This is a genomic window from Mucilaginibacter sp. RCC_168 (assembly GCF_041355315.1).
In the GTDB taxonomy this organism is placed as follows: Bacteria; Bacteroidota; Bacteroidia; order Sphingobacteriales; family Sphingobacteriaceae; genus Mucilaginibacter.
This window is the reverse complement of the sequence record NZ_JBFUPN010000003.1, coordinates 230686-287835: the sequence shown is the minus strand read 5'-3', so window position 1 is coordinate 287835 and position 57150 is coordinate 230686. Positions and strand designations below refer to the sequence as shown.

The window sequence follows — 57150 nt, the reverse complement described above, 5'->3', positions numbered from 1 at the left end:
TGCGTAATTACTTGCAAGGCGGTCATGTCCGCTCTTACAGCCAGGGGGCGGGTTGGGTTTGACTGTCGGTTCATTATACCACCATATTCCGTTTTTTAAGCCTTACAGGGATTTTAAAACGCAAATGAAGGAAATGCGGCAATCTGTATAGCGTTTGTATTCTAAGCATCTTAAAAGCCGGTCAAGACCTACTGAACCTTATTTGAAGTTTCAAACCCAAATTGCTAAATTACAAAGCATATAATTTGATAAATATTGTATTAATTCGTATCTTTATGTAATAAGATTTGCAATTAATCTGTAGCAAAAAAGTGGTGCGTAATTCGGTGCGTAAGCCTTTATCCCACTTATAAGACATTGGTTATCAACCCCATTTAGAGGTATTACAAAACCCTAGCTCTCCGCCATAAGGCAAAACAATAGAAACTGCGTCATTCGTAGAGTAGTTTCGAAAAAATAGCCAAAAACAGCGTCAGTAAAGCGTAGAGCACATAGGTTCTGAACCCTAACTCTCCGCCAGAAGCATTTTAAAAGTGTAAGAAGCCCTTTAATTGTATGATTAAAGGGCTTTTTCTTTTCCATTACCTACCAAAACTCGCATACAATCGCAAAACTCAATTGCGTCATTCGTAGAGTCTTTTTAAAATCGACTAAAAAAACAAAAAGACTCTACGAATGGCTTGTAACAAACTGTATTACAGCATGTTTACGGCGTGGACATCTTGTGATGCAGCATGCATAAACGTAATTTTGTTTAACTTTTTATTAATGTGTCATGTTGGAAAAAAGCTTTGGATTGATGTTTTTCTTAAAACAACCTAAAAATCAAAATGAAACGCACAGATCTATTTATTTAAAAATCACAGTGGATGGGAAGGCCACTGAACTGTCTACGAAACGCAAATGTGAACTATCAAGGTGGAACACCGGTGCGGGGAGAGAAATTGGAAATAAGGAAGCCACAAAGGAATTAAATTACTATCTGGATACTTTGGAACAAATGGTGTATCAGGCTAAACGGTCCTTAAACGATTCCGACAAGCCTATTTCGGCGCAAGCTATTAAAGATGTCATGAATGGTGTAACTGAAAAGCCAAGGATGATCCTGGAGGTATTTAAACACCATAATGATCAAATGAAAGCTTTGGAAGGCATAGACTTCGCTCCCGGAACAATCGGCCGATATGAGATATCCAAGCAGCATACCAGGGATTTTATTAAATGGATGTATAAGGTGGACGATAAACCGATCAAAGAATTAGATCATGAATTTATATCACAGTACGCTTTCTGGTTAAAGACCGTCAGAAAATGTAATCACAACTCAACCATGAAATACTTGGCAAATTTCAAAAAGGTAGTGTTGATCTGTGTGAAAAACCGCTGGCTCCCCGGCGATCCATTCGCCAACTTCAAACTAACGAAGAAAACGGTAGAAAAAATCGCCTTAACGGAGTCAGAGTTAAAGAGGGTAATAGAAAAGCAGTTTGATGCCGAACGCCTTAGTTTGGTAAGGGATATTTTTGTTTTTAGCTGTTATACGGGACTCGCCTACGCGGATGTAAAGAATTTAAAAAGGTCGGACATTAAAGAGGGAGTAGACGGCAAAGAGTGGATCTTTATCAATCGTCAAAAAACAAATTCAGCATCTCACCTACCGTTATTAGGTCAGGCGAGAAAGATTTTGTCGCAATATCGGGAACACAGCAGGTGCGCTGATTCAGGCTATGCCTTGCCGGTTTTGACTAATCAAAAAATGAACGCCTATCTTAAAGAGATCGCTGACACCTGCAAAATAGATACGGAACTCACCTTCCACATTGCCAGGCATACTTTTGCCACAACGGTAACGCTTAACAATGGCGTATCAATGGAAACGGTATCAAAAATGCTTGGCCATTCGTCTATAAGGCAGACGCAGCATTACGCCAAGATGCAAAATTATAAAGTGAGCCAGGATATGCTTTTACTGGAGGATACATTAACGGGCAAAAATTATTAAATATTAATTTGAATTAGTAGGGTCAGCAAGATTTTGTTGATCCTACAATTTAATTTCAACTGAACTTCCTTGATAGGAATCGTATGTAGGTAAATACGATATATATCCCAGTTTACAAAGGTGTTCTATACACCTGTGATAGGTAGTAATGCTTTTGAAATGAGCTTTCGCCATCACTGTCTTCCGGGTAATCTTAAACTGCCTTTGGAAACCGGAAACTCTCCAAATATCCAGCAGCCCGATATAAAGGCTAATATGCCACACATTAACACGATTATCATCGGAGATCCTGGAATACAGTCTGAATACGTTTACGGCATCAGACATCCTTATTTGCCCTTTCCAAGTATCATGTTCTCTACATCACTCCTTCTATAGAGATGAATGCCCCCCACCTTGTTGGATTTTAGCTTACCACTGATACGCAGGTTTTGAATAGTTCCTGTAGAAACCTTCAATAATTTCCTCACATCTGCACATCTTAGCCATTCATCGTTATCTTTTTCTGAAGAACGTATCAGAATTTTGATATCCTCGATAAGTGCTCGCCTTAATTTTTCCAGATCGTCTTTAGTAATTACCTCTTGTGACATTTCAAACATGTTAATCTTATTTCCAATATCAATGGCCGCTATGAGCGCGATATTGGAAACGAAATTAATCTGATAAGAAAAGCAAAAACAGTGAAGGGGGGTGAAAATTTCTTTTCACCCCCCTTCACTTATAAGTCGAATTCATTTAAATATGTATTACAATTACTGATAAAACACGTCGGATGGCGAAGCAGAGTTCTCCAATTAGCAAGCTTTCTAATTGGTCGAACAAAGTCAACTGTGGGTACTATTTTTACTGATCAACTACGTTTAAATTTATCTTTCATTAAAACATCGGTAACAAGTTGCAACAAGTGATGATGTTCAGTTATCCTTTATTAATTGTAAAAACGCGCAAAGCCAGAATTAAAAATCTAGCCGGGTTAACCCGGCTGGCCTTTGTTTGTAATATTTTTTGATGTCTTGAAACGATCTGATCGCCGGCACAGTGGAACTTAAAGTGACAATATTTTCAAAGTAATCTTTTTTCAGCCAGGAAAAGAACGCAGAAGTTATCTGTTGCCAAAAGTTTAAATATTGTGTCTAAATTTACCATCAGATCTCACAGGTGATCTGATCTTATGGAACCTATCCTTTTGTCTATTGCCGGCTATGTTGCCGAAAAGTTTGCCGCACAATTTGTTAAAGACGAGCTATACACCCGCGTCAAGGAATTTTTCTTTCCTAAACCTAATTACCGGAATTTACTGGAGGAAGAAATTCTGGCAACCATTCAAAAATACAGGGTTATTCATCCGCCAAAAGATGAAAAGCTGCCATTTTTTCTGCACCGCGATATCTTTGAGCATCTTACCGGTTTTATCCTTTTTAAAAGTTCCTCAACCCAAATCATTGAAGACCTGTACCGGAAAAATCCCCAGATCGCATTACCCTCTGCTGCGGAATTGAATGACTTTTTTAACTTTTTTATAGCCCGCGTGAATGCGAACAAAAAGTTAAAGAAAATATTTGTAGAAGAAAACCATAAAAAAGAGATCTTCGATATCTCAGCAGCTTTAGACGGGATCACACGCAAACTGGACAAACTGATCGCAAGGCAGGATACCTCCTACAATTTAGTAATTGATTTTTATGTTCCACGCGCTGGCGAGGCAGAAATGAACGAACAGCTGGGTGACAACGGGGTCTTATTACTGACCGGGCAATCCTTTTGTGGGAAGTCGCAATTGGCTAAAATGATCTGCAGGCAGCACATTGAACAGGGCTATTTGTTTGTGACCGGAGATTCGGTAGAAGACTGTCGTCGTGAACTACAAAAAGCGCAGCAGCCAACCATATACCTTTTAGAAGATCCTTTCTCAGACACCTACGATAGCAACAGCCGTAGGGCTTGGCGGCAACTTTCAGAATTTCTGCCCATATTACCGACTCAACACAAGTTGATCGTAACATCGAGGGCTGAAGTCATACGGGAGATCAGGCAGGACGCGCAGTTGACCAATGGTGCTATGCATCAACACCACTGGAACGACCTGACCGTTACAGATAAAGATTTTATAGTGCGGTTCTGGTCGGAGCTCGCGCTCTATAAAAAAGTCGATGATCAACCCGCACAGCAGATCAGCCGGTATTTAGAAAATTCCTTTTCCTCTGATCATTTGCAACCGGGGCAGTTGTTCTACCTGGCAAGTAAACCCATCGATCAGTTAACGGGGCACACGGATGAACAACTTGGTTTGTTGGCTAAAGCAGATGCAAGGGAGATCGCCGTGGAGATCGTCCAAAAGGGTACAGTTTACCAAAGGCTGTACATGGCGCTCGGTTTCATGAGCGATACCATTAGGCCGGTCTCTTTCCAGGACCTTGGCTTCGTTCTGTCTGCATCGGAAGACCTTCCCGGTTTTCGGGAAGAAGGCATGCGGCTGCGCTCGATGTCGATCAGTGACGACCCGGAATTCCCCGAATATCCTAGTGCAGATGGCATGCAGGATTATCTGGAGGCACTAGGCGTGTTACAACTGAGAGGTTATATCAAGATCGTTCAAGAGCACATCATTTTCAATCATCCTACCTACCGGGATGTTGCACGGTATCTATTCCTGATAGACCGGGCAGATCTGAATGCCTTGCTGCTGGACCTGTTGCTAAAGGTGCTCGCGTGTTTGAGCATTGATAGTATTTTGGTGGCCGTTGGGCAGATCGCTTATTTGCTTCGAAGCCGCCCTGAGCTGAATGAACAATTAGAATTATTGATATTAAGGGCTGCGAAAGCAACCATTTTTCCGGCGGCGGAAAGCAAACTTGCCGAGTTTTTAGTGGAGAAGATCGATCGGTTTTCCGAGGAAATGCAGGAAGACGTCTTGTATTTAGCGCAGCATAAAAGCGATACCTCCAATATTTTTTGGCATGAAGGCATCCCGTTTTATAGTGAGGACGGTATCAATACGGCGGCCATTTTCGGCAGCGATGCGATGGATGATGAAGTTTACCAGGCCTGTTTCGACAAACTAAATAAAGAGGTCTATATATCTCCTGCCGAGCTTTGGCAATTCCTGGAGAATTATAGGATAAGGGTTAAGGTGCAGGCGCTTGATGAAAAAGGAAGTTTGCTGATCATGACCTATCCAGAAGCTTTTATCCGTTCTCATTTTGCCGCTTTGATCTTCGCTAATGCATGGCCATCTGCATCCCTCATACAAGCGATCATGGATGACCAGCACCCGGAAGTTGTCGTTGAAGCCATAAAAGGATGCTTTGCCGGTTATTTGAATTACAACGCGGAGGAAAAAGTTGCCGCTAAAGCATTGATCGCTCAGCTTTTAAAACATCCAGCGGTGGTCATCAGGTCCAGTAATTTTTTTTGTTCCCTCGGCCTCAGCCACGCGACGGAGAGCATCGAGTGGCATGACCTGACACAGGAAAACTCTGCCATACTTTGGCAGCTTTGGGGAGATCTGTTCCCGCTATTTTTTGAGCAGTTTCCCGATTACCTGGAGATATCCAATAGCGCGCGGTTCGCTAAGAATTTAGGGGATTGTTCTAAATTTATTACACCTGAACAAGGTATTCAAATCGGCAAACAGTTTTATCAATGGATCGACCACCGGTTGAGAAAAGGCAAGCAAATGGACACCCATGAATTGGGTTTAGTCGATTTTTTGTTTGAAACCAACCCCACTGGTAGGGAACAGCGTGCGGCATTATTTAATTTGGCAGTCAGCCACCCGCATACGGGTTTTGCTGTGGTATCCATCAGACAAGCAAGTTGGTACAGCGAACTTTTTTCTGCGCAGGAAATCGAGGGTTTGCTTGCTGCATTAGCTCAGGACCGGCCCGACAGGCGCTGGCTTCAGGCGGTTGCAGTTACCTGCACCAGGGTGCGGCCAGAAGTCCAAACAGCTGTATTTGGTCAGCCGGAGCTGCTGGAGAAAACGCCGGCAGCGATCATTGCCCAGGTTGATGAACAGCTGATTATCGATGCGATCCACGTTTACACCGGCCATCCGCAGCCGCTATGGTGGTATGCGGTACACCACGCGACGGATTCCGTCTGGCTCAAAGTAATCAAGCATGTCATCCTAACAGAATTTGAGCCTGTCTTTGAAATGTGTGTCCGTGAGTTACTAAGCAATGTGATCAATATGCCGGGCGATTCCTGGCAGGATGGCCAGGAAATCTGGAAGCAGCTGTGTGCCCAAACAACACAGGAGGTCAGACTGGCGGAGCTGCTGATTGCCCAAACTGCGGCTTCTAATTTTAATGAACATCATGCCAAAGCGCTATGGGAAACTTTATCAACTACTTTTGAAGATAAAGGAAAATTAGCTGAATTACTGACCATGACAGCAGCGAAGGCAGAGGCTTTACAGCAGTACGATGAACTGGATATTTACAAGATCTTAAAGCCGCATTTCAATGAATTTCTAGATCATTTACCAACTGATAAAAAGGTGTTGTTGTTGGACCAAAACCTGGAAAAAGATGATTTTGATCCGGCGCTGATCGACAAAGAAGTCAATAGCATATTGGCAGGTATAAGGAACCATCCCTTCCGGCTCAAGTTAAGCTTTAGCGCGATCGAGCACCTGACCGCAACAAAGCAGCAGCGATACGAAAGCTTAAAAAAGCTCGCAGCGATAAAGAACGGAATCGATGATAAAGGAGATGCTATGGAAAAGGAAATGGACGATCATTTCGAACTAGCCGGCTGGGTGCATCACCTTACGAACACGGATCAATGAAAAATATCATGGAAAAAGTCCTGAAGGACCTCCTGGCCTATTACCTTGGGTTGGACGATGATGCGTTAAAAACCCATTTAAAATTTGCGACTGCTGCCACCAAGGAGCGGATAAAAACAATTGACGACCTCCAGGTGATCATCTACTCCAATGATCATGATCCGCCCCACTTTCATGTGAAAACAAAAAACGGCAATATTGACGCGAAATTCAAGATCGAGGATTGCGAGCTGATCGGCGGCGAAATAAGCGCCAAAGATCTGAAAAAGATCCGGGCATTTTATTTGAGCCCTAAAGGCAAGATCGTTTTATCCACCATTTGGAACAAAAGAAACTAAAAAAGTTTTTTTCAGCCATGAAAACAACCATGGTTGTATTGATCACCGTTTTTTTGTTGAATATAATGATCTTCAAAACAATCAATGGCAAATCCACAGAAGACTAAAGCGCAGCATTTTGTGCCGCGATCTTATCTCAAACAATTTGTAAATGACAAGCACTTATATGTGCTCAACCTCGAAACATTACGTAAGGGTTGGAAGGAGTTTCCCCGAAAGCAAACACCAGCCGGAATTTGTTATGCGGAGGACTATTATACGATAAGGGAGGATCACCAGAATCATTATTTCGGACTGGGCGGTCGGGATAGCCACTTTGTGGAGGACCAGGTGCTGAAATCACTGGAGGACCATTATCCTGTCTTGCTGCAAAAGATCACTACCAAAATGCAAATCAATATGGCCGATGCGATTGCTATGAGCGATTTTATCACCACTGTCAACTTGCGTAACCCTTATTGGTTTGAGCATGTGGTGAAAAAGAATATTCGGGCTTGGGCCGAAAAGCTTTTACCGGAATTGGTGGAACAACGCAAGAAGCAAGATGAGCGCTTTGCGCGCTTGCCGGATGAGTTATATCAGTGGATGATCGATAGCCTTTTGCAAAGCCAGGATGAGGACCCTGACTATGCGCGGCAGTTCATGCTGTTCAGCCTGATCGCGCGTTACAGCGATGAAAACGACAGGAATAAACAGATGCGGGAAAAGGTGATCGATTGCTCTTGGCAGTTGTTTGAAGCGCCTGCTGAAGGCCCTTATTTTATCACCACCGATAATCCGGGTGCAGCGGTCGAATTGGCAAATAATCAAAAGCACAGCATCAAACTGGACGGCGGTTTCGCGCTGTTCTTCCCGCTTTCTCATCGATATGCGCTGGTTTTTACTGATCAGCTAAAGGATAATGCTTTCAGCAAGAAACATGAACACAAAGAAATTTACAGGGTAGCCGCCAATGCGGAAATGGTAATGTTCATCAATGACACGCTGATACAAGTCGCCAATAAGCTGCTTATCGCGGCAACCAGCGATTACCTTGGCGATATAGCCGATAAAAACAAACCACCAGAAAAGGGTTAACTGTATCCGGGCAATTTCCGCTTTTTCAATGACTTTTAAGGTACCTAGGATGATTGGCTGTTTATCATTCAGTGTATCGGTGCTGCCGATCTTCGCAGTCATTTTAGCTTTGAGAACGGCCAGTGCAGTATAAAATGCATCGTCACGGCTTTACGTTTTGCTATAAAAATCTAAAATATTGGAGAGGCCTTGTTTAGGCGGAGACAATTAATTCCAGTTTCCCGATTGGCTGGCTTCACAGCTTCAAGGCATCGTTAACCCTTGTCAATTACAGGAAAATGAAAGAATAGTATTTCCAGTTTTACCTCGTGGTTGGAGTCGTCTTTCTGCCTGAAAATAAAACGGAATTCAGAGTCATTTTTTTTGCTGACGAACTTCACAAAGTACGGATGTAACGTGGCTTCGTCCTCAATCTGGTTGAGTACATTGGAAAAGTCCTTATTATCCACAAAAAACAGCAGGGCGAGTTTGGTATCGCGCCAGGTTACATAATTATCGAACAGCTGACCGATGGTACCGTGGAAGATAACGGGCCCTTTCCACCATTTACATTCAGCAATAAAAAGGTTATTGCCCTGGTCATCCTTTAACAGGATATCTGTTTTACCATTTTTATTAAAAGTTTCGCCGGTAGCAGTAGTTCTTTCATAACGGCTGGCGAGCATGGTCAGGAAATGATCCCGCAGGCCCTCTTCATCCTGCCCTCTGTAAACCCTCGGTTTTGTTTCCAGATCTTTTCCGTAGGCGGCCAGCGTCGTCAGGACGTCCTGGTAAAGACCGTCGGCAAAGTCGGTGGTTGGCAGCGTTTTCTTGTTAATGACGGGCCGGATTTCGTCTTCCTTGAAATCATCATCGTAAATCCGGTCATAGCCTTTTTCGGTTAAACGAAGGCATTCCGGGCTGCTTTTTTCGTAGGTTAAATATCCTTTTTCGATCAGTTCGTTGACCGAATCGGAGAATATTTCCTGCTCCTTAGCGTTGAGTTTATCATAAATATTAAAATTGACAGTCCGCATCATCACGATATGCCCGGCTTTACTGTTTGAATGGCGAAATAGGTCAAGCACTAATTCCTGTATTTGCGATTTGCTTTTCATCAATAGTTTAGGTGTTGATTCGTTGTAAAGACTACTGTAGTATTCCTGTAAATCCTGGTAGATAAATTGACGCGCTTTTTTCAAGGCGCTCACTGTCTCCTGCAAGGCTGCCGCGTGCGCATGATGTTCGTACTTTAGGGCACGATCTGCCCACCCTCCCATAGCGTTAATGGCTCGTTGGCCAAACAGGTGTGCCACGGGCAGCAACTCCTGGATTAAAAGCTTGATCTCATCGGGCCGGAAAAGGTTATCGAGCAGGTAGGCGGTCACTTTCGCTGTAATTTGCCGGGAAAGGCTTACCGGCTCCAGGTTGTTCTGATAGCTGTCATACAGATAACGGAAAGAACTGCTTTGTTTATCTTCATTATAATGGGTTTCGAGGTAACGATCCGCATCGAGCATATTTCGCAGCACCTGGAATGGCTCGTAGTAACGTGACGAAAAGCCGATCAGAGATTTATGGCTGACCGGACCCGTTTTTTTAGTAGATAGCATTACCGGTGAGGCCGGGTTTACCTGTGGTGCCCTCCCAATCAAACGGAAAAGCCGGTCATAAGCTTTATACTCAGCTAAGTGCACCCCAATGCTACGAACAGGGACGCCTTTTTGTGCGCAATAAACTTCCAGCGCTGCGAAGCAGCTTTTCAACTGCCGGTTTGCTATCCAGATAGCTTTAACCGCTGTGGGTACATGGCCTGAAGATTTTTTGGCGACGTCGATGTCCTGCATTTCCGGGCGACGCTGGATCACTTGCAGGTAGTCGGCCACCTCCCTCCGCTTTTCCTCCCGGTATTCCGCCGGCCGCCGGTGTGCGGCAAGCGATACACTGTAATTTGTTGCCGCCAGGAATTGTTTCCGAAAACGGACGACAAGCGCATCGAAGCTGGCCTGCGTCATCGGCATTCGTTGGCCGGGCTCGGTCAAAACTTGGTAAGCGTCTAAATTAACAGCGGTCATATTTACAAAAATACGCATCTGAACGGTTTATTGTAGCAAGATTCAGACTGGCGGATGGCTAATAGAATCGGGCTACTTAAGCGTAGCGTAGGGGCCGATTCGGGCAGTGCGTGGGCATCCGCCGGGCGCGCGCTTACTGTGCGGCCTGCGGTTTGGTGCGCACCAACAAACCTGACCGGCAGGCTTGGCCGCATTAGCGATGGCAGCGGCATCCTTTCGGGAAAGAAAGATACAGCGTACAGCGCGGGCCGCAGGCAATGCCCTAAACATTTGCGAGTAACCAAAATTCCGCTCTCTTAATCGTGGGAATTCGATTTGAAATAATTGATCAGTTGATAGATGAATTTGCAGTAGGTGATAAACACCTGAAGATTGGCAAATAACATTTCCTTATAGACGGTATGATTGGTCGGATGGCCGGCGCTGTTCCGCTGATTTCTGAACATCTCAAAGACACCCAGAAAAATATTCTGGTAATTGTCTGTCAATTCAGGCGGCAAACCACCGGAGGTCCGGTTAAACTCTTTTTGAAATTCTTCAAACTGTCTTTTAATCATCCGATTATTTACCTTTTGGATAAGGCGGAGCTTATCCTTTTCGTCTTTAAAAGAATCAGCGTAGGCATCGATTAACAAGAGCAATGCCTTTTCGGACGCGCAGCCCAAGGTGATGGCAGCTGATAATAATTGGTTGATATTGTACGTGCTGATGCTTTCGGTGAGGTAGATCAAAATTACCGGGTCAATTTCAGGAATCTCTCTTAATACACGTTTGATGTATTCCGCCGGGTCGTGGGGAACTGGTTCGCTGGAGTTCAATACTTTCGCCCCGTATTGGGTGAGGCTGATATGCGGCCAGTTCGGCCCCTGGTAACTGCCTATTGTTAAAACCCGCTGGATGATCAGGTCCCAGATAATCTCCCGGACCCGGTTTTCATCTGCAGGCGCTAATTTTTTTTCATATTTGACATAATCTGACTTTTCAAAACCGGCACCGTCCTTATAAATTGTTTCACATAAATTATAGTTGAGGCTGGAAAACTGGAAAGAACTGCTCTGAAACCGTATAGCCTGAAGAACATATGATTTTAGTTCTTCATAGGGCAGATCCAGGGGTGGGAATTCGTTTTTAGTGGTGATTGGTTGCATTATTTGCAGCTGTTTTCTGTAGGTAATTATATTTTGTAATGTTTTAGTTTAAAGATAAGGTCTTTTCCATGGCAGTGCTTGTATTTATTGCCCGATGCGCAAAAACAAGGTGAATTGCGTGTTTGGTTATTGCACAACATTTCATCGATACGGATCATCAGCCCGTTAATGGCGTTCCAGTTCTGGGCCTCCGCCCCTGTGAATTTGATCTCCCCGGTTTGGCTTGCGCGCTCACCTTTATTCGCCAGGTTAAATGCGGCCTCCGCAAGGGCGATAAAATCGTCGGCCAGCAAATTTGTAGTTGTCCGGACCCGTTTATTATTGACTTGTTTCCCATCAGGCTGCTGGCGACGGTCCGGTACAAATAAGATCCGGTCAGTCTTTAATCCTTTAGGGGTAACATCCTGAAACTGGCCATCTGCGTCCTGCCACACCGCATGTAATTCTGCTTCGATCATATAGGGATGTTGCCATATTTGCCAGCCGATGATCCTTTCACCTCCTGCGGCTGCAACTTTTCGGTTTACGTTTTCAAAGCATTCATTCGTCAGGTCGTCAGGGCCGGAATTAACGTCGATCAAAAAAGGATCAGCTTCTAAAGCCAAACTGCTTAATAGTTCTTTAACAGCTTCTTCCTCAGGCTTGGGTACGGTGATCATCATTTTGCAATAGGTAGGAGGTTCGTTACTGCTTCATGGTTCTTGTCGCCGTCCTGGTCGTAACTTCGTTCAATTTTCTTTTCATAGACGAGTTCATACCTGGATTTTTTTAAAGCACTCATTCCGGCATCGGAGAGGCTAACCAGCCAGCCCTCCCCGGCATTCGCTTCACTTACCCTGGAAACCAGATGCATATTGCCGTTCTCCCAATAGACGGACTCTACCATGAGGTTACCGCAACTGTCTACCCAACTTAGGGGCACTGTCGCGTGGGGCAGCCATCCGAGGCGAAAGGCTAATTTAGCATTAAAGGCGATCCAGCTGCTCCGCAGGTCACGCGAAAAAAAGCGGTTCTCATTGATAACGATCACCTGGCGGGCATCGGGCCAGCCGTCCGGGTCGGGGAAATGGATCAACAAGCGTTGGAACAATGCCCCGAATAGGTACTCGCCTTCCTCGTCGCTTACCGCTTTTTTAAATTTCAACTGTGACTGATAGGTTTCTGTTGGGAAACCCCATTCCAGTTTTTTTAACTGGTAGTATTCCCCGATTATGGTCCAGCCGGGCCGGTTGGAAACTAAAGGTTCCTGAAGCCGGTAATGGTCGGGAAGCTTTGTGATCCATTCTTTGTTCATTTCATGTTTTACCTTTATCGCATGGATATGTACCGGCATTTTGTGTTTTGGGATGAGCAAGGTTTCCGGGTCTTTAAACTCCAGCATGGTCAAATGATCCGGGTCGAAGCCATAGCCGCCGTCATTTAATTCTTTCATGACGTGTAAAACGGCCCGCCGAACGATGTCTACCCGCGGCCGTGTGAACGAGGTTTTAATATCCAGGCTTTCCAATTGATCCCTGATCGCTTTCTCCCTTCCGGCAGACCATTCTTCGGGGTCAGCGATTTCTTTCATCACCGCGTAGATCCGGTGCTGAATATTAAGCTTTTCAAAAGGCGTATGATCAGTGAGGTAGTTGACCCAGAAACTCAGCGCCCGGGTAATTACCCGTACATCTTCCGTTTCCTCTACAAAATCCTCCGGTTTCAGCTGCCCCGGTTGGCGAATCGATGACATCTGTCCGAGGTGCATGTGATAAAGGGGGCTAAGCTCGGTTTGCGCATTCGGTCCAGGCTCGAAATCCTCGTCCAATCCCATGAGCAAGCTCAGGGCATAGCTCTCTACTGCAAAATTCTTTGAACGGCTTAAATGTAGAAGCTCTTCCCGAAAGTCAGCGATCAGTGTTTGATCGCTCCGGTTAAGCAGCAGTAGCTCGGCGAGCAGCTCCTGGTCTTTTTCCGCAGCGTATGCCAGGCGCTTTAAACCAGCCTGAGGAAAAAAGCCCAGATGTGTTGCCAGGTATTGCAAGGCAGACTTGCGGATCGGCGTCGCAGGGAAATGGCATAGGAAGACTAAAAAATCAACCATAGGCTCCCGGAACGACCGCGTATCGGGCAATAGTGACTCCAATGATAACGGGTCAGCGACCGCGTTACTCAGCATACCGGCCGCATGGGATGCCACTTCCGGGTATAGTGCTGTCGCGGAAGTTTGTTTGCTGATCACCGGGAGAATGTCACTCAAGCCTTCGGCATAGGTCGAAGTATAGTCGGTTGCCAGGATGTCGTTACAAAAGGTATCAAAGGCCAGTCCGTACCCTGTTTGCGGATCAGCGGCGGCTAAGGTCCTGAACCCGTTAAGCCGGGAACCTCCGTCATAATACTTGTCCCATCCGGAGGAGTTGGAACTCTCAATAGCCTTGTTGGCCAGCACGATGGCTAAGGCTTTATCTTGCAGCAACAGTGCGGCTTCGCTCAATTCGGCATAGAACCGGGATTCCTTGCGGTGCTTATCGACGATGACTGTCAACTGTCGGATATTTTCACCGGTCAAAACTGGTCCTAACTTTTCGAACACCAGATGCCAGTCAAAGCTGGAATTGATTTTGTCCTCCAACAGCAACAGTTTTTCAAAGCTTTCAAAGTCGGTTACTTTTTCCAGCACCTCCTTTTCCGACAATGTTTGATGATCTGCGGCAAGCGTCAAACGGTTAGAGCTGTGATCCGGTTCTGGGAGGTTAAGCGGATCAGGTAAGTCCAGCGTCCTGAAGTCGAATTCTTTTAAACTCGGAAAATTCACGATCACCGAATAATAGGCCGGGCGATAAACGTCAAATACACCAATTTGTATCGTCGCGCAGAGGCGGCGAAGACCTTCAGCGATCAGTTCGGGTATCCCTGTGGCAGCAAGCCGTTTCAGGATGTCTTCCAGCAAGGTGGTTCTTGATTCGTCGGCATTGCTCAGTAACAACTCATTATAAAGATCGACAACTGTTAACAATTCGTCGTTTCCCGCCTGGTTCAGGGTACCCCGGATAAATTCCTCCAAGCTGTCTTCAAAATGTACCAAGCCCTTTTGCACGAGGTATTGCTGTGCGTGTGTTCCTGCGCCATAGTTCCAGCTATACGTTACGCGCAGTATCTTTTGCGCTGCCCGCCAGAACGGCTGATGTTCCGTCACATCCTTAACGTAGGCCAGGCGGGACAGGTACAGATCGATACGTTCTCTTGCTAAACCCGGTTCTTTGGCATTCGCTTTTTCCAGCCAGTCCATCCAGGTATTGAGCTGGTAATCCTTACGGTAGCCAATGCTTAAGGCCTCCCGGATCGCCTGTTTCATCCAGCGTTCTCCCCGTGCGTGTTCCGCTAAGTCCAGCCAGCCTTTAGCCTGATCCTGGCATTGCTCGATCCTGCCCGCACTATCATGACCGGCTAAGACCTCCGTCTCACAGCCTTCGATGTTTGGTATTAATAGTTCTTTTTCTACACCAAAATGGATCAAACTAAACAGTACTTCGGATTTGCTGTCAGGCGGCCAATGGCTGGGCTGAGCCTCGAATTCTGCCAGGAAATAGTCTTTTGCCTGGTTCAACGCCAAAGTACCATGCGCAGCGATGGCATTGATTAAAAAATCAAAATACTCTTTGCGCAGCCGTTTGATGGTATACTTATACGAATCGGAAGATGCTAATCGCCGATAATAAAATCCGGTGATCGGTTTGATTCGCTGCAGTATGCGGGCATCCGTTTTATGCCGAATGCCATCTGCCAGCAACTCTGCAATCAGGCACAGCATCCGCTCAAACTCTACGAGCGTCTGATCCATGGAGCTTTGCGCAGCCGGTACGGCTGTGAAGATATCCTGGCCCAGCCCGGTCACTTGCAGCAATTTATTGAGCTTGATGCGGTATGCAAATGACTTTAAGGTATAGTTCTCGCTGAAGTCATTGTTGCGGATTTTAGGCTGGCTGACGCCATTGATCCAGACTTTTACTTGTTTCAGGTCACCGGACAATCGGAAAATCGCATCAGCAATCAGCACTTTGTTTTCATCAGCGGTAACCACAGGATCGAATTTGGCCAACAGTACCGGCAAATAAGTTTGCGCAGGGCCGTTTTCGGCGGCAAAGACCAGCAGGCTAACCAGCATGTGAGCCTGGTAGTCGTCTTTAGGGTCGTACTTTGCTGTGATTTGGTCAAACAGTTGCCAGCTTTCCGTTTTCGCCAGGGTGACGCCCGCATAAAACCATAGCCGGAATTTTAGTTTTTCGATGCTGTCATGCCTGGGCAGGTAACGGGCTTCCCCGCTAAAACGGACCGCGCCGATAAGTGCTATAATGGCTGAAGCATCGCCGAAGAGTACAGCGGCGGAGGCCCATTCTTCTAAATCACTGACGGTATGGTCGTAATTCGTATCCGGTTCCACCACGATCTCATTTTCATGGATCTCCTCGGGTTCGGCCAAAGAAAAGATCAATTTTGCTTCCGCTTTGTCCCCAAAAAAATAAATATCCTGGCAACTGGATAATGCAAATCGTTTGGACGTATTGAGGATATGGTCATCGCGCAAGTAGTTACGTACGACGTCGATCCTGCCAAGCTGCAAATGTTCTTCAATAAATCCTGCCGGATCAAAGTTTTGGATACGGCTGTGTAGCTCGGTCAGTAAAAAGAGGTATCGCGCCAGTATGACCTCATTCTTCTGAAAATTAGCGATTCGTATGCCCAGCTGCATGTCCTGCCTGATCTTCTCGGCAGGCCGGTAATCCAGCAGTTGCTGTGTAAATTGCTCACCTGTGGCTTCGCTGGTAAACAGGTTATACTGCCGGCTTTTGTAAAGATGATAGTTGCGGTTCCAGGGCGGTTCCTGACGGGACTGCAGGTAATAATCCGCGAGTTCGGCATGGAAGCGGTCTTCTTTCGCCGGATCGTGCAGGCCTGTCAATTCGTCAAACGCCGTCTGTTTAATAATATACTGGCGGAATGAATTGTGAAAAAACACCAGCCGGTTATTGCGGTTGCTGAACAGGTGTATCGTTTTTTTGCGAAACTCGCGGTGCACCTTTTCGTCAAATCCCCAATCCCTGACAAATTCCAGGTTGATTTCGCCTTTGACCCTGCCGAACAAGCCCAGAAATTGCTTCAGGTCGCTGCCGGCATCAATAGATTCCCATATCTTCTGGTAGTAATTTTCGATGTCTTCGTGGTAAAAATCGGGCCTTGCCAGCAGCCGGTCTGCTTCGGTGAAGTTCGCACTGAGTTCCGCCAACAGATAGGTCAATTGCAGCGGATGTCCTTTGGATAGCGCAAAGGCCTTTTCCTTCTGACCGGTCGTCAACACCAGGCTCTTGTCGTAATGGTCGATATAAAGGCTGACCGACTTTTTATCGAGAAATGCGATTTGCAAGTTGTTCTTTCCCTTCATCCATTGCACCCGGACGTCAGGCTGCAACCCGGCCAGCTCAAACGTCTGACTGCCAAGGATGATCAGAATCCCGGCAGGAAGCGCATCAGGTGCAGGCAAATTACCCAACAGACTATTTACGGTATGGTACTCACGGGGTATGTGATCAAGCCCGTCGATAATGATCACCGTTTTTCTGCCGTTTTTAAGATAGTCGGCACTTAATTCCGCCAGCTGGCTGAAAAACAAGCTGCGTAAAAAAACATCATCATGGTAAGGCAGGACAGTTTTCCTGCTGACCACGCCGTCCTGGTTAAGCTGAATGACCAAGTCAAAAAACAAGTTTTTGGATTCACCGCGCTCGCTGTAGTTCTGAGCCTGCGATATATTTGAAAAAGCATAATAGCGGATCACCCGTTGCGCGCTGTTCTTCGCCCATTGCGTCAACAGCGTGGATTTGCCTGATCCCGGATTACCGTTCAAAAAGATATAACCGCTCTCCAGGCGTGACACCTGCTGATCCAGTTGTTCCAACGTAGCCGTGATCGGCTGGTAGCGTTGTTTGTCTACCACAAACTCGTGCTGAAAGGTGGTCTTGAAGCGGCTTTCCCAGCCCAGCTGCTGAATTAGCTGATCGGCATCAAAATGAATCGTCTTTTTATTACTGGCAACTTCTTCGATAATAAACCGGGATAGCTGGTAAAAATCAGTTTCTTTCTGGCGGTCCTCCGGGTTTATTTTACCGATAGCGGGGATGGCGAAGGCTATATCGATATGAAACGCCTCGATAAATTCAGCGAACTCGGCGGCGCTCAGCCCGGAATCCTTGCGTATACCCAATAAAACTTTAGCCCAGCGGAAGGCGATGCGCTTTCCGGTTTTCAAGGGCCGAAAAAGCTGGTCGAGAAAGTCTTTAAAGGTACCCGACACCCTGCCGTAAACATCACTGACCTCATCTTTTATCGAGGGCGGGCGGTTGCTGACCAGGTGGACCAGCACTTTTTTCTGTTCCCCGGCATGAAGCAGCTTCAGGGCTTTCCAGCCGCTGATCATCTCCGGCAGCAGCTCCAGAAAAACGCGGTAGGTGAATGGCGGCGGTGTTTCCTGGTTGCTCCATTTCATCTGGTAGGCATGAATTTCGGTGTGGGTAGCATATTGGATGTCATCCAGCTTTTCTGCCTGCACGTCCGCAATCCTTACCCACGCCAGGTTACCCCGCACCATTTCCTGGTATACCAGGTGCGCAAAGGCATCAAACTGTGGCAGCTTGCCTCCAAGATCGATCCGGTCTCCTTCTGCCGGGGCTTTGGTGTAATTTGACATTTTCTTCAAATCACTAAGGTAAGAAGAATTCAAAGGACATTTTATTACGAAGGCAACTCACCAAAGAAAACCAAACAGTTCTCCGGTTAGTTGAGCAATTGTCATTGATTCAAATTGAGCGCTGATTTTTGTAAATTGCAGAATTCTAAACAACGCTTCATGACCGACCTAATTCCCACGATTACAACGCTAAGAAAAGAACTTTTGAATATCATGGAAACGCACGATGCGGAACTTTCGGGGTTTTCCGAAACGTTATCCGGCACGACGGATTATCAGGCCTATTTTGAGCAGCTGTGGTGTGGCGGCTGGGCCCGGACCGACTATAACGTCTACGTAAATCCTAATAATCAACACCAAAATTTACAGGTTACGGCGGGTTTTTTCTACGAATATATTATGAAGAAGAACGGGACAGATATTGAGGCAATCGGAACCCGAATTTTTCAGTTGGTCAACATTTTTAAAAAATTCCAGACGCATGTGGTGACTGAACTTTCGATCATCAGAGATGAAGAAAAATTGGGTAATGAAATAGCACTTTTAGAAAAGATAGAAAAATTCAAATGGGGTTTCGAGGCAGCTGACTATGCTAAATTAAGAAGGCCCGCACAAATGCCTGTCTATGATATGAGCGTGCTGAGCCGCGGCATAGAGGTTCCGCCGCATATCCAGGCCTGGGCATATATCACTTCTTTGCAAACCAAGGCAGCATCGCCGCGAAACTTCGGTGACATGGTTACCCAATTGCTGCGACAGATCGAGTTGAAATCACCAAAAAACTATGGTTCGCGAACAGACTTTACCGAAAAAATATTAGCTGATATTTTCGAGAGTTTCCACAGTTTTTGCAGGCAGTTACGAAACCGGCATGACAGCAGGCCTGAATTTGAAGTGAATGATGAATATGATGTACAGGATCTGCTTCATGCAGTACTTAAACTGCACTTTAGAGATGTAAGGGAAGAAGAATATACCCCTTCGTATGCCGGTAGTTCAAGCCGCGTGGATTTTCTTTTAAAAAATGAACAGATCGTTATCGAGGTAAAAAAAACAAGGCAGGGATTAGCGGATAAACATATAGGTGATCAGTTGATCCTGGACGTTGCCCATTACCGGAACCATCCCGATTGTAAGGGCCTTATTTGTTTTGTTTATGATCCCGAAAACCGGGTTAAAAACCCGCGAGGCCTTGAAAACGATCTGCGCAAGCTGTCGGATGATCAAATGCCTGTGGAACTCTTTATCCGCCCGTAAATCGTTGCAAGGAACAACCGAAAAATTAATATTTTAGCATTTATGGAAAATGATCAAATCCGCAGATCAAATTTTTATCAAAAAAAATCGGTAAAGTACCGCTGCGCAAATAGGCTGCGTAGACCAGCATTTATTTTGTTTAAGTATTTCTCATAGCTTTCTCATAGGGCACAATGGAGCTTTAACTATTTGGGCTTTAAAAATTTAAGATAATGAATGGTCTTCAAGAAATGATACTTATAGGTGAGATTGTCCTACAATCTAAAATTGCAAAGCGAGCAGCTCAACGTTTGTATGCAACTCATGAATGTTTTGATCATGTTGAAACCTGGTGCTCGGTTCAGTCCATACTGGTATCCGTAGGTATTATCTCAAAAATTCTTTGGCCTGACAAAAAGTATAAACAGCGGGGAGTCGAACTACGGCAACTGCTCAAAGTTGAAGCCAGCAACCCGCTTTCCAATCGTTCATTTCGTAACCATTTCGCGCATTATGATGAGCGCGTGGAACAATATTTTCAGTATAACGGGCAAGGTTCCTATGTCGATCTGGCAATGAACCCTCACCTGAACAGCGGGATATTTGGCGATCCTCCAATGTACACGCACAGGGGTTATAATGCTTTCAATAATACAATAGTATTTCGCGATGAAACCCTCGATTTAAACGAATTATTGGCAGCGCTTGACACGCTACTAACAAACTGCAAACCGTATGCCTTAGGAATTGATTCTGAGTCATAAGTTTGTAGACAATAATCGTGTTCAATCACCCATAATCCGTTATCGAAGACTAACCGGTAATATGTATCATCGGTAAAACTGTACGTTCATCGACAACAATAGGCCGACTTGTGAAACTGTTATTGTTTTGCTAGTAATGTGCGGCTAAAGTCGCGTTTTTGCGAAGTCATAGCGTATTGAACCGCTGGCAGTCGGTTCCGCTGATTCTATCATTTTGTAAAGTTCGTCCCTATCAATCTTGTATACCAAATTGTTGATTTCATCGTCTTCAAGGTTGCTTGTATTTTCAGTTACTCTTTGAAATGCCTTATCGGATTTCTTTTTTACAGCTTCCTGAACATGTAAGCACAGTTTTTTAAATTCCTCCAACTTAGGCGTCATGGTTACCACATGCGACATTTGACAATTGATGTCAATACCCAAATTTACCCAACCTGATGCCACCACTGTACCAACAATATAACAGCGGTCAAATTCATTACCGGCGTGAGCTATGTAGCCGTTTCTTAAATTCATTATCCGTTCATGTTCATCGATTAATTTTTGCTCTGCACCCTTAAAAACATCATCAAAATTTAAACTTGGTCTTGCGCCTTCGTTCTGCGTAAAACATTTGGCAAAAGTTACGATTGAAAAAAACATCAAACTTTGTTGTACGATCAACTTGTACTCATAACTTGCCATCTGTTCAATGGATTCTAAAACAAGATCAAGGTCTTTTTTAATTAATGTAAAGCCAGCAAACCGTTTGGCTTCTGGTGTTTCTATCAACATAAAATTCCTGATAAAACCGTGCTCGTTAAGCGACAGTCTTATCATTTTACCGTCTTTAGTTTTCGCAAATAAATTATTATAACCAATCATTGATTTTAACGTTAGCGTATTCTAAAGTTATTGAAATGCTTGCGCATATCACAACCTAAACAACCGATACTTTCAGACACCCTTTTCGTGTATACGTTCTACAGGAACAAGTTCAAACAGACATACCTATGAGCACAGGTAGAAAGGAATTTATTATCCTAACTTTTAGCCGATAATTAGATATTGTCGGCTTCAATATCAGTTACAACTTGCCCACGATCGGGTTTGTTTTCTTTTCAACGATAGATAACTATTTATTATCCGAAATAACTCTTGCCCATTAGCTATTGAATTTAATTAGAATTGCATTCATTTTCTTACTTAGTAGAAAATAACTAATTTTAAATATGCGTGAGATCGAACCGCCGTTCGAAATTGATTATACTGGTTTGAGATTGTCTGTAACTGAACATGAAATCAGTGACGAGCGCGTGTTCCATATCAGCTTTGGAGGCGTCAAAAAAGACCTGACTATTGCTGTGGGTCTGAGCGGCGGTAAAAAGGTGTGGATGTCCATTCCGCAAGGACGGCAGCTGGAAGCAGAACAAATCGGCAAGTTAATTGCTAATTATATCAGGAATAAAAGAAAGGAATAAAGATGTGCTATTATAACGGACAAAAAGTAACGAGGGCAGAATTCATCCGGTTGAAGAATTTGGAGAAGGAAGTGCGACGCTATAACTTTTTAAGTACCGGTGTTCATAACGGGTTCAATTACGCGCCCTGCGCGATTTTGGTGATCTCCGAAGATGGGAAGGACTTCGACATTGTACAGGCGGAATGGGGTTACGTGCCTGGGTTTATTAAGACCCGCGCCGAAGCGAATATATTCCGGGCAAAATACACTACCCTAAACTTCAAATCCGAAAACCTATTTGTCAAAGAGGACGGTAAGCGTTCTATGTGGGCCGATGCGGCCAAGAACCGGCGTTGCCTGGTGCTGTCGACCGGCATCGTAGAGTCGCGCCATATTCCCAAAATCGGCAAGAAGGGACAAGAACTGAAAGAAACGATTAAGTATCCTTATCAGGTAAGCGTAAAAGGCCATAGCTATTTTTATTTACCTGGTTTGTACAACGAGTGGCTCGATCCGGAAACGAGCCAGTTTGTCAATACAGTTGCATTGGGCGTGACAGCTGCTAACCACGTAATGAACCAGATTCATAATACTAAGAAGAGAATGCCAACCATTTTAACAGAGGATCTGGCCTGGGAGTGGCTAATGGAAAAACCAACCGAAGAGCGTTTAAGCCAGATCGCCAGAACGCAGATTCCATCAAGTTATCTGGAATTTTGCACGATAGACCCTGATTATCGAAAAACGCTGGAGGCGACTCCGCGGGACTATCCGGAATTATCCGGTATAGATACTGCCGGAGCCTTAGCAGAAACGTTGGATTTCAATTTTTGGCCTGCGTTGGAACTGGCCATTCAGGAACCGACTGAGGAAGTATTGGCAGGGCCAGCAATTGGCGACCAGAGTGTATTGTTCGGTAGGCAGGGTGATCTGGGTTTTTAATGCCCACTCTATCTGAAATTCCGACTTTTCGGAAATGGCTTTTGTAGATCTTCGGCGTTCAACGTATTTTCAAAATAAGCGTCGGCATACGGATCGATCTTCTTCGCTGACGCTGAGTTTTTGAGCTTGCGGGCTTGTCCCGCCATATCATGGCTGAGCTGGCCGACCAGCCGCGAATAGTCATAACACTTTGTTACGATCAAATGGGTAGTTTCTCCTTCTTGCTGAACACGCCCTTCTACGCAAAGCACATCGGAGTATAGAATTTCCTTTGCAAATTTCTTGAAATTTTGCTTGAAAACAACGAGGTTACAGGTATCCTCTTCATCTTCCAGCGTGATAAAGCAGACCCCTTTAGCAGTGCCGGGGCGCTGGCAGAACAACATAATTCCGGCCAAACGAACGTATTGCCCATTTTTTGCTTCTTTCACTTGTTTGGTACTCTTAACCCAAAGCTTTTGCAATTGGGGTCGGAGGAAACTCATTGGGTGCGCCTTGATCGATAACCCGGTGGTCGCATAATCTTGCAGGACATGTTCTGAAAGCTGCATAAAAGGCAGCTGTAATTGCGGTTCAAAAGCACTGTTCGATGCCTGACCTGAGAACAATCCAATAGGCCGGTCTTTGAGCGCTTCCGCTTCCCAAAGTGCCTGGCGGCGATCAAGGCCAATGGAACGAAAAGCATCCGCTTTCGCTAATAGAACAATTCCGGCCTGCGAGACGCCGGCTTCTGCAAGCTGTTCCATGCTTGTAAAAGCTTTGGTTCTGGCCGCTGAAAGAAAATGAATGTCTTCTTCCCGCAAACCTTTCACCTGACGGAAGCCTAAGCGCAAAGCGCAGTACTTACCAGCTTTTCCTTCAAGGGTATAGTCCCATTTTGAATAATTAATATCGATATCGTGTAACCGTACGCCATGTTTAGCAGCATCGCGAACCAGTTGCGCGGGCTGATAAAAACCCATAGGCTGACTATTGAGGATCGCTGCCGCGAACACATCGGGATAATAACATTTGATCCAGCAGGATACATACACGAGATGGGCAAAACTAATAGCATGACTTTCGGGAAAACCATAGCTTCCGAAGCCTTCCAGTTGTTTAAAAATGCGTTCAGCGAATTCCCGGCTGTAACCCCGTGAGGTCATGCCGCTAATGAGCTTATGTTCGAATTTGGTAACCAGCCCGTTAAACTTAAACGTTGCCATGCTCCTTCTAAGCAGGTCAGCCTCGGTTGGTGTGAAGCCCGCTGCGACGATGGCCAGCTCCATCGCTTGTTCCTGAAAAAGCGGGATACCGAGCGTGCGTTCCAAAATGACCTTGATCTCATCCGACTCATAGGTAACGGCTTCCAGCCCCTGTCGCCTCCGTATATAAGGATGTACCATATCGCCTTGTATCGGACCGGGACGCACTAACGCGACCTGGATTGCCAGATCATAAAAGTTCTTGGGTCGCAATTGGGGGGACATCACCATCTGCGCGCGGCTTTCGACTTGGAAGGTACCCATGGTATCGGCCTCCGTTACCATTTCAAAAACCCTGGGATCATCCTGAGGAATGTTAGCCAGCGTTAGATCCAAACCATGATGCTTTCTCGCCAGGTCGAAAGCTTTGCGGATGCAAGTGAGCATCCCGAGAGAAAGCAGGTCGACCTTCATAAATCCAAGCGCGTCAATATCGTCCTTGTTCCATTCAATATTCGTGCGGTTGATCATCCGGGCATGAAAAACGGGGCACAGGTCGCTGAGTTTACCTTGCGTAATGACAAAACCGCCAGTATGCTGGCCGAGTTGCCGGGGAAATCCGATCAACTGGCTTGTTAATTCGATCACTTTCAGCAGATGGCGTTCACGTGGATTTAGTCCCAGTTTAATTATCGTTTCCTCATCGATATGGTCATCAGCCAATTCTTCGAATGCTTTGGAAAGCTTTTTGACGGTATCGACCTGTAAACCCATCGCCCTGCCGACATCCTGTATCGCACCTTTGCTCTGCAGTACGGTGACTGTAGGAAGGATAGCCGCACGATCACGGCCAAATCGGTTGAATACATACTGCATGACTTCTTCCCGCCGTTCGTGCTCGAAATCCACATCGATATCCGGTGGTTCCGGGCGGTCATCAGACATGAAGCGTGAAAACAGCAGCCGGTACTTCATCGGGTTGACCGGCGTTATTCCCAAGCAATAGCACATAGCCGAATTAGCAGCTGATCCACGGCCTTGGCAAAGGATCTTTTGCGAACGTGCCCAGGCAACATAATCATGCACCGTCAGGAAGTATTTAGCATGTCCGCGGCGCTTGACAAAGTCTAGTTCGAAATGCAATTGTTTCTCCAGTTTGGGTGCCAGTGTTTGTCCGAAAAATTCGTGCGCGCCCTTAAAAGTGATCTCCGCCAGGTAATCGTCCGCGGTCATGCCATTGGGCACCAGTTCATCCGGGTACTCATACTGCAGGCTTTTCAGATCGAAGTTACATGCATCTGCGATCTTCTGACTATTAGCGATGGCTTCGGCATAAGTATGGAACAACCGCGCCATTTCTTCAACGGGTTTGAGGTATCGTTCCGCATTTTGATGCAATAAATATCCGGCGTCAAAAATAGTGCGCTTGGCTTTTACGCAAGTAAGCACGTCCTGTAGTTCGCGACGCGACGGATCATGGTAATAAACGTTATTTGTCGCAACCATCGGTATATTCAGTTCCGACAGTAAAAACAAGCGTTTCGCATCACCATCAGCAAACGTACGACTGGCCGCGATATAAAGATTTTGAATACTCTTCCGAAATTCAGCCGCGTCATTCTTAAACTTATGTGGTAGCTCGAAATCAGCGGTGATAATATCGGGCGGGACCATGACGAAAATGCTGCCTTCCGCATACTGGTAAACGTCCGCTTTATAGAGGTAGCACTTTTCTTTCTCGGCGCGAAGATTGCCTAAAGTGAGCAAACCGGATAAACGTGAATATGCAGCCTGGTCAGTTGGATAAGCCAATAAGCTCGGTCCGTCAATCAAGTCAAGCCGGACGGCCGGGATAAACTTAATGCCGCGATCTTTGGCAACCACATAAGCACGCACCACGCCGGCAAAAGTATTACGATCGGTGAGCGCAATAGCGGTGTAGCCGAGATCTGCCGCCGTATCGACGAGTTCCTCCGGGTGGCTTCCGCCCAGCCGAAAGCTAAAGTTGCTGGTAACCTGCAGCTCTGCGTAACTCATGGGAAATAGCCGTGAATGAACCAACGCCTAGTCTGCCCGGGTTGACCGATAGCGGTACCAAATAGCCAGTAACGCATACCCTCTTCATCCTCGGCGACGTAATAATCCCGGTAACCACCATCTTCGATCCACCATTCATGACTGATCCGTTCTGGCCCGTCAGCACTCACAATAATGTGCCGCTCGTTACGATAAATAAATTGCTTTGGCGCGTAATCCGGCGTAAGTGCCATTGCCTCAATAGGCTCGGGTGGATCAAGCAATTGAACCGGTCTTATTTTATCGTCCTGCCATTCACTTTCCGGTGCTTTCTTTAGGTCTGTAGTGTTACCGGCAACCCGCTCTGGCCAATGGTGTTCCTGTGGCAAATAGCGATGGATGTGATCCTTTCCTACCCGCGCTGCCAGGTTATCCAACAGTTCAGCTACCTGCGCACTGTCAGGTGTCGGCTGTCCATTCCAAAGCAAGTTCTGTTTATCACTGGTAGGTTCTGTTTTTGTAGCGTCGAGGATAAACAGTTCGATACCGAGACCTGGTGCCACCAAATCGAACTGTAGGGCGAACAGTTTAAAGATATGTTCTGTACGCTGGCTGGGATGATTGGTACCAATAACTAACTGACCTGATTTACCATCAATACGACAATAAGTTAAGATAGCTGCACGCAAGCCTAAGCCTTCGCCATACAGTCTTTTGCAAAGCCGGTCGATTACTGTATGTGCGCCATGTTCGATGGCATCGCGCGTACGTATTGGTTCGAGACAAGCCAGGCGTTCCGTATAGGGCACTGGCTCTTTCAAGGGTAATAGAAATTCGGCTTCCTGGCCAAGGGCTTGATAAAGCCGCAGGATCATATTACCCCCGAAACGCCGCTTGAGCACGGATTTGGGGAGGTGGATAAAACTGGCGACATCATAAAAACCCAATTGATTCAGTTTAAGGAGCAAATCCATGCCAAGCCTTAACGAAGATGGTGGCAGTGGCATCAGCGCATTACGTTGGCCACCCGGCGGCACGATTAGTCCCGATTCCGCGCAACGTGCAACTGCCCAGGCGCAGCCGATGGTATCAGCGATGCCCGGACGGATGTTATAACCAAGGGCTCGCAAACGTCCGACCATGTCTTTAAGGAATTCACTTTCGCCACCTTTAAGATGCGTACAACCGGTCACATCCAGCAGCAAACCGTCGGGCGGATCAATCATCACAAGCGGCGTGTAACGCAAACACCATTCGGCCAGCCCTTTTAGTAATTTAACATTGCGTCCCGGTTTAGTTTCAAGTAGCTGAATACCCGGTGCGACCACACGAGCATCTGCCGCTGTCATCCCCGGTTTGACACCGCAGTTTGTCGCATGGATATTCATGGCGGTGATAAGCAGTCTGCCATGATCAGGCTCAGTAAACGCAACAGGCACTTCCCGGAGCGACTTTTGGCGAATAGCCTCGCGGTCGGTCAGTAAGTACTGGAACCATATGGACACAAAGCGCTTAGGCATAGCGTCGTTTCGGATTTGATTGTGAAATTTCTGTTTGCGGTTGCAGATATTGAAAAGCATTGTTCTTCCATTCCAACGTCCACGAGCCTGGCTGCCCGTTTTTCACTTTAAGCAAGTCCACCTGCCAGCGAGGATGGCCAACACCGGGCATACCGGGCCTAAGTTTACTACGGAGCGGCTTGACCGTCCAGCGTGCGCAGCATGCAGTGGTGTTCTCCCTCTTGACATCTTTGCGCAAGATAAATCCTGTGACTTCGCTCTGTTCAATAGCCAGTTGCAACCGTCTGGACTCCATAAAGCTAAGTAGACGTGTTTCACAAATAACGGCGGCTATCCCGCTACATTTCAGCGCTTCTTCGGTTGCCCATAGCACATCTTTTTCCCGGACCACATCAACAAAAATTATACGGTCGGGATTAACACCAAAGCGTTTGAGTGCGGGCGGGTAAATTCGCCGGGTATAGCTCACCCAAATGCACACCCCACCCTTTTCCAATAACGTCTGCATGATCCCGGCTATAAAGCCGCCGATAGCTGCCGTAAATTCAGGGCGCGTGCTGATAAACTCATGCAGGACACCAGTCGGAAAGATTCCATTCGGAAAGGCACTTTCAATCGGCCCCAGCCCAAAATTGCTACTTTCGCCTGTTTGTGGGGGGCGAAAACCTTCCCAGGCAGCAATGTCACTGCGAAGGCGTGCGATGATTTCTTGTTTTGTGGTTATCATGGGACATCAATTTTTAAATAATGGCAACTGGTTCAGTGGCAAACTTACCCGATGATTATGGTCATATATTGCCTGAACGATGACCAATAATTCTTCTCCTGTAAAATCTTCTTCAATAGCCTGTATTGCCTCAAAACTAAAGTCCGGATGCTTAGGGTCGTCCTCAATATTGACTAAAACCACTGCTTGCCGCAGGTTTATCCGCACATCATAGTGCATACTCCCGTGTTCGTCAGCGAGATAATCCAATTGTTCAACTTGCAGGCTGACAGGGATATTGTTTAATTCGATAAGAAGATCAAATGGCACCATAATCATTCAAATTTGGGACTATAAAGTTATGCTAATATTTTTAGCATTATTACTACCTTTTTTACATTTTTTTTCCACTTTTGTTTTTATGAGAAACAAGATCACCCCGAATATTCCTAAAACGTTTAAAATATCAACTGAAAGATGGGTGCGAATTTTTCCGGATGAAGGCGAGCGCTACCGCTTGTATGATCCTATGGATGAGATTGAATTGGGCTGTATTTTATTTGACGTAAATGGTTTTTGGATTTATGAAGGTGAACTATTGTCCGTTGCTGAACAGGAAGAGGTTGCCGGTTTCATCGCCGGCTATGAGAAAGAAATGGACGAACTATTGAAAACCATCAAGGATGCTTGAGCGAGCAATTAAGTTTGTTTGAGGATACTGGCTAGGTCGCTGTCATTAGCCAGGCAACAAAAGAGCGGACAACCAGCCAAACGATAAAAGGTTTGATTTTGTTAACTTTGGCAAATGGAAACAGGGATTCCCGGATTGAGTTGGGATGAATCAAAACTCAAGGGCTTTAAAGTACATCAATTATCTCCGTCAGTAGATGCTCCGGCTAGAACGGGCCGGCGTGATTTTTATAAAATGGGACTAGTAAACGGTGATATGACAATCGACTATGGCGGTCAAATGGTAGAAATCAAAGGCACCGTCCTCTTTTTTGTGAATCCAAAAGTAGCTCATTCCATTGTTCGGCGTGTGAACCGCACAAGCGGGTACGCCTGCATTTTTACCGAAAGCTTTATTAATACCCGTGAATTGCAGGAGTCCCCCCTATTCCGCGTTGGGGATAATCCGGTTATTCCCCTGAACGAAGATGAAGCATCCTTTATAGGAAGTATTTTCATGAAAATGCTAACGGCATACAACGGCGACTACCCTCATAAAGCGGATATGATTAAAAGCTGCATCGCTCTAATTCTTCACGAAGCATTGGAGATACAACCGCCGCAACGAACTAAGGCTTTTCTAAATGGCACAAGCCGCATCGCGCACCAGTTTATTGACCTGCTGGAAAGGCAATTTCCAATCGAACGAAGCAATGACCCGCTCAAACTTCGGAATCCACAAGACTATGCGACGAGCCTGGCCGTTCATGTTAATTATTTGAACCGCGCCGTAAAAGAGGTAACGGGCAAACCGACGTCTACACATCTGGCCGCCCGTATTACGGCGGAAGCAAAAGCACTTTTGAAGCATACAGACTGGAGCGTAGCGGATATCGCATATGCATTGGGGTTCGACTACCCGGCTTATTTCAATAATTATTTTAAGCGGATTACCGGAACTACACCCAATTCTTTTAGGAAAGTTTGATAATCATAGTTATTGGTTTGATTGTAAAGTATCCTGATCGACAAATACGTCGAACTTTGGTTTATGAAAATTTTAGTTACAGGAGCAACAGGAAAGGTCGGGAGCAGGTTTGTCCCCCGCCTGATCGCCAAAGGCTATGACGTTACCATATTAGTACGGGATGCGTCCAAAGCATTACCGGGAGCAAAAGCGGTGGTCGGCGATCTTTATGACCCGGATACGTTACCAGCCGCAGTAAAAGGTATGGACGCCGTTATTCATTTAGCCGCTTTATTCCGAACGTTTACGGACAACGAAGGCATCGTTAAAACCAATCATACCGGTACTGTGGCCTTGGCGCAGGCTGCCGAAGCAGCAGGCGTTAAACGTTTTATATTTGTCAGCACGAGCAACGTCTACAGTTCCGGTTACGGACATCCGGCAAAGGAGGATGATATCGTTGACATTAATGATCCCAGAGCGTATGCGTCCAGCAAGATTGCAGCTGAGCAAGCTTTACTGAAAATGGACCTGGACCTGCGCGTACTTCGTTTGGGCTTTGTTTATGGCGATGAGGATCCACATATCGCGGAAATCATGCCAATATTGAAAAACTGGGGACGCCACTCAGGTTCCAGGATGCACATGGTCCATCATCTGGATGTCGCGCAAGGGTTAATTTTATTATTGCAGCAAGATGGTCTTAATGGGGAAATATTCAATATCGTGGATGACGCGCCTATCACGCTTTATGAACTGGCAGAATCGGTGGGGAAGGCAAAGGAGATATTTGATCATGTCGAGGGGCCACTCGACGACCCGTTCGATGGCATTATCAATTCGGAGAAACTTAGAAAAATTGGTTTCAGGCCCTTGGTGCCGAGTTTTTATGTAGCCAGAGATTTAGATATTTTATAGGAAAATGAAAGCCCCCTCGCACTCGCTGCCAGGGGGCTTCAACCTAAACCTTATCACAATAAAGCGGATTAAGCAATCCACTTTAGAAAGCGCAAAATATAAAATAGTAAGAAGTATATCAATGATACTGACGCTGAAAAGCAGTGCTTCTCATGTATTCATTAAACCGCTGTTCATAAAACCGTTGTTCTTCCCTTCTGCGGTTAATTACCCCACAACGCCAAAAACATAACACCCAAGTTAAGGCCACAACACCAAATAAGGTAAATGTTTCTTTTCTAACCTCAGCTTTTTTCATCGCTTGTTCTTTGGCTGGTAATTTACTATCCAATTTTTGATGAGCATTGCTCGCTCCCAACATGCCGAAAAACGCAAAAGTGGAGATTAGACAGGCCAATAAAAAGTTTCGTACTATAGCTCTCATGGTATTGTAAATGATCTTAAAGTTACTAATAATGTTAGCTTAAATCAAATATTTTGACATTTTTATCGTGGTAAACTGGTCACAACTTAGTCGCTTGAATAAAGATAAAGTACCAAATTTTTAAAAAATGTGACATCAAAAAAAATCCTAATTCAATTCAAGTATTTTATTCACTTTCCTCGCTTCCTGAACCCTTTCCCGTATCGTTTCTATAATATTTGATAAGGGTATCCCCCGTAACCATATTACCGGATTTTCAGGATCGGTGCTTTTCAGCGTAACATCCATCAGACGGAAAACTTGGAGCACAAAAGATTGCGTAATGATGTAATCCTTGACCCTGTACATCTCGACCTGATCGATGCGTTTGAAAAAGATGCCACGGCTGATCCTGATGTATTCTCTACCGATCAGATATTCGCAATTCCTAAGAAACAACACCCGGTACCAGGCAAATCCGGCAACGCCTATTCCAAAGACGATGAAATATGGAGAAAGCTTCCAGGCTAAAAAGAGAAATGTTAAGGCCAGTGCCAGCAGTGGCAGTATTTTTAAGAAAGCAAAAAGCACGGATGGCTTAAGCAGAATATCATCTTGATGTGTCATATTTTAATTCATCTAAAAAAGTAAGTTGATTAAGTGGTTTACAGGTGCGGATCATGGTGCGAACGCCGAAGGCGGTTTCAAAAGCATGTAAGCTTAATTTATCCTCTTCGAAAACTATTTTTTTTTCTTTCAGCCAGGCAATAACATGACCTTCCTGAAAGGACAGCTTTACGGATTTGTCCCTGATTGCTGCGGCAACCTTAATGTCAGTTACCCTGCCGATCAATTCATTGCCAAATGCCAAAGTGAACTGCCGGCCTTTAAGATTTTTTTTTATCCATTTGAGCTGGCCATCTCCCACCCTCGCCCCGGTGGCAATAAAAAGCAATTCCTTATAATTTGGAAAGTTCGCTTGGTTGAGCGTAAGTAAGGCAATGGCTTCCATAGCGGAAAAAGTAATGATCACTTGTCTAGCAAAAAGATCACCAGCCGTCCACAAGTTGTTGGTTACCGGCACGCGGTGTAAGGTTTCCCTAAAGTATTCGCTTTCATTGCCGAAATCAAAAATGGGTTCCTCCACAGCAAAGAATTGCTGAATTTTTGGAGGAACGCCAAGTTTTGTTAAATAACCATTCATCAGCGAGAGCCGCCACGGGTGTAAGTACGGCTAATTTGATTCGGCACATGACCGTTTTGCTGCTCCATTGCATCCTGGACCGCATGATAATAGCCAGGGCTTAACTTAGCGGCGTCGACCTCATTCCGTTTTTGGTTGAATAACATGTTCAAGCCTTTATAAATCACATAAGTCAATCCGCCGTCTATCAGTATGGAAGCAACCAGTGCCAGTTTATTTGCCCGTATGCCATGGGTATCAGTAGCCGAAAAACCAAAAGTGGTTTTATCCGGTAAAGTAACCTCTTTACCCCTGCGGTAATTCTCCTTTTGCGCAGCGGTCAAAAATTGCAGGTTAACCATATCCGGTGCCAGGATCTTTTCGGTGTCCGAAACGATAAATTCCCGTGTTTCCGCGTCATATTCCACCAATAGCTCCTTTTTGTTGCCCTTGTCGTCAGTAGTAGTTTTCAGATAATTGGCAACTTCTCCCTTCTCCAGCTTTTGAGCCTCGTTATCATCCAGAAAGGAAGGTGTCGTGGGCTTTTTGTAAACGGGGTGTATCAGCAAATTGATTTTACCATTCTCGTCCGGTTTCAAAGAAACTTTGGCATCCATTGACTTAATCTTAATGTTCTCGGCTTCCAGGTTTTGCAACTGCATCAAACCAGTCCGTCTGCCGGAGAGCAGCGCCTTCAAATCATCTACATTTAGCAGCAGCTGACCACCCGCAGCAAGTCCGATGGTCTCCAAATCCTGGATCGGGAGCATCTTTTCGTTATAATGAATAACATCCATTTTATCTGCCTATTTTATTTCGTGATACACTTACTTCCTCGGCAGCTTCCTCTGCTACCAATTGCTGCTCGGCAGGGTTATTTTTTGCATTGACAAGCGATTTAAAAATACCGTCCGTTTGTTTCAGGTTAAACTTATTGCCTTCGATGTCCTCCATTTTAAAGGTTTTACCTTTGATGTCAAGCACCTTGTAAACATTGTTGTTATAGGCGATTTCATCGCCTTTGGCTAAGGTTGTGGCCTCCCCGCCCTTTTCTGCAACCACGTTATCTTGTGGAGCTTTATTCTCCTGCTTTAAATCGCGTTTTTCACCAAGATCAAGCACGAAGTCGTATATTTTTTGGGCGTCCGCAGAGGCGCGAAACAGTTCAAAAGGTTCGTCTTTTAATATCTTGACCCAGCTATTCACATAAGCCGCGTGCTGGCCGAAGTTGTGCCCGATGTTTAATTCGCTGCCAATCATCAGGGATGCAATTTCCGCACGCAATTCTTCACGCGCATATTGCTCAGAGCCAAATCGTCCTTCCATCGGCCGGTTTAAACGGCTTTCATGACCCGACCAATGGCCGAGCTCATGTAATGCCACGGCATAGTATTTAGTTTCATTATCAAATTGCTCTTTAAAAGGCAACTGTATCACATCTTTCGCTTTGCTGTAATAAGCCTCGTTTCCACCGTGATTGATATTGGCCTGGCTGGCTGCCAGCAAACTTTCTGCCCGTTCTATAGGCGTCCATTTTTGCTCCGCGCGGTGTTGAGCGAGGTAATCGGCTAAAGGGGGTACACCGTTGATCTGCTCGGCGTTGAACACCCAGGCATTGGTGATGATCGGCTTTTCCAAAGCGGTTACACGCGTTTGGGTTTGACCGTTCTCATCTTTGATCTTATCGCCATTCACATCCCGCATGGCTTCCATGTTAGATGTTTTGACAAAGTTGATCAATGTTGCTTTAGCACCTTTTTCTACCGTAAAACCGGCATAGTCTGCCTGCTTTAAAGTCATCCAGCGGGGATCCTGGTAACCCTGCATGGAAAGCCATAGGGCATTCATACCCCGATAATTTTTGTTAGTAGTAGGGTTAACAGGAATAGTAAATGCCGGAGCATCTGAATCGTTCCATGGTTTTTGAAATGGCGATGTGCCCTCCTTCAATTCTGCGATGAGCTTATTAGCAATTTGCTCATGCAGCGGTTTAAAATTTTTGCTCATGATTTGTAGTTTTAAATATTTCGTATAAAAAATTCAATGGGTTGAGATAGCATCTCCGGTAGCGGACGCTGAAATGCAGATGTGCTGCTGTAACTTGACCTGTTGCGCCGCTAATAGCTATGGACTGGCCTGCGCTTACTGAATCCCTCGGTCTCACCAGTGGTTTATATAAATGACCGTATATCGTGGTAACCTCCCCATGATCTAAGCTGATGGCCGTGCCAAAAGCAACATCAGCGCGTACTGACCGGACTACCCCGTTAAGCACCGCATAAACCGTGTCATGATTAGCCCTTAGATCAACACCGTTATGATATTCCATCCTGCCCGTAAGCGGGTGAATTCGGTAACCAAACGGAGAAGTAACGGTCAGCGATTTTAGTGGCAAGCAAACGATATATACGGCGATGATCGTTTTCATCGGGTATATGCTTTATCAAGCACCTGTTTTTCAGCTTCTTTTACCGGTTGTATGGATTTATCCCATATGGCTGGATTTTGCCCGGCAATTTCAAGTGCCTGCCATTGGGCGGTGCTGGTACCCCGGTCTAAAAGCATGCTGATCTTGTATAGATCCTTGAAGTTATCCAGAGGCATTGCTGAACCGTTAGCCATCAGGTCATCCAATATGGCTTTCTTGTCTTTGAGCTTCAATAAGAATTCTGGCGGATATATGCCCTCTTTACCATTATTAAAGGCCACATATATTTCTTTCGATTGCTCACGGTCATAGGTTACGATCGCAACTTTTCCCTGGCCGTTTGCAGGGTCGACGGTTAAATCCGGTCGCACAAGCACGAGCGTACCGTTTAGGTTTTGATTATTCATAATTTTTTGATTTAATGAATTTTATGATGCGGGTGGCGGGCGGAACTGAGTGACCATCTCTTGAATTTCCAGGCTTATTCGTGCGAAATTCTGCCGGAGTATTTCATCCTTCTTATCACCGAAATCGTAGTAGACAGGCAGTGGTCGATAAGCTCTTTCCTCCTTCGCAATTTCTTTGAGGTCAAGGGAGACGCGGCAGTTGACCGCAGAGGTTTCAAACTTTCCGGTATAGACCTCGCGAGCATCCGCGGCAATAACGCCAACCATTTCTCCGGCATTTAATGAAGCGATTTTCCCTGCCGGTATGAGCGCTTCCAGCTTCTCATTAAGAGAAGTTGAAGTTTTATTTCTGTCGATAGAAAGCCCCTCCCCGAGTTGTTTGGATTTGCCGAAAAGGCGTTCCAGCCACTCCAGGGTTTCCTTGTTGCGAACCGAACCTGATAAAACATTTCCTATTACGGCTGTAATGGTAGCGGCGGTGTCTTTCCCATATTGCTGGCTGAACTGCGGTAATTCCTGCAAGCCCATAAGCACAGCTACCTTATTACTTCTGGCAGTTGCGATCAGGTTTTCGACTTTATGCAGGAATAAAGTAGGCACCTCATCCACGATCAGTGCCGATGGCAGGTTGCCTTTGGTATTGATTAGTTTGGTCAGACGGTTGGTAATGATCGAATAGCAGGCTGAGTTGATGTTTTGTGTATTCGGATCATTGGCCAATACCAAAACGCCGGGATTTTCCTTGGCAGATATCTTTAGATCAAAATCATCCCCTGAAAACACCCAAAAGGTTTCTTTCGTCGCCAGCCTGCTGATAAATATCTTCAGCGTACCCACCTGGCCCTCCAACTGATCAAAAGCCTTGGCGTGATAGGCGCTCATGAATGGCGATAAAAGGGACTTTAATTCCTGTTCAGATACCAGGGCGTTAAAAATCTCCTCGTAAGATCGATTTAGTAAGGCTAGCACGTGCGGAAAACTGGAAAGCGTACCTCCTGCGTGCTTACTTAAAAAGTAAATACACGACGCGAGGAAATTAATGGCCGATTGCGTGAAAAACTGGTCGCTGCCGCCCGAGCGATCCCCTTTCTTAAGCGCTTCCACTAATGCTTCGGCAGTTTCCGCTGCATCTGCGAGGGATTTAATATAGTCAGCCCTCCAGGGATTGATGCGCCTGCTTTTCTCAACCTCGTTTAGGTTCAGGACGTGGAAAGTAAATCCTTTGAGTTTTCCCTGTTGTTTGTTTAAAAGGTAATGGTAATAAACGATGTGTCCGAGATCAGGGTATTTGAAATCATACAGACAGACGGTAAATTCCTTTGCAATTAGCTGCCGGATAAAGGGATTCACTACTGAAAAAGACTTACCCGAACCTGGGGTGCCGATGACAATGGTGCCGCGAAACACGTTGACAATGTTTATCCAACCATTCCTTACCTTCCCTTTGTGGTAAAAAAGCATGGGAATATTCACTGAATATGGTGTCTCGAGTTTTGTGACCGGTTGCATAAAGCTTTCTGCCTCGGTGTTCCATTGATCCTTACCCAAACCTGATTTGATGAGCTTGGATATGTTATCCATTGCCAGACTGGTCATCAGTGCACCGATAAATGAAAAAACGATATAGGTCAGGTTATACCAAGAAGTGTATGCGAAAGCCAGTAATGACGCACGCCCCTCGAAAATAATGCTGCCAAAAAACAATAACAGGCCAAGGCTTAACGGGTAAACGATATGTTTTTTAGGGTTAAGATCTATTTCCTTCCTCGCCAGCGTGCCGATGCTCACGAGGCACATCAGCGTTAGTGTTGTAAGCTTGCTATAGGCGAGATTGCTGTAAATAACGACCCGTGAAATTTTTTCAAGCGGGGCATAAAAAAAGCCCCAGAACGGGGCTTTGAGATAAACAAAGATGACTACTTCAAGTAGTACCGACAGATATATAGCAGTTTGCATAAACCCATGCAACTTCTGCTGCTCACGGGTTTCTTCCATAACGGTATTTCAGTTATCGATTAATCCATGTTAAGCGCGTCGGCCTCCAATAGGTCTTTGTATTGGATGGTTAATGCAACTATTCTGCCAGAAAGTTGCTTTTCACTAAGTTCTGCATGCAGGACTTTGTTACCCGGAAAAGACATTTTTTTGAATACAAAAACGTTGCGGTAATATTTTGAAAATGACTGCGAACCGGAAAGTACAAACAGCGGGCTGATCTCTACGGATTGGACATTGGTTGCTTTGGTGACTTTTTTGTCATCAATCTTAAACCGAAAATCTTCGATATCATATTTAAGATTGGTTTTGTTCCGGAATGCAATGTCCAGGAATATATAGTCGCCTAAAGTAGCAATATGGTTAACCTCGCCTTTTAAACCAAAGGCTTTGACTTTATCCAACCTTTTCTCGGCACCGCTGGTATAGAGTTTCAGGCAAAGTAGTTTCAGCTGATTTTGTGAGAGGCCAATACCTGAAATATCCAAAGGTTTTGTATCTGGCGGAAGAATATTGATCTCTGTCAGAACCCCGGCATAGCCGGGCAATAATTTGTATTGTGCGATAAACTTTTCACCTGCAATGGTAATAACCGATCCCTGAAAAGTCTTCAGGGAGTCTTTCAGCTTGATGCGCAACACGTTTTTAAGCGGTAAATCGCCAACCAGGTTTTTGTCTGATATGTCCACGTACTGTATGGGTTCCGGTGAGATAAAGTGAATAGTGAGATTTTCCGGTAAATAAACAACCGGCAATTTTTCCTGGGCATGTGCATATGCAGCTACAAACAGGATCAAGTAGGAGAATAGGTTTTTCATCTTAATATTTTTTTTGAGCGTTTTGTAATGCATCGGAATCGATGAGATAGATATAGGAGTTGTATTTGAGCTTAGCCTTGTTTTTCCTGATCAGATCGGCTATCGCTGAAGATGTGGATTGAAAGATCTTATCGACCGAGCTCATCAAAAATTGGCTCCCGTTAGAGTTACCATCGATGGTAACGCCCTGTACAGTGTTGCTGCCGAGATCCTTGGTGAACTCCCTAAACGAGGATGATGGCACATATAAACCGGGCATGCCATCAAGATCATATAGTTCTAGTTTTACAGGCAGAATCTTGCTCTCAAAAAGAATCGACGAGATGGATAGTGTCACCCTTTGTTCTGAAAAACCGCTGATCTGTGCGAACAGGTAAGTGCCTTTTGAGATCAGGATATCTCCCGCTTTGATGTCCTCCAGCAATTTGAGCCTTAGCCGGGAGCCCGCGTAGCCAGTGATGTTTTCATCAATAACGGCACTGATGAAGTCCTTTCGTTTTTCCGGCAATACCGTATTGAAATCTTCAGACGGCTGATCCGCCTTTACTACGGTAAACTTGATTTGCGAAGCCTTGTCTTTTCCTATTTTATCGGCAGCGTCCCGCTTTTGCTTTTCGGCTTTATAAGCGGGGTCATTGGCTTTATTGATACTGTCCATAATCGTCATCTGCTGTTTAAAGATCTCCATGGGATCTTTATCGTGCACTTCTGTTGCAGGTGGACTTTTTGGTGGTGAATAAGTCCTCGCGGCTACAATTTTTGCCAGTTGCTTTTCGCTGTTCATACCGGCCATTGCTGTTTCATGCAGTTTTGCTTTTGCAGCAATGGAATCCAGCATCCTTTTCTGCTGATCAGAATAATCATTATGATAAGCCGGGTTACTGGTTGATTCTTTGGGCAGTATAGCCACCGCTGACATACCATCAGCCTCTTTGTAGGTATCCCGAAAAGCATCCAACTTATCGGTGAGCTGCCGCTTGCGAACGTCAGATGATACATTACCTACGCTCGCGTTTAACCCCACTTTCGGGGCATTGTCCTGTTTAGGTTTATCAAAGCTGCTGTGCCATGCATAATAAAACAGGCAGAAAAATGGCAGCAACACCAACGGAGCAATATACTTGGGTTGTTTAAAATTAATTTTCATGTTTTTAGTGTTGTAATTGTTGCAGACTGTCAAGTGCGTTTTCAAGTGCAGTACTATCTGCGGAAGAAAGTTTTTCCCTGGAGCTTAGGCTATCAACCACTTTTTTAAGGCGCATACCCTCTTTAATTTTATTTGCGGTTTGAAGTATTTTGGAAAAGCCATCGCCAACCGGATTAACCCGTTTTTCCACCTGTACTATTTTTGTTTCCGAATCCGGATGTCTGAATACGGTGAAAGAAAGTGCCGCCGACGAAACCATTAAGAAGATCATCAATCCTAAGAATATTTTGGGGTGAGCATCTAAGATTTTTTTTAAAACCTGCCCTGCAGTGTTAAAATAAGTTCCAAATTCCCTGTAGATTTCGGAATACAGCGTATCCTTGGGATCGCGGTTAGAATGTATTTTTCTCCACATCTTGCAAGTCTTTATTTTCCAGTGTCTTCCAATTGGTGATCAGTACACCGTGTGGGTTATTATCGCTGCGCGGTATATCTTTCAGATATCCTTCGGTCACCAGGGAGCGGATAACGGTGGAGCTGCGCCGGTCTATTTTTAGCCTGCCGTAATACCTGAAGTACCTCTTTGCCATATCCAGTGTGATAGAATCTGTTTGAAGGGTCAGCACTGAACTTGAAGATAAAATAGAGTTAAAAAATCCGTTTTCCTTCAGGTTATTATATTGTTGCATCCCAGATTCGTCCACCAGATACATGGCCTTTTTCATCTGGTATTCCATATAATTATCATCCGGCGTAAGCGAGAAAAACAGGGAGTGAAAAAGGTCGACATGGGCACGGTATTCGGCAGGCCGGTTCATTTGAATATCGGTTTGGCGGGCCAATATGGGAATACTGTTATCCAGTATATAGATGCTCTTTTGTGCATTCGAAACCATCCGATATGCGTACAAGCAGTTCATACCAACAATAATTAATGATGTCACCAGGCTCCCTACGGCAATGACCGTCGCCAGCCTGATCTTGGCTTCAATGTTTTTTATGATCATCGTGTATGGCAATAAGAAAGGCCGCCTTTTTTCAAAGCAGTCTTTTGGGTTAATAAAATGTGGTTTAAATAAAGCTGCCGGAGGCCCGGCGCGCAACACCCAACACGGTGCCTGCGCTCCTGCCAAATGTGGATGTGGCGGAACTGATGCCCGAGGTAGAAATAATCCAGGTAGAGATACTAGGAACGGTGAACATGCAGATTGCACCGATGATAAATACGATAATCACGGTACCAAACGACAATACCCCGTTACCAGCAAATACTGCCATCTTCTCTAGATTAGCGTCTAAACCTTTTTCACCGACAAGTTCTTTGTACTTGCTAATCTCAGACGTCATTGCGAATTCCTGCATTAATCCTGTGAGATACATGATAAGATAGGCAATGCCGCTATAGAGATTTACGGAAACGAAACGGGCTATCCAGGTGCTAAAACTATCACGAAATGCGGGAAGAATACTGACAGCCACAGCAAACGGCCCAAGGATGATCAAAATGGTAGAGTAAATGATTTGGATCATAAAGATAACATACACTGCAATTCTTAATATCCAAATACCAATTAACTCCAGCATTTGCGTGAAGAGCAATTGCAAACCAACTTGTAGTCTGTTTTTTAATTCTAACAACGGCGATACTACGCTGCTAATTCCCTGTTTTACCGTGCTGGTTACCGAATCCCAAGCCTGACCATACCAAGTATCACTCTCTTTTTCTGCCACTTGTGTTTGTGCCTCATAAGTGTATAAGGAGTTCGCGACTGCCAACATCAAATTAGCGCGATTAATACGGAGGTTGTTCACCGTGGTTTGCTCGCTGTTAAACATCTGCTCGGTCTGAGTAGTTACAACATCTGTTGGAAAAGCGATCACTTTAACAAACGTACCCCACCAAAGAATGACCATGGCCAAACCAAAGGGCCTCATCAGGGGCATAATTTCCAATTGCTTATCGCCAACCATCATTTCGTAACTCTTTATAGCAAAAAAAATGATCATAAATATGGCAGACAGGGCTTTAGCATCATTAATGAATAAATCAAAATGTGTCCACACAGAGTCTTTTAAACCCTTAAGGAAATACATGACCCCATAATCGTAAACCCCATCTCCCTGTAGAAATTCCAGAGTCTTCGTATTGTCCGTGTTGGCGGTTTGAGCAAATACTGCCGGTGCCATCAGGCACAGCAGTAAAAATGTGGTGATCGTCTTTTTCATTGCACATGTTGTAATACTTTGTTTGCGATATCGATATCTGCATGTGGCGTCCAGTCCGGTACATCAACTTGGTTATTTTTTATGCGCTGTTGCTGCGCAGCCAAATTGAGCGTCGATTGCGCCGAGGCAGTTCTGATCGCCCAAACACCGGATAGTCGCCGGTATTCCATGAGGTACCTGTGATAAGCCAGAATTCGCGCGCCACGATCCATATCCGTAGAATGGGCAGCATCGACCCGCTGTTTGAGCATATCCAGTTCGTTTTTATACCAGCTATAAAGCCCTTCGGACATCAGCTTTCCCGAAACCTGCGGCGAAAGTCCGGCGAGAATGGAGGCCGGGGAGTTATTGATCACGGGTGAAAGTTGGCCTTTATAATAAAGCAACCACAAGGGGTCTGCATCACTAACCAAACCCGATTGATTAGCAATCTCAGAAATTGCTGTATTTCTAACCGTATCCGATTGCAGTTTGTACTTATTATCGGTTGTGTTTAATGCGCCTACTAAAGCCAGCCGCTGTGTTTGTGGCCCGGATGCACTTAGCGGCCGCAAATCTGTTTTATGATAACTGGGATAAAAAAGCCCCCAGGTCAGCCAGTAATACGGGTTAAGGCTGAGAAAACCCGCTTTCGGCATAAATTTATTCTGATCCCATTGCAGGTAAACCATGCGTTCCTGCTGATACCTGATGCTTTGATCCTGCACAACGGATTGCGCATAGCAGTGGCTGGCCCAATGTAAAATGAGCAGCGGCAATAAAATAATACTTTTCATTGTCTTAAATATTTTGCGTTTTGAATAATCTGGTTGACAAAAGTTTTGTCCTGATTGATAAAGCCGGCGAACGGGTTGAGCGAGCTGATAATCCCGCGTTCTTTTGCCCAATACATTGCGCGCCATGCGCCATAGGCAAGCCCGTCAAGGATCTGTAATTGCTGGGTAACCTTATGCAGGAGTTCGTCCCGCGCGCTGTAATTGGCCAAAACGTTATCGCCATCTTTGAGAATGTAGCCTGAAACATCACTTAAAAGCATGTTGGCACGTGTCCGCATCCGTGAAGTAATACCGTTAGCTACCAATAAAAGTGCAGGGTCTGATCTGGCAAGTAAGAGCGCTTGTTGCACATAGCTTGTAATATCGGCAATAATCACAGCCATGTTCTTTACGGCCAGCCCATCCTTCAACGCAGAATTTACGTTTGATAAAGACCTGTAAATAATCGTCTGGGCCAAAACCACCGAGCCAACGTTAGTATTGAGATCCGTTATATTGTTGTTGATCTTGCCGAGGTATTGATCATGCGTAGCTTCAGCACTGCTCCTGACCGCGGCATTTTCTGCCACTGCAGCAAAATGCCATGGATCGACCACATATTGCTGGGCCTGTGCCATACCACTGTATAGCAGCAGGCAAAATACCCACCTTGTCATTTGAGAAATTTTGCGTTTTGAATGATGTCCTTTCCAATGTTGATATCGACATCGATAAAATTTTGAAAGGGATTGGCGGCTTTCAGCAGCGACGCGAGGTTGGAATATTGCATCATGCCTAACATGTTGCCAGAAAGGTTTTGAATATTGCTTAGTTCCGAGATCACATAATCGAAAAGCATTTTCCGATCCGAAGCCTTCATCTGGTTTATGTCGCCCAAGGATAAAGTAAGCCCGGTAACGTAACCAATCAGGTCTTTTGCCTGTACGGCGAATTGCAATTCCGATTGATAACCAATAGTCAATAAAGCCGGGTTCTTCTGTGTTAATTGAATAATTTGTGCCTCGTTACTTAGGATCCGGCTAACCATCGGGCTCGCATAAATACCAATATCCGCCAGATTGATGGCCGTTCCCAGCGTGTTATACCGTTGTTGTAGTTCCCGGTAGGTCGCTTTTACTTTTGAGAGCAAGGTCAGGTTCGCCTGTTCGTTGGCGCTTACCGTCGCCTGTCTATTCCTGGCGCTTATCTGTAATTTGTTCTCAGACTGGGATTCTGATACCAGTTGGTGAATGCCAACGATATCCAATGTTTTTTGCTGGGCAAATACAGCGAACTTCAACCCGGAAAATACAACGAGGAAAATCAGTTTTTTCATGGTTTCAGGTATTTAGCGTTGGTTAATACATCGTTGGCAATTCTCACATCCTGATTTTGCCACTCAGCCCAGGGATTAAGGGAGCGGAAAATACCATCTATTTTCGCCCAGTACATTGCGCGGTTCATACCGTAAGCGATACCGCGCAAAATGCGCATTTCGGTAGCGATATGGTTCAGTAATTTTCCGCGTTCGCCGGAATCCATGAGATTATTTGTACCTCCTTTAAGGACAAAGGCACTCACATCAGCCGCGAGTGCAGTAGCACGCGTCTGAAAATCACGTGCCCCCTGTTCGGCAAATAGCAGTAATACAGGATTCGACTGCGCCAGTTTTACAGAGCTTTGGACATCGGTTACGATATCAACCCCACATTCCGCGATTTCCTTGATGGTAGTAAGGTTGCTGATAATCGAAGCAACCTGGCTTAGCCCCTGATAAATTTTGTTTTGGAGGTTGTTGACCACCAGTAATTGGCTGGAAACCGCCAACTGCCCTTTTTGAATAAGGTCGAGCTTATTATTGGTGGTATTGAGTTGCCCGTTGATCGTGGAGGCACTCACGGCAATTGCTCCGGAAACTGCGGGATCAACAACTATTTCCTGCGCCCATCCTGTTGCAAACAGCAAGCAACTGAGCATGGTTGTAATTAATTTTTTCATATTAAGATTGATTTACATGGGTGATAAATGCCGGCAGCGATTTACCGCTGAGCTGAAAGTCGTTTACAAACGCATCAAGGCCTTCGGCGTAGCTGCCATACCTTTCGATGTACTTTTCCACGGCTGATTTCTCCGGCTTTTCGGTTGTATAGGTTAGATATTGATGTAAAGAAACTTCCACTCCATAAACCTCGCCGGTAGCACCACGACGGATATAGACCTCTTTAAAGCGACCTCGATTTACAGTATTATCCAGTTGATTAATGGTAAAGATCTTCCGGCGTTCCGTTTCGCTGATGGCCAGCAATGCCGCGATCTCATTGTAATTGTCCCGAAACTTTGTTTGATCAAGCAGGCAAATCGTATCAGAATTATTGATGATGCTATCTTTGACAACGCTGTTACCAATGATGTCGCCCAACTCCTGGGTAACTACAATAGCCTCACCCCAAAATTTACGAACCGTTTTATACAAATACAATAAATAACCCGCCATTAATGGGCTGGCTATAGCCTTCCACGCTTCCTCGACAATCAGCGTTTTTCTGCGATCCGAGCGGTATCGCATCTTCTGGATGAAGACATCCATAATCGTCAGCGTAACGAGTGGAAACAAAATTTTATGCTCCTTAATCGAGTCAATTTCGTAGACAATGAACCGCTCCGTAAAGAGGCTTTTATCGGTTTCCTTATTTAGCATCGTGGCAAATTCACCGCCCCTATAAAACTTTTTAAGTACGTATCTGAGCTCATCGAAATCAAAAACGATCTTTTCTTCCTGCTTAATTTCCGGAATCTTTTGTAAGGCAAAATCGTAGAAAGTGTCAAATTTCAACTCCCCGTTTATCTGAAAGTTCGCGGCGTAATAAGCGGAGATAACGTTGGCAATGACATCCCGCTCAACCGGAGTGAGTATACCTTCAGCGCCTTTCCACGCCACGCCAATAAGAGTGCATAAAAAATCCTTTTTCTCGATGTTGTATTCGTTCTCGGTCATCTTAAAGGGGTTCATGGTGATCGGCGAGGTATCTGTGTAGGTGATGTATTTGCCCTTGTAATAAGCGCAAAGGCCGGAATAAGAATGCCCGGTATCAACGATCACTACATCCATGTTATACAACATATATTGCTCGATCAGCGCATTCATAAAGAAGCTCTTTCCGGAGCCGCTGGGGCCTAAAACAAACTTGTTGCGATTATTGATGCGGCCGATCCGCATTGGAAGATCAGCGGGGTCTATGCCTATAGGTATGCCCTGCCTGTCGGTAAACCGCAACAGGAAATCAGACGGTTCATCTTTTGGTAACGACTCCTTAAAAAAGAAGCACATCGCTGCATCACAGGTGGTAAGGAACCAATCATAAACTTTAAGTTCTCCCCCATTTCCCGGTAATGCCGTACGAAAAAGCTCTAACTGGTTATAGGCATTTTTACTTGGAATAATGCCCAACTGAAAGAGCGAGCTTTCCACAAAGTTGGAAGCCTTATGTAAGGTTTCCTTTGGTGCGCAAACCATGATATTGAAATGCGCATTAACTAATAGCTGATTTTCCCTGGCGACATCGGTTAGCAGCAAATCGATATCCTCTACACAAAGCTGATTGCCGGGGTCAGGGATACCGGCATGGCGTTTTTTCTTTTGTTCCAGCTTCCGCAACGTCATGACCTGGTTCGGAATTTCGATAACCTGGTTATATACCACCGCGTCGCAAGCCGGTATTTTAAAAAGGAAAGACAAAAAATCAACAGGAAAACCACGTGTAGTTTCCTTGTCGTTTAATTCTATATGCGTCGAAACATCGGGCGGAAGGTCTATACTATCTATATTGATCAGGCTGATGCAGCGAACAGCCCGGCTACCAAGGTTTACTTCCGTTTCTGTAGGTGACAGGTTATTTAAACTGATCTGGCCTGCGCTAAAATTCATGCTAAGCATTTGAAGTACCAGTTGGTTGATAGCGGCTTCATCCAATACCCGCGCGGATGGCAGTACATCCAATACTTTACCAATAGCCTGCAAAAAATCACGCATGCCTTTTGCATCATAAATATAAAAGGCCCCTCTTTTGACCTGCTTGGTAATTGTCAGGTAGGTCTTAACAGTCAGGCATTCCCTGCCTTCAAAATGTGCATTGTAATGGTGCTGCAAATATTCCTTGGCCTCATTTGCATGATAACGATAACGGCAGATGATATCGTGCTTCTGAAGCAAGTGACCCTCGCCCAGGATCTTGACTATGTTAATCAGGAGGTGATGATATTCTTCATAACCCGAGGGGTCGGCAGAATAGCGGGTAACCGGGTTATTGATTTCGATGACTACCGAAAATTCGCCCGTTAAACCGATGAGTAAATCAAAGCTGCCGTCCCTATTTACCCCGGCATACGGGATATTAAACAAGTTTTTTGCGGACATAATGATTCAGGATTAAAATGTTGGTATTTCGGCTTTTGGTATGAAGCCCATGTTTTTGGCGGGAGGCGGTATAGATTAAACCGCCGGTTATGCACCCGACCAGGACAAACGCTCCCAGCCACATATTGATTAGTGACATAACCAAAGCGCCTGCAACCAGCCCGGTGAGTAAAGACGCAAGGCCCCAGTAGATAAATTTGCCTTTGAAGCCTTTGAAAACAAGGGGCTTCTGCAGCCCCTTATAAACAGCAAATTTCCTGGCCATTACAATCCGAAGAAAGCTTTGATGACCAGTGCGGAAACGACAAGGAAAACACAGCTTCCGCCCCAGCCCATCAATTCTTTATTGATGTCCTGATCGCCGGAATTCCATTTGGAGTAGACGCGGATTGCACCGACAATGCCAACGATGCCACCAATTACGAGTGTGATGTTCGTTACCGGAGCAACATAAGTTTTGAGTGTTGAGGTGGCTGTGTTTAAACCATTTACACCACTTTGTGCGAATACAGGCACAGTAAGAGCGACCAGCACGGCTGATGCCCACAGTTTTTTTGTTTTGTTAAACATTAAATGGGAGAAAAAAAATCGAAGCGGAGATCTTTTAAGGCCAGATGGGGAAAATGGCCGGGTATGTTACAGGCGTTCAGATCACGAAATACGCCCTAGGAGTACATCCAGGAAGATGGATGAAATTGATGACGATTGCGGTTATATGCCGAAGATGGCGCGGAGAAAAACCCCTGCAAGCGTCATAAAAAGGGCAGCAAAAAACCAGGCGGCGACATCCGCCGTGAATCTTTCTTTACCCATTTGCGCGTTTTTGTATACGCGCAGCCCACCGATGATACCAAAAAGCCCGGCAACGATCAGGGACAAATCAAAAGCTGAAAAAAATGTAGCTTTTAAGTCCTGTTGAGCCTGTTGCATTTCTGCAATTCCCGGCTGGGCCGAGACTGAACAGGCGGCAATGCAACAAGCCAGAACTAAGAGGGTTTTTCTCAAAAACTCACCTGTTTAATATAATCTACCGCTTCATCACGGCAGAGACTAAACATGTTTTTGAGTGATACGCCGCCGCTGGCGTACATGGAAGAAGCGATGTCGGCGCTTGATAATTCAGGTGTAAGCGATACCGCGTCTACCTGTTCACTAAAGGATAGCTCGTGGATGTCATCGTTTTCGGCAACCCGTTTACTTCGATGATGATCCCATGCAATAAGGATCAGATAGTAGACGGTATATAAACCGCCAAGCCATAGGATAAATTTAATCCAGTTCATAAATCGTTGTTTTGAATAAAGTGTTTAATGATTGTTTTTATTTCGGGTTGGGTTTCGAGCAAATGTTTTACTGCGAAGGCTACCAATTTTGACACATCAACACTGGTGGCCATTTTAAATTGGTTCATCGTACGCACGGTTTTCTCATCAAAACGCACGTGTACCATGCTTTTATTGATACTGGTATCAAACGCAAGAATAGCATCCAGTATCGCTGCCTCAAATTTCTTTTCGGCCTTACGCACTTTTTTACCCTGTTTATCGGTCGGTTTGATGAGCTCCTGCCGAAGCTGGTCAGCCAGCGATTTCATGTTTTCCATATAGATGATCAGCATAAATTTTTTCAAAAACCGGAATAATTACGGGGTACAGTGAAATGGGGGTTTGAAAAGTGTTGATGCGTTGAAAATCAACACGATCCGGCAAGATTTCTGTAATATGACCGAACTTGGAGAGTTGTGCATTGACCTCTTCCATAATTTCGAATTTCGCGTTGGCCTTGATCCGGTTGGGGATGAACACCATTTTTATTTTAGGATTTACTTTCCTAAGCACCAAGGTGAATAACACGGTTGATTCGAATGTAAATTCATCATAGGCGAACGGGCAGATAAAAAGATCGGCTGCGGTAAAAACAGCTAATAAACCATCGTCATCAAGTTTGCCAGGCAGATCAACCAATACCACATCTCGGTTGTTCTTGATGAGTACTTCCTTCAATACCGGAAATGATTCAAGCGTTGCGGAGAGTACTTCATAAGGTTCTTTATTCTCCAGGATTTTTGCTTTTTCGTATTTCTGATATACGGACTGTTGGTAGTCCATATCAATAACGGTGACGGGGCATTTCTTTGCCGAAGTCAGATAGTTGGCCAGGCTGAGGGTAGTGGTGCTTTTGCCCGCCCCGCCTTTTTGATTTCCAATAATGATGAGCATGATTTTATAATTTTAACGGGTGTTGGTTCTTGCTTTCTTTTGTCGCCGGCGGCGCATTCCATGTATTTGCTGATCGTCTACATCATCAGCTATCCATACCGGTCGGATAGTCGAGGCAACGGTATAGTCGTGTTCCTCATACTCCACTTTTGATAATGGTGGGCTCGTGTTAATTGATTCGGTATGAGCAGATAATAATTCCTTTAAAGGCAGGACTTCACTACCCTTTAAAACCAGCTTTTGTCCGTGATCAATAATAGAATATCCATAGGGTTGTTTTCCTTCAGCGGCATGAAATATCAGCGCTACCTGATGGGTATCCGATAGATGCTCTTTAAAATCCGGGCGGTGTTTCATCTGACTGAACAGTTCTCGCAATTCGGCAATGCGCTGTACCGGCCGTTCGTATCTACTGATTCGTTCGTTTAGCGCGTTTTCTTCAGCGTCTTTCCCCGGCAAGCCCAAGCTTTCCATGACCATGAAAAATTGGGCACGAGTGCTAAAGTTGTAACCTAATGCCTTGTCAATGCCAATGACTTCTTTCAAATTACCAATCGCCCTGAGATTTTCATAGGCGCTGCTGATCTTTTTACCTTGTTTATCAACTCTTACCGAAACGATGTGCACGTGATTATTCTCCGTATCCTTGTGATAAACGATCAGGTAAGGCTGTTGCCCATAACCCATTTTGTCAAGCCAGGTCGCAGCAATTTCCGTGAGCTCCTTACTTGAATAAGCCCTGCCTTTGGCTGAGATGACCGCATGAAATTGCGGCTTTTTTATACGTGTGTTTTGCCCAGCGACCATTTTAAGGTAATTGATATAATCCTGCGGCCTTAAACGGCTTAAGCTTTGGAGTGCACCGAAATTGGCTACGAGCATCAATTCACCTTTATTTCGGTCAACTTTATTGGTATTATATTCAACGCCGCTGAACTTAGCCGATGACGACAGAATTTTGACGATCATAAATGTAACTATGAAGCTGTGTAGCAGAGTCGCTGTGTAACCGATAACCAGGTAGAGGCAGATCAGTGTGCCGCAATAACTATATTTCTATAGAACTGAATAACCTCGTTACCATCTAACTTTATAATCAATGAGCTTAGTAACGGTATTGCAGTGTAACGATAGATCGTTGTTGCTAACTATCCGCAGGACTGAGTACCCCTGTCTCTTGGTATCGCTGTAACGACAGAACCGCATAAATGAATATCTATGTAACTAGCAAACGATGTAATCTTGGAACAGCATAACTTTAGATCGTAGTAACCAACCTGATAATTAAGATTTGCCGACCAACCTGATGATTTTCCGGAGGCTGGTTTCGAGCTGCTGTTGCAATTGCAGATATTTTTGAAAATAGATATCGAATGAATCCACCAGTAGTGGCGATAATGCCCCCTGGAGTTTTAGTGTATTGGCGTGTTTGGCCAGCTGGTTGATATTGTTACCAACTCTCCCCATTTCTGCAAAGATGTTATCCAGGCTTATAATCAGGTCTTTTGCATTGATTACGGTAGTCCCTGCATTACTCAGAACCCGTCTCCTCAAGATCTCTGTTTTACTGATGCCCAGAGTTTTTTCCAGGGAAAGAATGATCTTGTATTCGTCCTCCGTAAACCTCGCATCGATCTTTTTGGATCGTTTTCCACTTTCCAATTGGGGCCTGCCTTTTGACATTCCTGATCCTCCATAAAAAAATGAGTCGCGAATTTTCAACTGCTCCCGGAGGGCAAGATCCTTTTTGTCGGACAAAAAGACATCTTGCCGTTGGAAAATCAAACGAAAATTTAGAAATCCAAATTAGAATTTATAGGCTAACGGTTATAAGAAGTTCCCAATTTAGAAACAACGGGTTCGCTAAGTTTCTGTCCGGATAATTTGTTGGCAGCAACGAGTTTATCGTTATAGTCATTAAAACCCTCAAAAGCATTTGAACGGTCAGTCGCATAAGGTAATGCTTTAATGAACTCTTTAGATGCTGTTAAACCGGACAGATCACGGTCAAAATAAATCTCCAGGCATGAAAACGCTTTTGCCTTTTCGATCCCTTCTGATAAGAGGGCAATAGTGTTTAAAACGATAACACTATGGTCAGCTAAAGGATTTTCACATTTCCAGCTGAGATAATTTATAAACCCTTCAAATACCACTGCCTTTTTGAGATCTCGATGTATAAAGCTAATGGCTTTATTTCCAAGACACCCTTTAAAGTATTTGTTTCGTACTTCCCAGGAACCCTTTTCATTTTTCCAGCCGGCAGCATAGAAATGTTTTTGCTCACCTTTTTGATCTTTTACATAGTAGTAGATTTCTAAGAGAATATCTTTAGCCTGATCAAAAATCCGGCGACTTTTAAGATATTCACTAATCGTCGAATGGGTTCCTATCGGCTTTGTTTCAACAACAACGTAGTTAGGAACCTTCACCGAAATACGCGGCCTCGTAGGTTTTTTATCGGCCACTGAAAGGTTGCAAACAGAATGAATTTTTTGAATGACCTCGCCGAAAGACAAATGACTCCACATGGCAAGACCGAGATCTACGATATTTCCACCTTTCCTTGTGCCGTGGTCAAACCAGACACCCAATTCATCATTGACACTCAGCGATGGTTTGGTGTCGTTTTCACGCAGCATGCTGATGTATAGTTTTTCTCTGCCGTATTTTTTGACCGGCTGGTAACCAAGATTAGCTAAAAAATCGACAAGGGATGCCTGATCTTTTAACTCTTTAGCTGTTAGTAATACTGACATTTTTTCAAATTTTAATGGTGTATATTTTTTAAGATCAGATTCAGCGGTGTTCTGCTGCCGCTTTCAGTATGTCTCGATGGAACGAAATTGATTTCCATGTGCCGGCAGCGGGTAACGATCCCGAAAATTCACTTCTGCCGGCAGATATATTCGGGACTACTCACGTCAGATTCTACAATCCGGGCTTGCGCCTGCCAATGCGTTTTCGCTTTATTGATATGATCTCAGCTTCGCAAAATTTCCTGTGTTCAGCAGGATAATGCTTTGTCCCCATACGTCAAAGAGCGGTATAAGCAGTGCGCTTATCGGCTCTTGTCTGTCGTTGACAAATAAGAGCGTGTTTTCATGGGATCAAAGCACGGATTTAAGCCCGCGCTAAAACAGTGAAAGGGGGTGAAAGAATCCTTTCACCCCCTTTCAAAAGCGGCATTAAATCAAATTAATGAATACCATAACCGACTGATTTTCTGGCAGATTGTCGAAAATGGTTTAGGAAGGCTATCCAATTTCTTGCGAAACAGAAACAGTTAAATTGGATGAAGAAAAGTAATAACGGCGACTTTGTTGCGCACAAAATTGTGCAAAACATTCACTTTCGTATTTGCAGCAAAAACTGCAAATTTGATATATTGAATATTAAAGCAGGCATTTAACCATGATGGAAAACGCAAAACTCAATTTCTCCTTCTTAAAACTTGGTATGGCTGGTGAGTTTGTTGAGCGTGCTGAAAAGCTTGGAATATTCAATCTCGGGGATTTGATGTCTGTTAACCTGGCTAAGCTAAAAGCCCACAGAGAGTTTAATTATTTATGGTACGCAGAGATGTTAACCATGTTGAAGGGCCAGGGACTTTTGCACGAATTTCAGAAACGTACTTTGGAGGCCTAATTATAATTCGACAAGTTATAGTTAGCGTTTAACCAGTTAATCATGGCTATCAAATGAGCCTTTAGTTTTTTGGCCGTTGCATGTTCAACATCAGAAGATTTCTTTTGAAGGCTTTCCGAAGAAATATAATCGGTATTTGGCGTATAAAAGTGTCGTGCATAAAAAGCAAATAGATCACCTATATGTTCTTTCATTAAAATTCCTTTTTCTACCTGAAGCCTGATGAATAACCCCAATTGAGCAACCGATAAATTAATCATCACCCTTTTTGCGTGTGGTTTGTGCCCAGCTTCCATTGCTAACTGGCGGCTGATCTTGAGTTTCTCTTTCACCAGCGCATATTTTTCAGATAAAAATTTATTTAATTCATTATAGAGCTTATCCTGCATAAAGGGGAATTTTTGACCATGCAATAAAGAGATGTCAAACAAATGGCTTTTGGCATTCAATAGCATTTCCCTTTGTTCAAACAAGCCATCCACATCAGATAATTGATTTGACCAGGTCTGCACCCAAAAAAGAAAAAACTCAGGAAGGTTGAAATCGTTTATAATTAAATAGTCACTTAGAATTTCCGGCGATGGAAACTGACGTTTAACAAGCTCTCGCATTAGCTTTTTTAGGTAGGACTCGTGACCTCTTAACAGGCTATTTTGGTGGATTAGATGACTAATTCCATTTAATACTACCGTTTCCAAGTCAATTCCAACATTTTCTTTTTGCAGGTGCTTCCGCACCCGGTTTAGATCTGCTTTTAAGATTGTCTTAACCGTAAATAGCGAGTAGTCTGTAAACGGCATTCCTTCACCGATGGCAGGATATCTCTTAACCAAAACATCAATAAAGTTTTCCAATGCGAGACAAGTAAAAACATAGCATTGTTTAATTTCCGAGGAAGCGGGGTGGCCTTTCCACACCCGCTCATTTTTCACTAGGTAACGGTTGACGACATTGCTAATTTCAGTAACGTTGCCGATGATGCCGGCTATATAGCCATCCCGAGAATTACGATTACCTAAGTTGGCCTTTAACGTTTGCAGGCTTAGCTTTTCAATCTCTTTGCTGATATAGCTTTTCCATTTTTCAAGTTCATTTATAGATATTCGTTGACCGGCTAAAATGTTCGGGTGCAGCGACTCTACAACAAACTGTTGCAGTTGAACCGAAATGTTTTTCATATAAAAGATATCCTTGTTCCATATTGTATTAAAGGGAATTTTGCTGAGGTAGAGCGATAATAAATTTGAATTAGACCTTTAGGCGACTTGTTGATTCGCTATCATCAGCTTTTTATCAATGCCGGAAAATGCTTCTAATACCCTACCGAGCTGTTCGAAGGTATGAGTAGCCATAACATTCATCCTGATCCTTGCATTCTTTTTAGAGACAGCCGGATACATGATTGGATTGGTATAAATTCCTTCTTTCAACAGCAATCTACCTGCTTCCAGCGTTTTAGGAATGTCACCAATCTTTACAGGAATAACCGCAGAAGCCGTTGTACCCACAGCAAATCCAGCCGAAATCAAACCATTCTTTAAGAAATTGATATTCGCCCACAATTTATTACGCCACTCGGGTTCCTCGTCAACCAATTCAATTGCCCGCAGAATACCAAATATGGCCGGGGTTGCTGTGGTCGAAAACAAGTGTTGCTTGGATTGATATTTGAGGTACTCAATCAGGTTGGGGTCCCCTAATACGTAACCTCCAATGTTGCCAAGTGCCTTACTGAATGTCCCGGTAATAATATCAACCTTATCAAATGTATTGTCCAATTCTATAACGCCCCGGCCAGTTTTGCCGAGAACGCCAATACCATGCGCATCATCGACCACCAGATAACCGCCATACTTGTGGGTTAATTCCGCAATTTCCTTTATTGGTGCAATATCACCGTCCTGGCTATATACTCCATCGATCACCACCATTTTTGTACGATATTTATCTTGCGCATTTTTTAATACTTGTTCCAGCATGTCGAGATTGTTGTGCAGGAAAGTTTTGACGTTGGTGTTCAAGGCTCCTTCGTAAACGCTGGCGTGAACAGCCATATCCAATATGATGAGATCCTCTTTGTGCAAAAGGCACTGCAACGTTGCACTATTAGCGGTATAGCCGGTGGTATATAGAATTGCTTCTTTTTTCTGATAAAAGGCCGCAATTTTTTCTTCAAGCATTTTGTGATAAACAAAATGTCCGCCAATGGCTGGAGAAGCTCCTGAGCCAGTACCAAATCTGCTAATCCCATCTATGACAGCCGCTTTGATTTTAGGGTGCTGACTAAAGCCTAGGTAATCATTCGATACCAGGCAAACCGAACGTGTAGGTTTTGTGTCACCTGGCAATAACAAATCCATTTCGGGCCCAACGGGAGAAACTGATTCAATGCGGTAATTAAGATGACCATTTCCTTTTAAGAAATGCAGGTAATCATGAAAGTCATCTACCGTCGCATAAAGGCCTTGACCAGAAACGTTCTCAAAGTCTTTAAAACTGGCATTCTCGAAGTTTATTTTCATATTTATGTTGCTTTAAGCCATAAATGTAAGTCTCCGTTTTTTCAAAAAATGAGACATGAAAATAATTCGTTAACAATTAGTTAATAAAATTCGGATGTCCCAATTTTCCCAGTTTTGTCCTTTTATTTTTACTTATCAAGCCATAATTCGGATGAAATAATAAACAGGACAGTCATAAAAAACAATTATGATACATAATAAAGTCAGATACATTCTTGAGGAGGCAGGAGATTTTACTGATCAGTTTAAAGAGGAACTACAGATACTACTACATTTAGAAATGTATAAACCGAAACAGATTATTCATGCTGCAGGTCAGGTGGAAATGAATCTGTATCTAATAGAAAAAGGCTTTGCACGGAGTTATTATTACGACCGCAACGGTGCAGAACACACCGTACGGTTTTGGAACGAAGGTGACCTCATATTTTCTTACGAAGGATACTATAAAGTTCCATCTTTCTATTACACAGAATTTATGGGACCCTCAAATGCCATTGCTTTGGGCTACACAGATTTTGGGGATTTACACAAAAGATTTCCTGAGACCTCCGCTCTAATCAAATACGCGTTGCTCAAAAACCGCAAAGAAGAATACGAGCGGCAGAATATTCTGACGCTTGCCGCTAATGACCGGTATGTACGACTTCTTGAGCATAACAACACTATCTTTCAGAATAGCCCTGCGAAATATATTGCCTCGTATTTAAACATGTCCCGTGAAACGCTGGCCCGATTAATGGGCAGACACTAGTGAACAATGTGACGATTATCACTCAAATAACTTCATACCTAAAAGAAAGCTGTAGCAATTTGCCTGTTAAATTGTAAGCAATATCATCGCTAAATCTTTAGATCAAACGGAGCTTTATCAGACAATTATTTGCCGATGAAACGCTCTGATATACCTGATCTTATTTCCTGTCTTTTAATTCTGATGTTTACTTATGCTGCTGCAAGTAAGCTCATAGCATTTTCGAGCTTCAAAATCCAAATGCTTGTTCAGCCGGTACCCAAATGGTCCGTTAATTTTTTAGTGTATGCCGTTCCGATTGTAGAAGTTTTAACTATTCTTTTACTCCTATTTAAGTCCACGAAAACTTTGGGATTGTATTTTTCAGCGCTATTGATGCTGGCATTTTCTATTTACGTCGGGCTCGCCATGACTGGAATGTTTGGCAACATTCCTTGTTCCTGCGGCGGTATTATCCGACACCTTCATTGGCCCGGACACTTTATTTTCAATTTGATATTCCTTTCAATCAGCATATACGGAATATACTTAAATCAAAGAGAAAGGAGGTTCATTGGCAAATAGAAATGAAAGTCACATTCGCTTAAAACCATTACAGATGGTTTAGAGCCCGGCAGTTGGTTCCGATAAATCACATTTACTAATTTTTTATTCATTTTAAAGTTTTTACTGCTTTTTGAATCATAAAAGCAACTACATCATGAAAAGAAAAGTTTTAGGAATTGCTGCAATCGCGATAGCCATCGCAGCAAGCGCATTCACAGTGCCAACAACAAAAGCATCCCGGACACTAACCAGTTACAAATGGTTTAGTATTTCCGCTCCAAGCTTAAACCCAACCGATGCGGTGCCAAGAAGTGTAGCAACGTATTTGGGCGAAGGAACAACCGCACCGACTGAACCGGATTGCGACGCTGCCACACATCAATGTGTTTCCGGCTTTTCTTCAGGCCAGGTTAACTCGAGTAACCAGTTGATCAACGACAGCCAAATTCCACAGGTAACTCCGGAAAGAAAAATGTAATTCATCAAGTACAAAGGCTGCAACTCGCAGCCTTTGTACTATTGTTATTAATAACCGTGATTTTGCGTTAACGCCGGGTTGCTTTTTATCTCAACTGCCGGAATTGGGAAAAGGCCATCATTGTGATCCCAACCGGGCTTCAAAGAAGGTAAAACCGCGTCGGCGCGATTTGTCCGTTGGAGATCGAACCACCGGTTTCCCCATTCACAAAACATCTCAGTGCGTCTTTCCCTTTCTACAGCCAATAAAATGGACGCTCGATCATTAGCATTCGTATTGGGTAACCCCGCCCTGTTTCTAATTAGGTTAATATCCGATTGTGCTCCGGGCAGGTCATTCAAATTAGCCCTGGCTTCAGCACGAATCAAATAAAGTTCCGCGAGCCGCAAAATCGTATAGTTTTCATTTGAAGTACCTAAGTCTCTTGCAGCTTTATATTTATATGGATAAGGGTAAATTGTACCTGAGATAGTATTGGAAGATATCCACTTTTGTTTTCGCATGTCTCCTGGCTCAAAGGCATTGTATAAAGCATTATTTATTAGGTATTTAGGTGCTGCAGTCGGTTTGGAAGGAACAAAGCTGTAAGCCTCCCATGTTTCAAACCCTGGAACTACAGGCACTATTTTCCAAATGGTTTCATAGCTTCCGGCAAGAAATACATTATTCAGGTCATTTTCTAAATGGTATTTACCAGAATTGATTACTT

General features: G+C 44.5%; 56 protein-coding genes (1 of these 56 only partly in view). 16 read left to right on the top strand and 40 right to left on the bottom strand.

Annotation, left to right across the window (positions count from 1 at the left end; all coding sequences use genetic code 11):
* Window positions 1-775: 775 nt before the first annotated feature.
* Window positions 776-2002, top strand: coding sequence for a phage integrase SAM-like domain-containing protein (locus AB6735_RS04075; RefSeq protein WP_370994563.1), 1227 nt, complete (start codon window positions 776-778; stop codon window positions 2000-2002).
* A 329-nt stretch (window positions 2003-2331) separates the two neighbouring features.
* Here AB6735_RS04075 and AB6735_RS04070 read toward each other — a convergent pair whose 3' ends face one another.
* Entirely contained in the window at window positions 2332-2595 is a 264-nt protein-coding gene (locus AB6735_RS04070) for a helix-turn-helix domain-containing protein (protein WP_370994562.1), read from the bottom strand.
* Window positions 2596-3176: 581 nt separating this feature from the next.
* Between AB6735_RS04070 and AB6735_RS04065 the strand changes: the two genes are divergently transcribed.
* The 3 genes from AB6735_RS04065 to AB6735_RS04055 all read left to right on the top strand — a co-directional run bounded on the left by AB6735_RS04065 (window position 3177) and on the right by AB6735_RS04055 (window position 8212).
* Window positions 3177-6797 (top strand): hypothetical protein, encoded by a 3621-nt coding sequence (locus AB6735_RS04065; protein WP_370994561.1) that lies wholly within the window; start codon window positions 3177-3179, stop codon window positions 6795-6797.
* 8 nt (window positions 6798-6805) lie between these two features.
* Window positions 6806-7135: a DUF4160 domain-containing protein gene (locus AB6735_RS04060; protein WP_370994560.1), complete on the top strand. Its 330-nt coding sequence runs from the start codon at window positions 6806-6808 to the stop codon at window positions 7133-7135.
* Between the two features lie 84 nt (window positions 7136-7219).
* Entirely contained in the window at window positions 7220-8212 is a 993-nt protein-coding gene (locus AB6735_RS04055; RefSeq protein WP_370994559.1) for a DUF4238 domain-containing protein, read from the top strand.
* 254 nt (window positions 8213-8466) lie between these two features.
* On the opposite strand, the gene AB6735_RS04050 is transcribed toward AB6735_RS04055, so the two are convergent.
* Complete coding sequence (locus AB6735_RS04050; protein ID WP_370994558.1) at window positions 8467-10284, bottom strand: hypothetical protein; 1818 nt, start codon at window positions 10282-10284, stop codon at window positions 8467-8469.
* A 36-nt stretch (window positions 10285-10320) separates the two neighbouring features.
* Here AB6735_RS04050 and AB6735_RS04045 point away from each other — a divergent pair, with 36 nt between their 5' ends.
* Complete coding sequence (locus AB6735_RS04045; RefSeq protein WP_370994557.1) at window positions 10321-10566, top strand: hypothetical protein; 246 nt, start codon at window positions 10321-10323, stop codon at window positions 10564-10566.
* Here AB6735_RS04045 and AB6735_RS04040 read toward each other — a convergent pair.
* From AB6735_RS04040 to AB6735_RS04030, 3 genes are read right to left on the bottom strand one after another with little or no spacing between them, the layout of a single operon-like run.
* Window positions 10563-11414 carry a hypothetical protein gene (locus AB6735_RS04040; RefSeq protein WP_370994556.1) on the bottom strand — a complete coding sequence of 284 codons (852 nt, stop codon included), beginning with the start codon at window positions 11412-11414 and terminating at the stop codon, window positions 10563-10565. The genes AB6735_RS04045 and AB6735_RS04040 overlap by 4 nt on opposite strands.
* Window positions 11415-11440: 26 nt before the next feature.
* Window positions 11441-12076, bottom strand: coding sequence for an SEC-C domain-containing protein (locus tag AB6735_RS04035; RefSeq protein WP_370994555.1), 636 nt, complete (start codon window positions 12074-12076; stop codon window positions 11441-11443).
* On the bottom strand, window positions 12073-18135 hold the full coding sequence (locus AB6735_RS04030) for a hypothetical protein (RefSeq protein WP_370994554.1): 6063 nt from the start codon (window positions 18133-18135) through the stop codon (window positions 12073-12075). The genes AB6735_RS04035 and AB6735_RS04030 overlap by 4 nt, the downstream gene beginning before the upstream one ends.
* 159 nt (window positions 18136-18294) lie before the next feature.
* Here AB6735_RS04030 and AB6735_RS04025 point away from each other — a divergent pair, with 159 nt between their 5' ends.
* Together AB6735_RS04025 and AB6735_RS04020 are read left to right on the top strand one after the other, a co-directional pair.
* The gene (locus AB6735_RS04025) at window positions 18295-19392 is read left to right on the top strand and encodes a hypothetical protein (RefSeq protein WP_370994553.1); all 1098 of its coding nucleotides are present in this window, start codon (window positions 18295-18297) and stop codon (window positions 19390-19392) included.
* Between the two features lie 212 nt (window positions 19393-19604).
* Window positions 19605-20135, top strand: a complete 531-nt coding sequence (locus tag AB6735_RS04020) for a hypothetical protein (RefSeq protein ID WP_370994552.1) — start codon at window positions 19605-19607, stop codon at window positions 20133-20135.
* Window positions 20136-20279: 144 nt separating this feature from the next.
* Here the strand turns inward: AB6735_RS04020 and AB6735_RS04015 are convergent, their stop codons facing one another.
* The gene (locus AB6735_RS04015) at window positions 20280-20999 is read right to left on the bottom strand and encodes a hypothetical protein (protein ID WP_370994551.1); all 720 of its coding nucleotides are present in this window, start codon (window positions 20997-20999) and stop codon (window positions 20280-20282) included.
* A gap of 347 nt (window positions 21000-21346) precedes the next feature.
* Here AB6735_RS04015 and AB6735_RS04010 point away from each other — a divergent pair, with 347 nt between their 5' ends.
* Together AB6735_RS04010 and AB6735_RS04005 are read left to right on the top strand one after the other, a co-directional pair.
* Window positions 21347-21595 carry a hypothetical protein gene (locus AB6735_RS04010; RefSeq protein ID WP_370994550.1) on the top strand — a complete coding sequence of 83 codons (249 nt, stop codon included), beginning with the start codon at window positions 21347-21349 and terminating at the stop codon, window positions 21593-21595.
* A 2-nt stretch (window positions 21596-21597) separates the two neighbouring features.
* Window positions 21598-22518, top strand: a complete 921-nt coding sequence (locus tag AB6735_RS04005) for an SOS response-associated peptidase (RefSeq protein WP_370994549.1) — start codon at window positions 21598-21600, stop codon at window positions 22516-22518.
* An 8-nt stretch (window positions 22519-22526) separates the two neighbouring features.
* Here AB6735_RS04005 and AB6735_RS04000 read toward each other — a convergent pair whose 3' ends face one another.
* Genes AB6735_RS04000 through AB6735_RS03985 form a run of 4 tightly spaced genes read right to left on the bottom strand, consistent with a single transcriptional unit; the run spans window position 22527 to window position 28277 of the window.
* Window positions 22527-25739: an error-prone DNA polymerase gene (locus tag AB6735_RS04000; protein WP_370994548.1), complete on the bottom strand. Its 3213-nt coding sequence runs from the start codon at window positions 25737-25739 to the stop codon at window positions 22527-22529.
* Entirely contained in the window at window positions 25736-27238 is a 1503-nt protein-coding gene (locus AB6735_RS03995) for a DNA polymerase Y family protein (protein WP_370994547.1), read from the bottom strand. The genes AB6735_RS04000 and AB6735_RS03995 overlap by 4 nt, the downstream gene beginning before the upstream one ends.
* Complete coding sequence (locus AB6735_RS03990; RefSeq protein ID WP_370994546.1) at window positions 27231-27965, bottom strand: ImuA family protein; 735 nt, start codon at window positions 27963-27965, stop codon at window positions 27231-27233. The genes AB6735_RS03995 and AB6735_RS03990 overlap by 8 nt, the downstream gene beginning before the upstream one ends.
* A 6-nt stretch (window positions 27966-27971) precedes the next feature.
* Entirely contained in the window at window positions 27972-28277 is a 306-nt protein-coding gene (locus tag AB6735_RS03985; protein WP_370994545.1) for a hypothetical protein, read from the bottom strand.
* Between the two features lie 88 nt (window positions 28278-28365).
* Here AB6735_RS03985 and AB6735_RS03980 point away from each other — a divergent pair, with 88 nt between their 5' ends.
* From AB6735_RS03980 to AB6735_RS03970, 3 genes are all read left to right on the top strand, one after another.
* The gene (locus AB6735_RS03980; protein ID WP_370994544.1) at window positions 28366-28635 is read left to right on the top strand and encodes a hypothetical protein; all 270 of its coding nucleotides are present in this window, start codon (window positions 28366-28368) and stop codon (window positions 28633-28635) included.
* A gap of 114 nt (window positions 28636-28749) precedes the next feature.
* Complete coding sequence (locus tag AB6735_RS03975; protein WP_370994543.1) at window positions 28750-29601, top strand: helix-turn-helix domain-containing protein; 852 nt, start codon at window positions 28750-28752, stop codon at window positions 29599-29601.
* Between the two features lie 63 nt (window positions 29602-29664).
* On the top strand, window positions 29665-30498 hold the full coding sequence (locus AB6735_RS03970) for an NAD-dependent epimerase/dehydratase family protein (RefSeq protein WP_370994542.1): 834 nt from the start codon (window positions 29665-29667) through the stop codon (window positions 30496-30498).
* Window positions 30499-30616: 118 nt separating this feature from the next.
* Here the strand turns inward: AB6735_RS03970 and AB6735_RS03965 are convergent, their stop codons facing one another.
* The 27 genes from AB6735_RS03965 to AB6735_RS03835 all read right to left on the bottom strand — a co-directional run bounded on the left by AB6735_RS03965 (window position 30617) and on the right by AB6735_RS03835 (window position 51252).
* Window positions 30617-30922 carry a hypothetical protein gene (locus AB6735_RS03965; protein WP_370994541.1) on the bottom strand — a complete coding sequence of 102 codons (306 nt, stop codon included), beginning with the start codon at window positions 30920-30922 and terminating at the stop codon, window positions 30617-30619.
* A gap of 147 nt (window positions 30923-31069) precedes the next feature.
* A complete protein-coding gene (locus tag AB6735_RS03960) occupies window positions 31070-31528 on the bottom strand; it encodes a PH domain-containing protein (protein ID WP_370994540.1) in 459 nt (152 codons plus the stop codon).
* Entirely contained in the window at window positions 31512-32105 is a 594-nt protein-coding gene (locus AB6735_RS03955; RefSeq protein WP_370994539.1) for a hypothetical protein, read from the bottom strand. Before AB6735_RS03955 ends, AB6735_RS03960 begins: the two co-directional genes overlap by 17 nt.
* On the bottom strand, window positions 32105-32881 hold the full coding sequence (locus AB6735_RS03950) for a DUF4099 domain-containing protein (protein ID WP_370994538.1): 777 nt from the start codon (window positions 32879-32881) through the stop codon (window positions 32105-32107). Before AB6735_RS03950 ends, AB6735_RS03955 begins: the two co-directional genes overlap by 1 nt.
* Window position 32882: 1 nt before the next feature.
* Window positions 32883-34091, bottom strand: a complete 1209-nt coding sequence (locus tag AB6735_RS03945; RefSeq protein WP_370994537.1) for an ArdC family protein — start codon at window positions 34089-34091, stop codon at window positions 32883-32885.
* Window positions 34075-34512: a M23 family metallopeptidase gene (locus AB6735_RS03940; protein WP_370994536.1), complete on the bottom strand. Its 438-nt coding sequence runs from the start codon at window positions 34510-34512 to the stop codon at window positions 34075-34077. The genes AB6735_RS03945 and AB6735_RS03940 overlap by 17 nt, the downstream gene beginning before the upstream one ends.
* Window positions 34509-34919, bottom strand: a complete 411-nt coding sequence (locus tag AB6735_RS03935; RefSeq protein ID WP_370994535.1) for a hypothetical protein — start codon at window positions 34917-34919, stop codon at window positions 34509-34511. Before AB6735_RS03935 ends, AB6735_RS03940 begins: the two co-directional genes overlap by 4 nt.
* A gap of 21 nt (window positions 34920-34940) precedes the next feature.
* The gene (locus tag AB6735_RS03930; RefSeq protein ID WP_370994534.1) at window positions 34941-36914 is read right to left on the bottom strand and encodes a type IV secretory system conjugative DNA transfer family protein; all 1974 of its coding nucleotides are present in this window, start codon (window positions 36912-36914) and stop codon (window positions 34941-34943) included.
* Between the two features lie 20 nt (window positions 36915-36934).
* Complete coding sequence (locus AB6735_RS03925) at window positions 36935-37732, bottom strand: DUF4138 domain-containing protein (RefSeq protein WP_370994533.1); 798 nt, start codon at window positions 37730-37732, stop codon at window positions 36935-36937.
* Between the two features lies 1 nt (window position 37733).
* Window positions 37734-38879 (bottom strand): conjugative transposon protein TraM, encoded by a 1146-nt coding sequence (traM, locus tag AB6735_RS03920; protein ID WP_370994532.1) that lies wholly within the window; start codon window positions 38877-38879, stop codon window positions 37734-37736.
* Window positions 38880-38883: 4 nt separating this feature from the next.
* The gene (locus AB6735_RS03915) at window positions 38884-39294 is read right to left on the bottom strand and encodes a hypothetical protein (RefSeq protein WP_370994531.1); all 411 of its coding nucleotides are present in this window, start codon (window positions 39292-39294) and stop codon (window positions 38884-38886) included.
* Window positions 39272-39886 carry a conjugative transposon protein TraK gene (gene traK, locus AB6735_RS03910; RefSeq protein WP_370994530.1) on the bottom strand — a complete coding sequence of 205 codons (615 nt, stop codon included), beginning with the start codon at window positions 39884-39886 and terminating at the stop codon, window positions 39272-39274. Before traK ends, AB6735_RS03915 begins: the two co-directional genes overlap by 23 nt.
* A gap of 64 nt (window positions 39887-39950) precedes the next feature.
* Window positions 39951-41105, bottom strand: a complete 1155-nt coding sequence (locus AB6735_RS03905) for a plasmid transfer protein (RefSeq protein WP_370994529.1) — start codon at window positions 41103-41105, stop codon at window positions 39951-39953.
* Window positions 41102-41881, bottom strand: coding sequence for a hypothetical protein (locus tag AB6735_RS03900; RefSeq protein ID WP_370994528.1), 780 nt, complete (start codon window positions 41879-41881; stop codon window positions 41102-41104). The genes AB6735_RS03905 and AB6735_RS03900 overlap by 4 nt, the downstream gene beginning before the upstream one ends.
* The gene (locus AB6735_RS03895) at window positions 41878-42537 is read right to left on the bottom strand and encodes a hypothetical protein (protein ID WP_370994527.1); all 660 of its coding nucleotides are present in this window, start codon (window positions 42535-42537) and stop codon (window positions 41878-41880) included. The genes AB6735_RS03900 and AB6735_RS03895 overlap by 4 nt, the downstream gene beginning before the upstream one ends.
* Window positions 42534-43196: a hypothetical protein gene (locus AB6735_RS03890; RefSeq protein WP_370994526.1), complete on the bottom strand. Its 663-nt coding sequence runs from the start codon at window positions 43194-43196 to the stop codon at window positions 42534-42536. The genes AB6735_RS03895 and AB6735_RS03890 overlap by 4 nt, the downstream gene beginning before the upstream one ends.
* The gene (locus tag AB6735_RS03885; protein WP_370994525.1) at window positions 43193-43858 is read right to left on the bottom strand and encodes a hypothetical protein; all 666 of its coding nucleotides are present in this window, start codon (window positions 43856-43858) and stop codon (window positions 43193-43195) included. The genes AB6735_RS03890 and AB6735_RS03885 overlap by 4 nt, the downstream gene beginning before the upstream one ends.
* A 1-nt stretch (window position 43859) precedes the next feature.
* Window positions 43860-46274, bottom strand: a complete 2415-nt coding sequence (locus AB6735_RS03880) for a TraG family conjugative transposon ATPase (RefSeq protein ID WP_370994524.1) — start codon at window positions 46272-46274, stop codon at window positions 43860-43862.
* A complete protein-coding gene (locus AB6735_RS03875) occupies window positions 46252-46539 on the bottom strand; it encodes a plasmid transfer protein (RefSeq protein WP_370994523.1) in 288 nt (95 codons plus the stop codon). The genes AB6735_RS03880 and AB6735_RS03875 overlap by 23 nt, the downstream gene beginning before the upstream one ends.
* Window positions 46539-46844, bottom strand: a complete 306-nt coding sequence (locus AB6735_RS03870) for a DUF4134 domain-containing protein (protein ID WP_370994522.1) — start codon at window positions 46842-46844, stop codon at window positions 46539-46541. Before AB6735_RS03870 ends, AB6735_RS03875 begins: the two co-directional genes overlap by 1 nt.
* A gap of 141 nt (window positions 46845-46985) precedes the next feature.
* A complete protein-coding gene (locus AB6735_RS03865; protein WP_370994521.1) occupies window positions 46986-47279 on the bottom strand; it encodes a DUF4134 family protein in 294 nt (97 codons plus the stop codon).
* On the bottom strand, window positions 47276-47557 hold the full coding sequence (locus tag AB6735_RS03860; RefSeq protein ID WP_370994520.1) for a hypothetical protein: 282 nt from the start codon (window positions 47555-47557) through the stop codon (window positions 47276-47278). Before AB6735_RS03860 ends, AB6735_RS03865 begins: the two co-directional genes overlap by 4 nt.
* Window positions 47554-47868 carry a hypothetical protein gene (locus tag AB6735_RS03855; protein ID WP_370994519.1) on the bottom strand — a complete coding sequence of 105 codons (315 nt, stop codon included), beginning with the start codon at window positions 47866-47868 and terminating at the stop codon, window positions 47554-47556. Before AB6735_RS03855 ends, AB6735_RS03860 begins: the two co-directional genes overlap by 4 nt.
* Window positions 47852-48493: a ParA family protein gene (locus AB6735_RS03850; protein WP_370994518.1), complete on the bottom strand. Its 642-nt coding sequence runs from the start codon at window positions 48491-48493 to the stop codon at window positions 47852-47854. The genes AB6735_RS03855 and AB6735_RS03850 overlap by 17 nt, the downstream gene beginning before the upstream one ends.
* 12 nt (window positions 48494-48505) lie before the next feature.
* A complete protein-coding gene (locus AB6735_RS03845) occupies window positions 48506-49462 on the bottom strand; it encodes a relaxase/mobilization nuclease domain-containing protein (RefSeq protein ID WP_370994517.1) in 957 nt (318 codons plus the stop codon).
* 315 nt (window positions 49463-49777) lie between these two features.
* The gene (gene mobC / locus AB6735_RS03840) at window positions 49778-50176 is read right to left on the bottom strand and encodes a plasmid mobilization relaxosome protein MobC (RefSeq protein WP_370994516.1); all 399 of its coding nucleotides are present in this window, start codon (window positions 50174-50176) and stop codon (window positions 49778-49780) included.
* Window positions 50177-50313: 137 nt separating this feature from the next.
* Window positions 50314-51252, bottom strand: a complete 939-nt coding sequence (locus AB6735_RS03835; RefSeq protein WP_370994515.1) for a hypothetical protein — start codon at window positions 51250-51252, stop codon at window positions 50314-50316.
* 655 nt (window positions 51253-51907) lie between these two features.
* Between AB6735_RS03835 and AB6735_RS03830 the strand changes: the two genes are divergently transcribed.
* Entirely contained in the window at window positions 51908-52141 is a 234-nt protein-coding gene (locus AB6735_RS03830) for a hypothetical protein (protein WP_370994514.1), read from the top strand.
* Here AB6735_RS03830 and AB6735_RS03825 read toward each other — a convergent pair.
* Together AB6735_RS03825 and AB6735_RS03820 are read right to left on the bottom strand one after the other, a co-directional pair.
* Window positions 52138-53319, bottom strand: a complete 1182-nt coding sequence (locus AB6735_RS03825; protein ID WP_370994513.1) for a hypothetical protein — start codon at window positions 53317-53319, stop codon at window positions 52138-52140. The genes AB6735_RS03830 and AB6735_RS03825 overlap by 4 nt on opposite strands.
* 78 nt (window positions 53320-53397) lie before the next feature.
* On the bottom strand, window positions 53398-54663 hold the full coding sequence (locus AB6735_RS03820) for an aminotransferase class I/II-fold pyridoxal phosphate-dependent enzyme (protein WP_370994512.1): 1266 nt from the start codon (window positions 54661-54663) through the stop codon (window positions 53398-53400).
* Between the two features lie 187 nt (window positions 54664-54850).
* Here AB6735_RS03820 and AB6735_RS03815 point away from each other — a divergent pair, with 187 nt between their 5' ends.
* From AB6735_RS03815 to AB6735_RS03805, 3 genes are all read left to right on the top strand, one after another.
* Window positions 54851-55417: a Crp/Fnr family transcriptional regulator gene (locus AB6735_RS03815; RefSeq protein ID WP_370994511.1), complete on the top strand. Its 567-nt coding sequence runs from the start codon at window positions 54851-54853 to the stop codon at window positions 55415-55417.
* A 135-nt stretch (window positions 55418-55552) separates the two neighbouring features.
* Window positions 55553-55981 (top strand): MauE/DoxX family redox-associated membrane protein, encoded by a 429-nt coding sequence (locus AB6735_RS03810; protein ID WP_370994510.1) that lies wholly within the window; start codon window positions 55553-55555, stop codon window positions 55979-55981.
* A gap of 136 nt (window positions 55982-56117) precedes the next feature.
* Window positions 56118-56441 carry a hypothetical protein gene (locus tag AB6735_RS03805; protein WP_370994509.1) on the top strand — a complete coding sequence of 108 codons (324 nt, stop codon included), beginning with the start codon at window positions 56118-56120 and terminating at the stop codon, window positions 56439-56441.
* A gap of 47 nt (window positions 56442-56488) precedes the next feature.
* Here the strand turns inward: AB6735_RS03805 and AB6735_RS03800 are convergent, their stop codons facing one another.
* A protein-coding gene (locus tag AB6735_RS03800; protein ID WP_370994508.1) for a RagB/SusD family nutrient uptake outer membrane protein crosses the window boundary here: on the bottom strand, window positions 56489-57150 show its final stretch. The gene runs 694 nt beyond the window's last position; 662 of the gene's 1356 nt are visible here — the last part of the coding sequence; its start codon lies off the right edge, out of view — the gene reads right to left on this strand; the stop codon is at window positions 56489-56491.

Bases quoted from the DNA above. Each gene is read 5' to 3' on its own strand.
- AB6735_RS04075 (WP_370994563.1), top strand. From the start codon at position 776: ATGTTGGAAAAAAGCTTTGGATTGATGTTTTTCTTAAAACAACCTAAA.
- AB6735_RS04070 (WP_370994562.1), bottom strand. From the start codon at position 2,595: ATGTCACAAGAGGTAATTACTAAAGACGATCTGGAAAAATTAAGGCGA.
- AB6735_RS04065 (WP_370994561.1), top strand. From the start codon at position 3,177: ATGGAACCTATCCTTTTGTCTATTGCCGGCTATGTTGCCGAAAAGTTT.
- AB6735_RS04060 (WP_370994560.1), top strand. From the start codon at position 6,806: ATGGAAAAAGTCCTGAAGGACCTCCTGGCCTATTACCTTGGGTTGGAC.
- AB6735_RS04055 (WP_370994559.1), top strand. From the start codon at position 7,220: ATGGCAAATCCACAGAAGACTAAAGCGCAGCATTTTGTGCCGCGATCT.
- AB6735_RS04050 (WP_370994558.1), bottom strand. From the start codon at position 10,284: ATGCGTATTTTTGTAAATATGACCGCTGTTAATTTAGACGCTTACCAA.
- AB6735_RS04045 (WP_370994557.1), top strand. From the start codon at position 10,321: ATGGCTAATAGAATCGGGCTACTTAAGCGTAGCGTAGGGGCCGATTCG.
- AB6735_RS04040 (WP_370994556.1), bottom strand. From the start codon at position 11,414: ATGCAACCAATCACCACTAAAAACGAATTCCCACCCCTGGATCTGCCC.
- AB6735_RS04035 (WP_370994555.1), bottom strand. From the start codon at position 12,076: ATGATGATCACCGTACCCAAGCCTGAGGAAGAAGCTGTTAAAGAACTA.
- AB6735_RS04030 (WP_370994554.1), bottom strand. From the start codon at position 18,135: ATGTCAAATTACACCAAAGCCCCGGCAGAAGGAGACCGGATCGATCTT.
- AB6735_RS04025 (WP_370994553.1), top strand. From the start codon at position 18,295: ATGACCGACCTAATTCCCACGATTACAACGCTAAGAAAAGAACTTTTG.
- AB6735_RS04020 (WP_370994552.1), top strand. From the start codon at position 19,605: ATGAATGGTCTTCAAGAAATGATACTTATAGGTGAGATTGTCCTACAA.
- AB6735_RS04015 (WP_370994551.1), bottom strand. From the start codon at position 20,999: ATGATTGGTTATAATAATTTATTTGCGAAAACTAAAGACGGTAAAATG.
- AB6735_RS04010 (WP_370994550.1), top strand. From the start codon at position 21,347: ATGCGTGAGATCGAACCGCCGTTCGAAATTGATTATACTGGTTTGAGA.
- AB6735_RS04005 (WP_370994549.1), top strand. From the start codon at position 21,598: ATGTGCTATTATAACGGACAAAAAGTAACGAGGGCAGAATTCATCCGG.
- AB6735_RS04000 (WP_370994548.1), bottom strand. From the start codon at position 25,739: ATGAGTTACGCAGAGCTGCAGGTTACCAGCAACTTTAGCTTTCGGCTG.
- AB6735_RS03995 (WP_370994547.1), bottom strand. From the start codon at position 27,238: ATGCCTAAGCGCTTTGTGTCCATATGGTTCCAGTACTTACTGACCGAC.
- AB6735_RS03990 (WP_370994546.1), bottom strand. From the start codon at position 27,965: ATGATAACCACAAAACAAGAAATCATCGCACGCCTTCGCAGTGACATT.
- AB6735_RS03985 (WP_370994545.1), bottom strand. From the start codon at position 28,277: ATGGTGCCATTTGATCTTCTTATCGAATTAAACAATATCCCTGTCAGC.
- AB6735_RS03980 (WP_370994544.1), top strand. From the start codon at position 28,366: ATGAGAAACAAGATCACCCCGAATATTCCTAAAACGTTTAAAATATCA.
- AB6735_RS03975 (WP_370994543.1), top strand. From the start codon at position 28,750: ATGGAAACAGGGATTCCCGGATTGAGTTGGGATGAATCAAAACTCAAG.
- AB6735_RS03970 (WP_370994542.1), top strand. From the start codon at position 29,665: ATGAAAATTTTAGTTACAGGAGCAACAGGAAAGGTCGGGAGCAGGTTT.
- AB6735_RS03965 (WP_370994541.1), bottom strand. From the start codon at position 30,922: ATGAGAGCTATAGTACGAAACTTTTTATTGGCCTGTCTAATCTCCACT.
- AB6735_RS03960 (WP_370994540.1), bottom strand. From the start codon at position 31,528: ATGACACATCAAGATGATATTCTGCTTAAGCCATCCGTGCTTTTTGCT.
- AB6735_RS03955 (WP_370994539.1), bottom strand. From the start codon at position 32,105: ATGAATGGTTATTTAACAAAACTTGGCGTTCCTCCAAAAATTCAGCAA.
- AB6735_RS03950 (WP_370994538.1), bottom strand. From the start codon at position 32,881: ATGGATGTTATTCATTATAACGAAAAGATGCTCCCGATCCAGGATTTG.
- AB6735_RS03945 (WP_370994537.1), bottom strand. From the start codon at position 34,091: ATGAGCAAAAATTTTAAACCGCTGCATGAGCAAATTGCTAATAAGCTC.
- AB6735_RS03940 (WP_370994536.1), bottom strand. From the start codon at position 34,512: ATGAAAACGATCATCGCCGTATATATCGTTTGCTTGCCACTAAAATCG.
- AB6735_RS03935 (WP_370994535.1), bottom strand. From the start codon at position 34,919: ATGAATAATCAAAACCTAAACGGTACGCTCGTGCTTGTGCGACCGGAT.
- AB6735_RS03930 (WP_370994534.1), bottom strand. From the start codon at position 36,914: ATGGAAGAAACCCGTGAGCAGCAGAAGTTGCATGGGTTTATGCAAACT.
- AB6735_RS03925 (WP_370994533.1), bottom strand. From the start codon at position 37,732: ATGAAAAACCTATTCTCCTACTTGATCCTGTTTGTAGCTGCATATGCA.
- traM (WP_370994532.1), bottom strand. From the start codon at position 38,879: ATGAAAATTAATTTTAAACAACCCAAGTATATTGCTCCGTTGGTGTTG.
- AB6735_RS03915 (WP_370994531.1), bottom strand. From the start codon at position 39,294: ATGTGGAGAAAAATACATTCTAACCGCGATCCCAAGGATACGCTGTAT.
- traK (WP_370994530.1), bottom strand. From the start codon at position 39,886: ATGATCATAAAAAACATTGAAGCCAAGATCAGGCTGGCGACGGTCATT.
- AB6735_RS03905 (WP_370994529.1), bottom strand. From the start codon at position 41,105: ATGAAAAAGACGATCACCACATTTTTACTGCTGTGCCTGATGGCACCG.
- AB6735_RS03900 (WP_370994528.1), bottom strand. From the start codon at position 41,881: ATGAAAAGTATTATTTTATTGCCGCTGCTCATTTTACATTGGGCCAGC.
- AB6735_RS03895 (WP_370994527.1), bottom strand. From the start codon at position 42,537: ATGACAAGGTGGGTATTTTGCCTGCTGCTATACAGTGGTATGGCACAG.
- AB6735_RS03890 (WP_370994526.1), bottom strand. From the start codon at position 43,196: ATGAAAAAACTGATTTTCCTCGTTGTATTTTCCGGGTTGAAGTTCGCT.
- AB6735_RS03885 (WP_370994525.1), bottom strand. From the start codon at position 43,858: ATGAAAAAATTAATTACAACCATGCTCAGTTGCTTGCTGTTTGCAACA.
- AB6735_RS03880 (WP_370994524.1), bottom strand. From the start codon at position 46,274: ATGTCCGCAAAAAACTTGTTTAATATCCCGTATGCCGGGGTAAATAGG.
- AB6735_RS03875 (WP_370994523.1), bottom strand. From the start codon at position 46,539: ATGGCCAGGAAATTTGCTGTTTATAAGGGGCTGCAGAAGCCCCTTGTT.
- AB6735_RS03870 (WP_370994522.1), bottom strand. From the start codon at position 46,844: ATGTTTAACAAAACAAAAAAACTGTGGGCATCAGCCGTGCTGGTCGCT.
- AB6735_RS03860 (WP_370994520.1), bottom strand. From the start codon at position 47,557: ATGAACTGGATTAAATTTATCCTATGGCTTGGCGGTTTATATACCGTC.
- AB6735_RS03855 (WP_370994519.1), bottom strand. From the start codon at position 47,868: ATGAAATCGCTGGCTGACCAGCTTCGGCAGGAGCTCATCAAACCGACC.
- AB6735_RS03850 (WP_370994518.1), bottom strand. From the start codon at position 48,493: ATGCTCATCATTATTGGAAATCAAAAAGGCGGGGCGGGCAAAAGCACC.
- AB6735_RS03845 (WP_370994517.1), bottom strand. From the start codon at position 49,462: ATGATCGTCAAAATTCTGTCGTCATCGGCTAAGTTCAGCGGCGTTGAA.
- mobC (WP_370994516.1), bottom strand. From the start codon at position 50,176: ATGTCAAAAGGCAGGCCCCAATTGGAAAGTGGAAAACGATCCAAAAAG.
- AB6735_RS03835 (WP_370994515.1), bottom strand. From the start codon at position 51,252: ATGTCAGTATTACTAACAGCTAAAGAGTTAAAAGATCAGGCATCCCTT.
- AB6735_RS03830 (WP_370994514.1), top strand. From the start codon at position 51,908: ATGATGGAAAACGCAAAACTCAATTTCTCCTTCTTAAAACTTGGTATG.
- AB6735_RS03825 (WP_370994513.1), bottom strand. From the start codon at position 53,319: ATGAAAAACATTTCGGTTCAACTGCAACAGTTTGTTGTAGAGTCGCTG.
- AB6735_RS03820 (WP_370994512.1), bottom strand. From the start codon at position 54,663: ATGAAAATAAACTTCGAGAATGCCAGTTTTAAAGACTTTGAGAACGTT.
- AB6735_RS03815 (WP_370994511.1), top strand. From the start codon at position 54,851: ATGATACATAATAAAGTCAGATACATTCTTGAGGAGGCAGGAGATTTT.
- AB6735_RS03810 (WP_370994510.1), top strand. From the start codon at position 55,553: ATGAAACGCTCTGATATACCTGATCTTATTTCCTGTCTTTTAATTCTG.
- AB6735_RS03805 (WP_370994509.1), top strand. From the start codon at position 56,118: ATGAAAAGAAAAGTTTTAGGAATTGCTGCAATCGCGATAGCCATCGCA.